Below are 42,609 nucleotides of genomic sequence, written 5' to 3' on the forward strand. Positions count from 1 at the left end.
CTTGCCGCCGAGGATCTTGTCCGCGGTGCGTTCCTTGATGCCGCCCGGGTGGCCGGTGTGCCAGTAGTAGGTCTTGTCCGTGAGCTTCTTGCCCGTGAACTTCACCTTGTGGGCGTTGAGCACGACGACATAGTCGCCGCAATCGACATGCGGGGTGTAGTCGGGGCGGTGCTTGCCGCGAAGACGCATGGCGATGAACGAGGCGAGACGGCCAACGACGGCGTTCTCGGCATCGATCACGATCCACTTCTTCGTGACGTCGGCGGGCTTCAGCGAAGCCGTCGTCTTCATCATGGGGAACGGTCCGTAAGTTGGCGGGACCGATCGATCCCGACGAGAGGCGCGCTAGTACTTGGCTCCCGAGCGTCTGTCAACAACTTCCGGCGCGACAATGCCCGCAAAACGTTGCCCAGCAACGGATTGCAGAAATAGGTATCATAATACCGCGCCAATCCCCTGTCGCACTTCTATGGTCTGACGGCCTAACGAAACCAAGCCGGGATTCTTTATGTCCGCGTCCAGACGCCAGTTCCTCCAAGCCGCCGCGGCCACCGCCGCCTTCGCCGGCCTCTCTCGCCTGGCCTACGCTGAGGCCACGCCGGACGCCGACGGCTTCTCAGCCCCCGGTTACGCCAGCGAGGTCACCGGCTACGGCCCGCTGAAACGCGACCCGGCGGAGATTTTCGATCTGCCGGAGGGCTTTTCCTACAACGTGATCTCCAAGACCGGCGATCCCATGGACGACGGCTTCCTGACCCCGGGCAAGATGGACGGCATGGGCTGCTTCCGGGTCGGCCGAAACAAGGTGGCCCTGGTCCGCAACCACGAGATCAGCCCCCCGCCCCGCGATCTGCAGATCACCGCCTTTGGCGCCGACCGCGTGTTGGCGCCCAAGATCGCCGCCGACCGATTCTACGACACCGACCTGGCGGGCCTACCGCTCGGCGGCGGGACCACCACCCTCATCTATGACACTCGCAAGCGCGAGCTGAAGACCCACCACCTCAGCCTGGCCGGGACCGCCACCAACTGCGCCGGCGGCGTCACCCCCTGGGGATCCTGGCTGAGCTGCGAGGAGGTCAAGATTCGCCCCGGCCAGACGACCCGGAAGGACCACGGCTGGGTGTTCGAGGTACCCTCGGGCCTGCGCGGCCTGGCCGATCCCTTGCCGATCAAGGGCATGGGGCGTTTCCAGCACGAGGCCTGCGCCGTCGATCCCCGCACCGGGGTGATCTACATGACCGAGGACGAGTTCGACGGACGCGGCCTGTTCTATCGCTACCTGCCCAACGACAAGCGCCGGCCCCACGAAGGCGGCAAGCTGCAGGCGCTCGCCGCCACGGACGGGAGCGACGTGCGCAACTGGGACTCGGTCTCCTGGAAGCCCGGCGACTGGAAGACCGTCCGCTGGATCGACCTCGACGGCGTCGACAACCCCAACAACGACCTGCGTCATCGCGGCCAGATGGCGGGCGCCTCCTGGATCGCTCGCGGCGAGGGGATCTATTTCGGCAAGGGCGAGCTCTATTTCACCTGCACCAGCGGCGGCCCCAAGTTCCATGGCCAGGTGCTGCGCTACGTGCCCAGCCCCGACGAAGGCCAGCCCGGCGAAGCCGACAAGCCAGGCCGGCTGCAGCTCTTCGTGGAGCCGAGCGACATCCGCTTCATGGAGATGGCCGACAACATCGTCATCGCCCCCTGGGGGCACATCATGGCCTGCGAGGACAAGCAAGGCGGCACCAACTACCTGCGCGGGATCACGCCGGCCGGCCAGGTCTACGCCGTGGGTCGCAACGCCCAGATGGGAACCGGCAAGGTGCGCGGCTCTTCGGAACTGGCGGGGGTCTGTTTCTCCCCCGACGGCTCGACCCTGTTCGTGAATATCTACACGCCCGGCTGCACGCTCGCGATCACCGGGCCGTGGGACAGTTTCAAGGGTTAGGGCCGGCGCACGCGCCAAGCGAAGGCCACGGCCAGGGACAGCACCAGGGCCGCGAAGACCTGGTGCAGCACCCCCAGCCAGATCGGCACGCCCAGCATCAGGGTGGCGATCCCGAGGATCGCCTGCAGGCCGATGGTCGCGGCGACCGCCAGGGCGATGATTCGCGAGTCGTCATTGAGGTAACGCGAGCGCCAGGCGCTCGCTGCGACCGCCACCCCAGCCGCGACCAGCAGATAACCCGCCAGCCGGTGATGCAGCTGCACTGCGCCCTGGCTGTGGGCCAGGGTCGCCCAGAGGCTGTCGCCCGCATAGTCCTTGGGGACCAGGGCGCCGTTCATCATCGGCCAGTCATTGTAGACGAACCCCGCGTCGTTGCCGGCCACCAGGGCGCCCAGCAGGATCTGAAGATAGATCAGCCCGATCAGCGCGAAGGCTCGCCGCGTCCAGGGTCCGGTGATCGTCTGGCGCGGCGAGCCGGTCCAGGCGTCCAACGCCGTCCAGATCAGGCCGCCCAGCAGGGCGAAGGCCAGGCCCAGATGGACGGCGAGCCGCTCAGGCGCTACCGACACCCGCTCCGATAGCCCGCTGGCCACCATCCACCAGCCGACCGCGCCCTGCAGGCCGCCCAGGACGAACAGGCCCCCGCAGCGCCAGATCAGCCGCCTGGGCAACTCCTGGCGGACTAGGAACCAGACGAAGGGCACGGCGAAGACGACGCTGATTAGCCGCCCCAGGAACCGATGGCTCCACTCCCACCAGTAGATCGACTTGAACGCCGCGAGCGTCATGCCCTGGTTGAGCTGCTGGTATTGGGGGATCTCCCGGTAGCGGGCGAATTCTTCCGACCAGTCCTGGTCCGACAACGGCGGCATCGCACCGGTCACCGGCTTCCACTCGGTGATCGACAGGCCTGAGTCAGTCAGACGAGTGGCCCCGCCGACCACGACCATGGCCAGAACCATGGCCGCGACGATCAACAACCATATGGCGACAGACGCGGACCTGTCGGAACGGAGAAAGGAGGTCATGTGGGAAAAGTCGTGTAGGTTCGAGGCGTTCTTACGGCGACCGGCTACCGGACTTCAGCCCCGCAGTCCACGGGGCGCACGCAATTGGAACCCGGCAAGCTGCGCCGCATTACGCCAACTTGGACTTCAGAGAGGGCTAGAGCATGAGTGGCGTTGGAATCATCGGTTGGATCGTGATCGGCATCTTGGCCGGCTGGGTCGCCGAAAAGGTCATGAAGCGGAACCACGGCCTGCTCACCAACCTCGCGGTCGGTGTGGTCGGCGCCCTGCTCGGTGGCTTCGTCGCCGGCCTGCTCGGGATCAGCTTCGGCGGCTGGATCGGCAGCTTCGTGATCGCCACCCTGGGCGCGATCATCCTGTTGTTCCTGCTGGGCCTGCTCAAGCGCCGCTAGACCTCGACAGGGTCGGGCGCCTATATCCGACCCATGAGCGCAAGGGTCCGGAAATTCATCGGCGGTATCGGCATTGTCAGCTTCCTGGCGCTCTACGCCTGGGCCGTGGTGATGATCGGCGAGCGCCTACCGGCCCATTGGGCCGCGCAGCTGGGTTTCTACGCCGTAGCGGGCCTGGCCTGGGGCGTGCCGATCCTGCCGCTCATCACGTGGATGAACCGGGGTCGGCAATAGGGTCTTCGGAAATCGCCGATGGTCGGAGCGACAAGATTCGAACTTGCGACCCCTTGACCCCCAGTCAAGTGCGCTACCAGGCTGCGCTACGCTCCGACATCGGCGAGCGGCCCTTCTAGACGCTTGCGACGGCAGGGCAAGGGCGAAAATCGACGCTGGGCCTGGAGGAGATCATGAGCGGCCTGCCCATCGAGGAAACGGTGACGGTCGGGGTTCCGCCGGATCGCGCGTTCGCGCTGTTCACCGAAGGGTTCGGCGAATGGTGGCCGGAGGAATACACCTATTCCGGCCCCGATGGCCTGCAGACCATCGCCCTGGGCGCCACGCCGGGGGATTTTTGCTACGAACTGGGGCCGGAAGGCTTTCATGTGGACTGGGGGCGGATGGTCGCCATCGAGCCCGGCCGCCGCATCGTCTTCCTCTGGCAGATCGGGCCTGACAGCGCCCCGCAGCCGGACCCCCATCAGGCCAGCCAGGTCGAGGTCGCCTTCGCCCCTGACGGCGAGGATGGAACGGTCGTGCGCCTGACCCATGCCGGCTTTGAGCGCCACGGCGAAGGCTCGGCCGACTATCGTCGGGAAATGGCCTCGGAGGACGGCTGGCCGCTGATTCTGGACGCCTTCGCCGACTTCGTGCGGCGGGTCTAGCGGCCCAGTAGCCTGTCCAGCCGAGCCTTGGCGGCTTCCAGGTCGTCGAGGGCGCCCTGCAGCCGCTCGCGGCCTTCCTCGCTCAGGCGATCGGCGCCGACATCGAAGCCGTGGCCGTGGCCGGCGGCGGGAGCGGAGATCGTGCCCGAGGCGGCGTCCAGCAGGCGCTTCAGCCCCTGGTCCTTGTGCAGCTTCTGCACGCCCTTGATGGTGTAGCCCTGGTCGTGCAGCAGGCCGCGCACGCCGCGCAGCACCTGGATGTCCTGGGGCCGGTAGAACCGGCGGCCGCCCGCGCGCTTCATGGGGCGGATGAAGGAGAACTTGGTCTCCCAGAACCGCAGCACATGCTGCGGCACGTTCAGCTCGTCAGCTGCCTCAGAGATGGTCCGAAAGGCGTCGGGGCCCTTGGCCACGGGGGGCCTTACGTCACTTCGCCAGGGCGCGGTCCACCCGCGCCTTCATGACCTGGGACGCCCGGAAGCCGATCACGCGGCGCGGTTCGATGGCCGCGGGCTCGCCGGTCTTCGGGTTGCGCCCCATCCGGGCGCGTTTGGCGCGGACCTGGAAGACGCCGAATCCGGAGAGCTTGACCTGCTCCCCGCGCTCCAGGGCCTGGGCCATGAGCTCCAGGGTCCGCTCGACCAGCTCGGAACAGTCCTGGCGGGTCAGCCCCACCTCCTCGTGCACCGCCTCGCACAGGTCGGCCCGTGTCACCGTAGCGCCCTTCATGGAGCCCCCGCCCTCGAACAATCCATACTGGTCTAGACTTCCGTCATGACCTGATTGTCGCATCAAGTCAAAGGCTTCAAGCGCTCAATTGTCCGTACGCCCAAGCAATGGGCCGGGACCTAGAGGCGAATGACGCAGGCGCCCCAGGTCAAGCCGCCGCCCATGGCTTCCAACAAGAGCATTTGGCCGGGCTTGATCCGGCCGTCTTCGATCGCCGTGGCGAGCGCCAGGGGAATGGAGGCGGCCGAGGTGTTGGCGTGCTCAGCGACCGTGGAGATCACCTTGTCATGGGTGATGCCCACGCGCTTGGCGACGCCCTCCAGGATGCGCTGGTTGGCCTGGTGGGGGATGAACCAGTCGACGTCGGCGACCTCGATCCCGGCGTCGGCGGCCGCGGCGAACACCGCCTCGGAGATGTTCACCACGGCGTGGCGGAACACCTGGTTTCCTTGCATCCGCAGATGACCGATCTGGCCATTGGTCGAGACACCGCCGTCCACATAGAGCAGATCCTGCTTAGCGCCATCCGCGCGCAGGGCGAAGCCCAGTAGGCCGCGATCGGCGGTGGTCCCCTCGCCTTCCATCGGTTCGATCACCACGGCGCCCGCCCCGTCGCCGAACAGCACGCAGGTGCCGCGGTCGGTCCAGTCCATCAGCCGGGTCATGGTCTCCGCCCCGATGACCAGAGCGCACTTCGAGCGGCCGCGGGCCACGAAGCCGTCAGCCGCGGAGAGCGCATAGACGAAGCCCGAGCAGACCGCCTGGACGTCAAAGGCCACGCCGACCGGGCAACCCAGCTTGCGCTGGACGATGGTGGCCACAGCCGGGAAGGTCAGGTCCGGGGTCGTGGTGCCGACCACGATCATGTCGACGTCGGCGGCGGTCTTGCCGGCGGCGGCGAGCGCGCGGCGCGCAGCCTCCACGGCCAGGTCCGACACCGCCTGGTCCGGCGCGGCGCGGTGGCGCTGGCGGATGCCGGTCCGTTCGATGATCCATTCGTCGCTGGTGTCGACGAACTTGGCCAGGTCGGCATTGGTGACCACCTCGTCGGGCAGATAGCCGCCGACGCCGGTCACAACGCTACGCAGAACTTTCGTCACTCAGGCGGCTCCATCGACGGCCGGCGGCTGGTGTTCGGCCACCGCGGCGGTGAGCCGGGTCATATTCCGTTCGATCTCCGCTGCGAAGTCGCTTTGCGCCAATTTGGACGCCATGCGGATCGCCGCGGCGATATCGCGATCCGCCGCGCCGCCGTGGCTCTTCACCACCACCCCATTGAGGCCGAGCAATGGCGCCGCGGCGTCGGGGGATAGTTTCTCTCGGAATTTCAATAGGCCAGGGCGCGCCAGCAGGGCCCCCAGCTTCGACAGGGCGGTTCCAGTGAGCGCCGCGCGCAGCTCCCCGCCCAGGTAACGGGCCGTACCCTCGGCGGTCTTCAGTGCGATATTTCCCGTGAATCCGTCGGTCACCACCACGTCGACCACGTTGCGCGACAGGCCGTCGCCCTCCACGAAGCCGCGATAATCGAGGTCGAACTGGCCGCCGCGCAGAATCGCATGGGCCTGGCGAACCTCCTCGTGGCCCTTCATGTCCTCGGAGCCCACGTTCAGAAGGCCCACGGTGGGCTTGGCCACCCCATGAGCGGCCCGGTGGAAGGCCTCGCCCATGATGGCGAACTCGACCAGGCGCTCGGCGTCGCAGTCTACATTGGCGCCGACATCGAGGACCGTGGTGATTCCCTTGGTTCCGGGCCAGCCCACCACCAGGCAGGGCCGGTCCACGTCGACGCTCATCCGCAGCAGCAGCAGGCAGATGGCCATCAGGGCGCCGGTGTTGCCGGCCGAGACCGCCGCCGCCGCCTCCCCGGTCTTCACCGCCTCGACCGCGGCCCACATCGAGGTGCCCTTGCCGCGGCGCAGGGCCTGGGCGGGCTTCTCGTCCATGGCGATGACCCGTTCGGCGTGGCGAATCTCCACCTGGCTCGGCAGGGTCGCGCCGAACTGGGTGCGGATCGCGGCTTCGTTCCCATGTAGGATGAATCTGAGGTTCGGCGCTTGCTTGGCCGCGAGCAGCACGCCGGGAACCACCACGGAAGGACCGTGGTCGCCGCCCATGGCGTCAATGGAGATGGCCAGGGACTTCATCACGGCGTCGCTTCACCCCTTGCGGCGGTCGCGCCGGAAAGCTTCAGCAGGATAGCGCCGCCTCCAGACGATGCAAACGACGCGGTCACTCCCCGTCCTTCTTCAGCGCCTTGAGCACGGCGAAGGGCGACTCCTCCGGCGTGTCCGGCGTGTAGTCGAATTCCGCCCCTGGCTTGCGGGGAAAGGGATCGATCTCCAGGGCCAGGTGCTCCACCAGCACATGGGCCAGGTCGATCTCATCGCTCTCCAGCACGTCCGGCGGATCGGGCGACTCGAGATCCAGCGCCAGTTCGCCGCCTTCCGATTCGCCATAGGCGTTCGGGCTTCCCGCCGGAACCAGCTGCAGGGCGATTTCGCCGGTCAGCTGCTGTTCGAACGGGTCGAGGCTGATCCCGCAGATCTGGCCAACGGTGGCGGTGAAGCGGCCGGTGATCTCGGCGCCGTCCAGCCAGGGCCGGACCCGCAGGTCGGCGACCAGGGCAGGCAGGCTCTCCAGCAGCAGTTCCTTGGCCAGGGCGGCGCGAACGGCCTCGTCAGGCGCCAGCCGGACCTCGATGGGACCTCGGGCCAGCTCGCCCAGGCGAATCAGGTGGGTCCAGTCGCTCATGCGCGCCCCCAATCGACGTCGCCCTCCAAGAGGGCGTCCAGCGGCTGTCCGGCCAGGGAAGCGCGACGCGCCAGAACATAGACGGCCAACTCCGGTGCGTGTTCGGCCGAGCCCTGGGCATAGACCGTGCGGACCAGCAGGGCCTCCAGCGGACCGTTGTCCGGCAAGGCCTGGAAGGCGGCCTCATAGGACTTCACGCGGCCATAGAAGGCCTCGCCCAGCTTGCGCATCTTCTTGCCGACCGAGACGTCGCCGACCCCCATCTCGCGCAAGGCGTCGTCCAGAGCGCTGAGATAGGTATCGAACAGCGCCTGGGAGGTCTCGGCGGCGCGGGGGCCCTGTCCCTTCAGACGGTCCAGCAGCAGGAAGACGTGGGCGGTGTAGAGCTCGAATCGGCCCTCGACCGTGTCGGGGGCGGCCAGATCGGCGTAGAGGCTGGGCGTGCGGGCCTGGGCGACCGCGCCGGCATAGAGCTTCCGCCCCACGTTTTGCGCGGTCCGGGGACGGAAGAAGCGGTCCAGGAGCATTCAGGCCTCGATTTCGCCCTCAGGCGCAGCTACAGGCGGCATTGAACTAAGGGGCCGCGACCGATAGGTCAAAGTCTCGAACAAATGAACAGGTCCGGTTCGCACATGTTTCGTCGCGTCGCCTTTGTCGCACTTGCTGGTTGCCTCATGGCGACGACCGCCTGCGCGCCGATCACCACCTATTCCGGCTTCCAGGCCATCGAGGCCAACCCGAAGGACGTGAAGGTGGGAACCGACACCAAGTCCACCGTCCGGGCCAGCCTCGGCTCGCCCTCGGCCACCTCGACCTTCGATCCCAATGTCTGGTTCTATATCGACCAGGTGAAGGAGCGCGTGGCCTTCCGCCGGCCGGTGGTCACCTCGCGCAACGTGGTGGCCGTGACCTTCGACAAGGACACCGAGCTGGTGAAGACCGTCGACACCATGACGCTCAAGGACGGCAAGGTCATCGCCTTCAACGGTCGCGAGACCCCGACCCGCGGGCGCGAGCTGACCATTCTCGAACAGCTGCTGGGCAATGTCGGCCGCGGCACCATGCTGCCGAACGAGGACGAGAACGCGCCAGGCAACCGCCCGGGCGACCGGCGGTAATCATCCCCGCGAAAGCGGGGACCCAGACTTCCAGGAAACAAAAAAAGCCCCGGAGATCGCTCTCCGGGGCGTCTTCTTTGGGCGTCGTCGGTCGGGCTAGCCGCCCGAGTGGGCCAGGACCGCCAGCAGCAGCAGGGCCACGATGTTGGTGATCTTGATCATCGGGTTCACCGCGGGACCCGCGGTGTCCTTGTAGGGGTCGCCGACAGTGTCGCCGGTCACCGCGGCCTTGTGGGCCTCGGATCCCTTGCCGCCATAGTGACCTTCCTCGATCAGTTTCTTGGCGTTGTCCCAGGCGCCGCCGCCCGAGGTCATCGAGATGGCGACGAACAGGCCGGTGACGATCACCCCCATCAGCATGGCGCCCAGCGAGGCGAAGGCGTTGACCTTGCCCGCGATGGCCTGGATCACGAAGAACAGGACGATCGGCGACAGCACCGGCAGCAGGCTGGGAACGATCATTTCCCGGATCGCGGCGCTGGTCAGGATGCTCACGGCCCGACCGTATTCCGGCTTGACCTCGCCCGTCATGATGCCGGGGTTTTCCCGGAACTGACGGCGGACTTCCTCGACCACGGCCTCGGCCGCGCGGCCCACGGCGGTCATGGCCATGCCGCCGAACAGGAAGGGCAGCAGCCCCCCGAACAGCAGCCCGACCACGACGTACGGGTTGGAGAGGTCGAAGGCGACCGCGCCTAGGCCGTCGAAGAACGAGCCCGGGGTGGCGTTGGCCGCGAAGTACTTCAGGTCCTCGGTGTAGGCCGCGAACAGCACCAGGGCGCCGAGGCCCGCCGAACCGATGGCGTAGCCCTTGGTGACGGCCTTGGTGGTGTTGCCCACGGCGTCGAGCGCATCGGTGGTGACGCGCACTTCCGGAGGCAGGCCGGCCATCTCGGCGATGCCGCCGGCGTTGTCGGTGACGGGACCGAAGGCGTCGAGGGCGACGATGAAGCCCGCCAGGGACAGCATCGAGGTGGTGGCTATGGCGATACCGAACAGGCCGGCGAAGCCATAGGTGACGATGATGCCGGCGATGATCACCAGGGCCGGGGCCGCGGTGGATTCCAGCGACATGGCCAGGCCCTGGATCACGTTGGTGCCGTGACCGGAGACGCTGGCCTTGGCCACCGACTTCACCGGACGGAAGCCGGTGCCGGTGTAGTATTCGGTGATCACGACGATGAGCGCGGTGACCGCGAGCCCTGCGATGCCGCACCAGAACAGGCTCATGGCGTCGAAGGTCTTGTCGCCCACCGTGAGCGGCTCAGGGACCAGCGAGGTCACGACCCAGTAGATCGCGCCCACCGACAGGACACCGGTGACGATCAGGCCCTGATAGAGGGCCCCCATGATGTTGTTGTTCTTGCCCAGGCGCACCGCGAAGGTGCCCAGGATCGAGGTGACGATGCAGACGCCGCAGATGGCCAGCGGCAGCAGCATCATATTGGTGACGACGGTGGCGTCGTCGCGGAAGAAGATCGCCGCGAGCACCATGGTGGCGACCGTGGTCACCGCATAGGTCTCGAACAGGTCGGCGGCCATGCCGGCGCAGTCACCGACGTTGTCGCCCACGTTGTCGGCGATGGTCGCGGCGTTACGGGGGTCATCTTCCGGGATGCCGGCCTCGACCTTGCCCACCATGTCGCCGCCGACGTCGGCGCCCTTGGTGAAGATGCCGCCGCCCAGACGGGCGAAGATGGAGATCAGCGAGGCGCCGAAACCGAGCGCGACCATGGAGTCGACCACGTCGCGGCTGGTATTCTCAAGCCCGAGACCTTGGGTCAGGACCGCGTAGTAGCCGGCCACGCCAATCAGGGCGAAACCCGCCACCAGCATGCCAGTGATGGCGCCCGAGCGGAACGCCAGGGACAGGCCCTTGGCGAGGCTCTCGGAGGACGCCTGGGCGGTGCGGACATTGGCCCGCACCGAGATCAGCATGCCCACGAAGCCCGCGAGGCCCGACAGGGTCGCCCCGACCAGGAAGCCGACGGCCGCGTACCAGCCGATCAGGAACCCGACCGCGACGAGGATGACCGCGCCCACCATGGCGATGGCGGTGTATTGCTTGTTCAGGTAGGCCTGCGCGCCTTCCTGGATGGCCGCGGCGATCTCCTGCATCCGCGCATTGCCGGGCGAGGCCCGCAACAGGGACAGTGTCTGAAGCACTCCGTAGAGCACGGCCAGAAAGCCGGCGGCGATCACCAGCCAAAGCGTAGTCTCAGAACTCATAGTTTAAGCGCCCCTATGGATTGCACGGAGTTGACCGACCCCGCCCCGAGAGGCGGCCGACGGCGTTCCAGGCCCTGATGGTTTCCCCAGTATTGGGACGTCGTGGATCCGCCGCCCCTTATCGTGGGCGGGACGTTGCCAGTTGTAACGGGCGCGTGCAACGCCCTGTTGACCAAGGCTCGGGCGACGCGACGGAAAGCCGGGGCGCGGGCTAGGGGCGGATTTCCGCTGCGCCGCGCGGTCCGGCGGCCATGGGTGGGGCGATCCGGCGCTTGGGCGCCTGGGAGGTGATCGTGATGGCCTTGATGTCCTTCGGCCCAGCGATGGCCACGGCCTCACGCATCATGGTCGCCTGCAACCTCGGCGCATCGACGCTCATATAGTCCTTGGTGTTGGTGAAGGGCGTCCGATGGCCGGCCCGGACCAGGGCGTCGCGGAAATAGGGCTCGCGCTCCCGAAGCTTGGCGGTGTTGGCCGCGGTGGTTAGCACCACGCGCACGGAAACGAAGACGTAGTTTATCAGCTTGCCGTCCACCACGATGGGCAGGGCCACCGGGGAAAGGTCGACATACTGGCCGACGTCCTTGGGCGCGGACTTCTCCTCGGCGGCCAGCACGGGGCCGGCGCAGAAGGTGGCGAGAGCGGCAGCGACGAGTAAGCGGCGGAGCATGGGGCATCCTCGCCGAATATGGTTGCCGCATCCTTGCCGGCGCTCCATCCTCCACGAAACGCCACATTGAGGACCCGCAGGATCCGTATTTCAGAAGGCAGGTCGGTCAGTCTCCGACGCATCGAGGCCGGCGACCTTCCGCAGATCGCCCCTCACCTCTTCACGGTCTCGATCACCGAGCCGCTCACCGAACTGCCCCGGCTCCAGGCCGTGCATGCTGCGACGGGGCTCTGGCTAGAGGACTCCGGCGCGGTGGCCATCCTCGAGAACGCTGGCGGTCGAATGGTCGGCACGATGCAATTCTACCGCTCCAGTCCCGTCATCCACGGCTATGAGCTGGGCTACATCGTCCATGATCCGGCCGATCGCGGCAAAGGCTACGCCTCGGAGGCTACGCGCCTGCTGACCGACCTGCTGTTCGCCGAGCGGCCGGGCTGTTTCCGACTGCAACTGATCATCGAGACCTGGAACGAAGCATCGTGGCGGATCGCCGAGCGTTGCGGGTACGCCCGCGAGACGCTGTTGCGAAAGGCCGGTTTCAGCACCGAGGATCCTGAGGATTGCTACCTTTATGCGCGGGTCCGCGGCGACTAGTCGTGCCGCCAGCCGCCGGCCCCCGGTTCGATTGGGACACCGTCCACCAGGACCTCGACGCCTACGCCCGCGACGATCTCGCCGATGAGGGTCAGGCCAGGGATGCGGACCGCGTCCGGCGCCACGGCGCAGACGATCTCATAGTCGTCCCCGCCCGAGGCCAGTGCGCGCAGGGCCGCGGCGCGGTTCTCCTGTTCGCCTAGCCAGCGGCGGGCGGCGGGCGACAGCGGCAGACGCTCAAGATTCAGCCGCAACCCCGCCCCGCTGGCGCGGGCGATGTGGCCCGCGTCGGCGATCAGGCCGTCCGACACGTCGGCGGCGGCGGTCACTTGTTCCCTCAGGGCCGCACGCAGGTCGAGGCGCGGTGTCGGCAGGCGGTAGCGGTCGGCCAGATAGCCATCCGGGTCATCCAGCTCCCGGCGCGCGGCGGCCAGGCCCAGCCAGCCGTCGCCGATGGTCCCGCTGACCATGACGAGATCGCCGACTTTGGCGCCGGACCGGCGGATCATCCTGCCCGCCGGGACCCAGCCAAGCATGGTCAGGGAGACCATCAGCGGACCGTGCGTCGAGACGGTGTCGCCGCCCAGCAGGACGAGGTTCGCACCGTCCTGCGCCAGGCCCGTGGCGAAGGCCTGGCGCTCCGGCCATCCGAAGCTGGGAGGCCAGGCCACCGCCAGGAAATAGCCGTAGGGCTCGGCCCCTTTGGCGGCCAGGTCGGAGAGGTTCACCCGCAGCAGCTTGCGCGCGATCAGGCCCGGCGCTTCGTCGCTCAGGAAATGCACGCCCTGGACCATGGCGTCCTTGGTGATCACCAGGTCGAACCCCTGGCGCGAGGGGATCGCCGCGGCGTCGTCCAACAGATCGAAGGCCTCCGCCGCCCCCTTGGTCAGCGGGCGGTAGAGGCGGGCGATCTGCTCGAATTCATCTGGGCCGGACATCCTGGGCCACCGCGTCCAGGGCGCCGTTCACGAAGCCCGGCTCCGGGCCCTCGAAGAACGACTTGGCGAGCTCAACATATTCGTCGATCACCACCTCGGTGGGCACGTCGGCGCGATGGGCCAGCTCGAAGGCGCCAGCGCGCAGGATGGCCCGGACCGTGGCGTCCAGCCGCTCCAGCCGCCAGCCGGCGGCCAGGCGCTTGACCACGGCGCTGTCGATCTCGCGCTGGGCGCCGACCACGCCGCGCACCAGCTCGGCGAAGAACGCCTCATCGGCGCTAGCCAGGGTGTCGCCCTCGGTGGGCGCGTCGCCCTCCACGCCCTGGTCGAACCGATGGTCGGCGAACTCGCGGATCACCGCCTCGACGCCGGCGCCGGAGACTTCCATCTGGTAGAGGGCCTGGATCGCGGCCAGCCGGGCCACGGAACGCATGCTGTGGGCCGTGCCGCTCATCGGACGGCCTGGCCGAGCAGCTGGCGCTTGAGGGCGACCATCTCCAGCGCCGCGCGCGCAGCGCCGCCGCCCTTGTCGCCCTCGCTCGCCCGCGCCCGCGCCCAAGCCTGGTCGCCGTCCTCGACGGTCAGGATGCCGTTGCCGATGGCCAGGCGCTTGCCGATGGCCAGGTCCATGAGCCCGCGGGCGGACTCATTGGAGACGATCTCGAAGTGATAGGTCTCGCCTCGGATCACAGTGCCAAGCGCCACATAGCCGTCGTAGCGCTTGCCGGCGGGACGATGACCGCCTTCCTCGGCGATGGCGATGGCGCCAGGGATCTCCAGGGCGCCGGGCACGCTGATCACGTCGTATTCCGCGTCATGGGCGGTGATCACATCGGCGGCCGCCTTCAGCAGCTCGTCGGCCAGGTCGTCATAGAAGCGCGCCTCGACCACGAGGATGCGGATTTTCTCTTCGAGCATGTGAAGTCCTTTTCGAAGCGACCCTTTAGGCCGTTTCGCGCCAGCGGGCGAGATAGCGCGCCAGCATATCGATCTCCAGGTTCACGCGGCTGCCGACCTTGAGCTGGCCCAGGGTGGTCACGTCCCAGGTGTGGGGGATCAGATTCACCCCGAAGACGTCGTCCTCCACCTCGTTCACAGTCAGGGAGACGCCTTGAATCGTGATCGAGCCCTTGGGCGCGATGTAACGGTGCAGAGGGCGCGGCACGCGGACCTGGACCCGGTGCGAGCCGCCCTCGCTTTCGATGGAGATCACCTCCCCCACCCCGTCCACATGGCCCGAGACAATGTGGCCGCCCAGTTCGTCGCCGACCCGAGCGGCGCGTTCCAGATTGACCGAATCGCCGGCCTTCCACTCGTCCAGCGTGGTCATCGACAGGGTCTCGCCGGAAACCTCCACCGCGAACCAGTCCTCGCCCTTCTCCACCACGGTCAGGCAGCAGCCGGCGTGGCTGATCGAGGCGCCGATATCGACGGTCGAGAGGTCAAAGCTGGTCTCCACCTCGAACCTGCGGTCGCGGTTGGTGTCGCGGACGGCGCGGACGCGGCCCACATCGGTGACGATCCCGGTGAACATTCAGATCCTCTCGTAACGCTCCCAGAGGTCGGCGCCGACCTCCCGGACTTCAAGACGCCGGAGCCTCGGGGCATCGGCCAGGGCGGCCACCGCCAGGGCCCCGATCCCCGGCCGCCCCTCCCCGCCGATCACCACGGGGGCCCGGAACCACTCCAGGGCGTCCACCAGCCCGCAGCGCAGGAAGCTCGCGGCCACCTGGCCGCCGCCCTCGACGAACAGGCGGCGCAGCCCTTCCCTTTCCAAGGTTTCCACCACGTCACGCAACTCCGGACGCTTGTCGCCGACCGCGTGGACCTGCAGCACCCGGACGCCGGCCTCCGTCAGGCGGGCCTCCGGCGGCGTGGTGGCAATCAGATAGGTCGGGATTTCGCGGGCGCTGGCGACCAGCTTGCAGCCGTCGGCCAGCCTCTGTCGGCTATCCAACACAACGCGGGCTGGCTGAGCGCCGATCCAGCCGGGCAGGCGCACGGTCAGTTCCGGATCGTCGGCCAGGGCCGTCTCGACGCCGATGAGCACCGCGTCGTGCTCCGATCTCAGCCGGTGGGTCGCCTCGCGCGCCTCCGGCCCGGTGATCCAGCGGCTCTCGCCCGTGGCCGTGGCGATGCGGCCATCCAGCGAGGTGGCGAGCTTGAGGGTGACCCTAGCGCTCATCCTCGGACGCTTCGCTCAGGCCCTCCTCGCCGAGGAAGGTCGCGAACTCGCCGGCCTCGCGGAAGTCGCGATAGACCGAGGCGTAGCGGACATAGGCGACGTCATCGAGGCTCTTGAGCTGCTTCATGACCAGTTCGCCGACCACGGACGAGGCGAGCTCGGTCTCCCCCATGCTCTCCAGCTGGCGGGCGATCAGCGAGATCATCCGCTCGATGCGCTCGGGCTCGATCGGACGCTTGCGGGTGGCGATGGCGATGGAGCGGGCCAGCTTGTCGCGCTCGAAGGGCGTGCGCCGTCCCGACCGCTTGAGGATGGTCAGCTCGCGCAGCTGCACCCGCTCAAAGGTGGTGAAGCGGCCGCCGCACTCCGGGCAGAGGCGACGGCGGCGGATGGCCGCGCCGTCTTCCGACGGGCGGCTGTCCTTCACCTGGCTCTCGGCGTGACCGCAGAATGGGCAGCGCATGATGTAGCCCCTCCCGGCCTACCTAACCCCCAGATACAGGGTCTAGCCGTAAATGGGGAAGCGTTTCGTCAGCGCCAACACCTCGTCACGCACCTTCGCCTCGACGGCGGAGTTGTCGCCGCCCTTGGAAAGGCCGTCCAGGACCTCGCCGATCCAGGTCCCGACCTGACGGAACTCGCCGGGTCCGAAGCCGCGGGTGGTGCCGGCCGGGGTGCCGACCCGCAGGCCCGAGGTCTGTATCGGGGGAAGCGGATCGAAGGGGATACCGTTCTTGTTGGTGGTGATGTGGGCCCGCTCCAGGGCGACCTCGGCGTCGGCGCCCGACACGCCCTTCGGCGTCAGATCGACCAGCATCAGGTGGCTGTCGGTGCCGTTGGAGACGATCTTGAAGCCGGCTGTCTGCAGGCTGTCGGACAGCGCCCGGGCGTTGTCGATCACCTGGCGGGCATAGAGCTTGAACTCAGGCTTCAGCGCCTCGCCGAAGGCCACGGCCTTGGCGGCGATCACGTGCATCAGCGGGCCGCCCTGCAGGCCCGGGAACACCGCGCTGTCGATCTTCTTGGCCAGCTTCTTGGAGTTGGTGAGGATCATGCCGCCGCGGGGACCGCGCAGGGTCTTGTGGGTGGTGGTGGTCACCACATGGGCGTGCGGGAACGGGTTCGGATAGACCCCACCGGCCACCAGGCCAGCATAGTGGGCGATGTCGACCATCAGGATGGCGTCGACGCTGTCGGCGATCTCGCGGAAGCGGGCGAAGTCGATGTGGCGGCTGTAGGCGGAGGCCCCGGCGATGATCACCTTGGGCTTTTCGGCCAGGGCCACCTCGGCGGCCTGATCATAGTCGATGAGATGGTCCTGCTGGCGGACCGAATAGGCCACGGGGCGGAACCACTTGCCCGACTGATTGACGCTCTTGCCGTGGGTCAGGTGGCCACCCGCCGCCAGGTCCATGCCCATGAAGGTGTCGCCAGGGCTCATGGTGGCCATGAACACCGCCTGGTTGGCCTGACTGCCGGAGTGTGGTTGCACATTGGCGTACTCGCAGCCGAAGATCTGCTTGGCCCGGGAGATGGCGATCTCCTCGGCGATGTCCACCACCTCGCAGCCGCCGTAGTAGCGCTTACCGGGATAGCCCTCTGCGTACTTGTTGGTGAGGACCGAGCCCTGGGCCTCCATGACCGCGCGCGAGACGATGTTCTCGGACGCGATCAGCTCGATCTGGTCCTGCTGGCGCTTCAGTTCGCGAGACAGCACCGCGGCGATGTCGGGGTCGGCCTCGGCGATTCGGGCGGAGAAGAAGGCGTCGGACGGTGTCTGGGTGTGGACGGTCATGGGCGTGGCTTTCGGGAATCTTGGGAGGGGCGGAGGCCAGGGGCGCTCTTTAACGCCTTAGGCCGGGTGAACCAAATCCTGGGAACAATCTGGACGTCCGAGCGTTGCTGCCGAACCGGAGGTGCGCGCGTGCGCGGCCTCGCGGCCGTGAATGTCACGCAGTCAGGGGGCTCTGTATGAGTATTGATGTCGAACCCGAGGGTCGTTCGGGTGAAGAATTGCTGCGCCTGGGGGCCGATATCGTCTCGGCCTATGTGAGCCGCAACGCCGTCTCGGTCGACGCCGTCCCCGACATCATCAGGTCCGTCCATGGCGCGCTGGAGTCTCTGGGCCGGGCGGCTGTCGCCCAGCCGGAGGAGCGGGCCAAACCCGCCGTCCCGATCAACCGTTCGATCCAGAGCGACTTCATCGTCTGCCTGGAGGACGGCAAGAAGCTGAAGATGCTCAAGCGCTATCTGCGCTCGCGATACGACATGAGCCCTGACGACTACCGCCGCCGCTGGGGCCTGCCGCCCGACTATCCAATGGTTGCCCCGGCCTATGCCGCGCGGCGCAGCGATTTCGCCAAGAAGATCGGCCTCGGCCGAGGCGTCCGCCGCGGGAAGTGACCGAGCCTGGGCTCGGTCGTCCCCGCGAACGCGGGGATCCAGAGGGTGAATGAGCGGGCCAGCCGCTAGGTTTTGATCAGCGAACCCTGAGGGTCTCCGAAGGTGTTGAACACCGCGCGGGTATGCGCCCGCGCGGCTCGAATCGCAAGGTCTAGGCGGCCACGCCGCCGACGCGGGCGATGTTGCAATGGACCCAGAGCGTCTCGAGCGCCCCGGCCAGGCGTTCCATCATGTCGTCGGTGTGGGCCGGCGACGGGGTGAACCGCAGGCGCTCGGTGCCGCGCGGCACGGTCGGATAGTTGATCGGCTGCACATAGATCCCGTGCTCTTCGAGCAGGATGTCGGAGATCATCTTGCAGTGGACCGCGTCGCCCACCAGGACAGGGACGATATGGCTGACCGACGGCATCACCGGCAGACCGGCCTTCAACAGCCGGGCCTTCAGGGTCGCGGCGCGCTCCTGATGGGCGATGCGGACCTCGTTGTGATCCTTCAGATAGCGGATCGAGGCCACCGCGCCCGCGGCGAGCGCCGGCGGGATCGAGGTGGTGAAGATGAAGCCGTCGGCATAGGAGCGGATGGCGTCGACGATCACGGCGTCGGCGGCGATGTAGCCGCCCATGACCCCGAACGCCTTGCCCAACGTGCCCTCGACGATGTCGATCTGCGCCATCACCCCGTCGCGCTCAGCCACACCGGCGCCGCGGGGGCCGTACATGCCGACCGCGTGGACCTCGTCCAGATAGGTCATGGCGCCGTACTTCTTGGCCAGCGCCACCGTACCCGGCAGGTCGGCGATGTCGCCGTCCATCGAATAGACGCTCTCGAAGGCGATGACCTTGGGGGCGTCGGCGGGAGCCTCGATTAGCAGCTGCTCCAAGTGTTCCAGGTCGTTGTGGCGGAACACCCGGCGGCTGTCGCGACCACCGGCCCGGATGCCCGAGATCATGGAATTGTGGTTCAGCTCGTCCGAGAAGATGATCAGGCCGGGTAGGATCTTGTAGAGCGTCGAGAGCGAGGCCTCGTTGGAGACATAGCCGGAGGTGAACAGCAGCGCGGCTTCCTTGCCGTGCAGGTCGGCAAGCTCGTGCTCCAGCTCCACATGGAAGTGGGTGGTGCCCGAAATGTTGCGCGTGCCGCCCGAGCCGGCCCCGGCCTCGTCGATGGCCTTGTGCATGGCGTCCAGCACGAGGGGGTTCTGGCCCTGGCCCAGATAGTCGTTCGAGCACCAGACCGTCACGTCCGTCTGGGTCCCGTCGGTCTGGGTCCAGGTCGCGCGCGGAAACTGGCCGCGATGGCGCTTCAGGTCGGCGAACACCCGATAACGGCCTTCCGAACGGACTCGTTCGAGGGCTGAGCGGAAGGCGTCCTTGTAATCCATCGACTTGAACTCCGCCCTTGGCGATCGACGATCTCTCGCCGCGAGCGGTCCCCTTATTTAGCTCGGCTTATCGCGCCGCAGAAGCCGATTGTCCACATTGCGCGATGTCACAGACGATCAGATTTCATGACCGAGCGCACAAGGTTTGTGATCGTAGGTAACATTGAGGCCCGCGACTGGCGGTCGCGGAATCCCGAAACGGCTGCCTCGACGCGGCCGTTTCGGTCCCCGCGCAGCCTAGCCGGGCTTCTTGAACCTGTAGATGAACTGATCGGTATGACCCCGCAGGCTGGGGTCGAACACGGTCTTGGAATAGTCGTCCTTGTCGTTGCGAAGGACCTTGCTCTCGTCGACGAACTTGAAGCCCGCGGCCTCAACCTCCGCCTTGACGATGGCTGGGTCGATCCGGTGGACCGTATCGGCGGCCTCGACAGGCGTTCCCGCGGGGGCCGCGTGATCCACGATGACGTAGTAGCCGCCCGGCTTCACGGCGTTGAAGATCTGCTTGTTGACCGACGCGACGTCCAGGTTGAAGCGCTTCAGGTGCAGATCGTGATAGTTCTGGGCGGTCCAGAACACGTCCACCGGCTCCGGCAGCGCGAAGGCCGTGAACCCAGCCTGAACCACCTCGATATTGCCGTAGGTCGGATCGGCGGCCACCGCACGGATCGGCGGCGGGGCGGCCGGCGGCGGCGCATTGGGCGGCGGTTGGTTGATCACCGCATAGACCTTGCCCTCGGACCCGACAGTCTTGGCGAAGATACGCGTGAAATAGCCGCCGCCGGGGATGAAGTCGGCCACCTTCTGACCGGGCTTCACCCCGGCGAATTCCAACATCTCGGCCGGCTTGCGATCGGCGTCGCGCTTGGTGTCGGCCTCCGGGCGCCCCTTGTCGGCCACGGCGGCGACAACCGCTGCGGAGGGCGCGGCCTCGACCGAGGCGGCGGACATGACGAACGCCGCGCAAGCGGCCAAAAGAAGACTGCGTTTCATCGGTCTATCTCCCATCGGCGCGCTCTTCCGCCGCCGTCATTGCGTAGGTAGGGGCGACCATTCCTCATCGTAAGGTAGAGGCGCAAATATGGCGTCCAGCATCGCCTCGTCGACCCCCTCCGGCGTGGCCGGATCCCAGCGCGGGGCGTTGTCCTTCTCCACGATCACCGCGCGCACCCCTTCGAGAAAGTCGTGGCGTTGAACCACTCGTGCGCCGATCCGGTATTCCAGGGCCATGTTGTCGGCGAAGCTCGCGGCCGCCCCGCCCAGCCGAAGCTGGCGGAAGGCGACCTTCAGGGTCTGGGGCGACTTGGTGGCCAGGACCTTGAGCTGTTCGCGCGCCCAGTCGCTGTCGGCGGCCTCCAGCGCCGCCAGGATCGCCTCGACGCTGCCGACGCCGAAGGTCCTGTCGATTTCGTCCTGGTGCGCGGCGATGAGCGGACGCCCGGCGTCAGCCTCGAACTCCGTCAGGATCGTTTCGAGGGCGGCTGGATCGGCGACGATCGCGGCCTTCAGCGCCGGGATCCTGGCGCTTTCCACGAAATCCGTGGCCACGCCCACAAGCTCACAGTCGGCGGCCTTGATCCGCGCGCCGGTCAGGGCGAGCCACAGGCCGATATGGCCAGGCATGCGCGGCAGGAACCAGCCGCCGCCCACGTCGGGGAAGAGGCCGATCCCGGTCTCGGGCATGGCGAAGGTGGTCTTCTCCGTCGCCACCCGGTAGCCCGAGGGCATGGCCAGGCCGACGCCGCCGCCCATGGTGATCCCGTCCATGATCGTGACGACAGGCTTGGCGTAGCCGAACAGCAGGTGGTTCAGCCGGTACTCGACGAAGAAAAACTCTCGCGCCGCCTTGCCGTCCCCCGCCCCGCTCTCGGCCAGCATGCGGATGTCGCCGCCGGCGCAGAAGCCGCGCTCGCCCGAATGATCCAGCAGGACCAGTTCGACGGCCGGATCGTCACGCCAGGCCAGCAGGGCCTGCGTGATGGCACGGCACATGGCGGTGTTCAGGGCGTGCAGCGCCTGGGGCCGATTGAGCGTGATGCGCCCGACCTTGCCTTCGATGCGGGTAAGAACGTCTTCCGTCATGGCGATGATCTCGAAAAAGCGGCGTCGACGCGCCGTTATCACAATGGACCATGACCTCCATCGGAAACAGGTCAGGAACGCTTGAAGACTTGCGCAGAGCCAAGGGATCGGTCACAGCGCGGGATCATGACCAAAGCCCCCCTCGCCGCCTATCCCGCCCTGCGACTCCGCCGCCTGCGCCAGGCCGACTGGATCCGTCGACTGGTGCGCGAAAGCGTCCTGACTCCCGCCGACCTGATCTGGTCGATGGTCGTGCATGAGGGCGATGGCGAGGTTCCCGTGGCCTCCATGCCCGGTGTCTCGCGCCTCTCGGTCAAGGAGGCCGCCAAGGCCGCGGTGGAGGCGAAGAAGCTCGGCATTCCGGCCATCGCCATCTTCCCGCACATCGACGGGGCCAAGAAGGACGCCTCGGGCCTGATGGCGCACGATCCCAACGGGATCATCGCCAACGCCATCAAGGCCATGAAGGACGCCGCCCCTGAGGTCGGGATCATGTGCGACGTGGCGCTCGACCCCTTCACCGACCACGGCCATGACGGGGTGATCGAGAACGGCAGGATCCTCAACGACCCGACCATCGAACGACTGGTCCAGCAGGGACTGATGCAGGCCCAGGCCGGCTGCGACATCCTCGCTCCGTCCGACATGATGGACGGCCGCTGCGGGGCGATGCGCCAAGCCCTGGAGGGCGCGGGCCTACAGGACGTGATGATCATGTCCTACGCGGCCAAGTACGCCTCGGCCTTCTACGGTCCGTACCGGGACGCCATCGGCTCGGGCAAACTCGGGACCGGCTCGGTCGGCAATCCGGGCGACAAGAAGACCTACCAGATGGACTCGGCCAATTCCGACGAGGCCCTGCGCGAGGTGGCGCTGGACATCGCCGAGGGCGCCGACATGGTCATGGTCAAGCCGGGCATGCCCTATCTCGATATCGTCAGCCGGGTGGTCGAGGCCTTCGCCATGCCGACCTTCGCCTTCCAGGTCTCCGGCGAGTACGCGATGATCATGGCCGCGGCCCAGAACGGCTGGATCGACGAGGAACGCGCTATCCTCGAGAGCCTAGGGGGCTTCAAGCGCGCCGGCGCGGCCGGGGTGATCACCTATTTCGCCCCGCGGGCGGCGAGGCTGCTGGGGGCCTGATGACCGGCAGGCTCGTGGAAATCGTCGCGGGCGTGCTACGCGACGCCGATGGGCGCGTCCTAACCGTCCGCAAGCGCCGGACCTCGGCGTTCATGTTGCCCGGCGGCAAGCGCGAACCCGGCGAGAGCGACCTCGAGGCCCTCGCTCGCGAACTCGCCGAGGAGATCGGCTGCCACTTGATCCACACCAAGGCCCTGGGCCTCTTCGAGGCGCCCGCCGCCAACGAGCCGGACACCCAGGTGCGCGGGGCGATTTATCTGGCCTCGGTCGACGGGCCCATCGCGGCCCAGGCTGAGATCGAGGAAATGCTCTGGATCGATCCGACCGCGCCGCCGGGTGTTCGCCTGGCCCCGCTGCTGGAGACGCACGTCCTGCCGCGGCTGGGGATTGGGCCTACTTTTCCAACCGGGTGACCAGGCTCGACGTATCCCAGCGATTGCCGCCCGAGGCCTGCACCTCGGCATAGAAGCCGTCGACCATCGCCGTCATGCCCAGCGTCGCGCCGTTGGCCCCGGCCTCGTCCAGCACCAGGCCCAGGTCCTTGCGCATCCAGTCGACGGCGAAGCCGAAGTCGAACTTCCCCTCGCTCATGGTTTTCCAGCGATTGTCGAGCTGCCAGGACTGCGCCGCGCCCTTGGAAATGGCCTTGTAGACCTCGGCGGGGTCGAGGCCCGCGCGCTTGGCGAAATGCAGGCCCTCGGCCAGGCCCTGGACGATCCCGGCGATGCAGATCTGGTTGACCATCTTGGTGAGCTGGCCCGCTCCCGGACCGCCCATGCGCCGCACGGCCTTGGCGAAGGCGGATATCACCGGTTCAGCGCGGGCGTAGGCCTGCGCGTCGCCGCCGCACATGACGGTGAGCTGGCCGTTCTCCGCCCCCGCCTGGCCGCCGGAGACCGGGGCGTCGACGAACCAGCGTCCGCCCTGCCCCGCCAGCGCCGCCATCTCGCGGGCCACCGTGGCCGAGGTGGTGGTGTGGTCCACGACGATCCCGCCATCGGCCATGGCCGGCAGAACCTGGGCCGTGACGCCGCGCACGTCGTCGTCATTGCCGACGCAGAGGAATACGATCTCGGCGCCCGCCGCGGCCTCCGCCGGGCTCGCGCCCGCCCGCCCGCCGTGGGTCGCCACCCAGCGGACGGCCTTCTCGGGGCTGCGGTTGAACACCGCCACCTGATGGCCGGCCTTGGCCAGATGGCCTGCCATCGGGAAACCCATCACCCCAAGCCCGACGAATGCGACCTTCATGCACGACCTCGATTCAATACGCTCAACGCCATCTTAACGAGCCCCGTCCACCTTGCGATGGAATCAGAGTCACCGGGGTCGAGTCATGGCTGTGGGCGAAGCCCCAATCCTGATCAAGAAGGTCAAAAAGGTCTCCGGGCACGGCCACCATGGCGGCGCCTGGAAGGTGGCCTATGCGGACTTCGTGACCGCCATGATGGCCTTCTTCCTGCTGATGTGGCTGATCAACACCACCAGCCCGGAACAAAAGCGCGGCATCGCCGACTATTTCGCGCCGGCCAGCGTCTCGGAGACCACCTCCGGCTCCGGCGGCATCCTGGGCGGCACGGCGCTCGGCGACGACGGCGCCAAGGGCGCCGGCTCCATGTCGATCATCGAGGACAAAGCGCCCGAATCGAAGGTCCAGGACAACGGCAGCTCGATGGAAGCCGGCAAGGACATCTCGCCCCAGACCACCGAGGAAGCCCTGCGCGAAGCCCTGGCCAAGCGCGAGGAGGCGGCGTTCGCCTCCGCCGCGCAGTCGCTTCGCCAAGCGCTGCAGGACATGCCCGAACTGGCGGAACTCTCGAAGAACATCCTCATCGACCAGACGCCGGAAGGCCTGCGCATCCAGCTGATCGACCAGGAAGGCCGCTCGATGTTCAACACCGGCCAGGCCCAGCCCAACGACCGCGCCAAGCTGCTGCTGCGCGCCGTCGCCAAGATCATCAACCGCTTGCCGAACCGCGTCACCGTCTCGGGCCACACCAGCGTCAGCGCCTCAGGCGACAAGGCGGACGGCGACTGGTCGCTGTCCAGCGGCCGCGCCGACGCCTCGCGCCGAGTGCTGCAGGCCGCCGGCGTCGATCCCGACCGGGTCTACCAGGTCTCGGGCAAGGCCAATTCCGAGCCGCTCTACCCGGACGATCCCACCCTGGCCGGCAACCGCCGCATCGCCATCGTGCTGTTGCGCGAAGCGCCCGTCCTGCCGCCGGACAGCGGGTTGCAATGATCGAGCTCGGCCTGTGACGTTTGGGAGCTTGCGCCTGAGCTTCCCATGACGCCTAATCGCTCCAGGCGTAGTGGTTCGAAAGCGATCGCAAGTCCGTGACGCAACACTTTCCGACGCGACAGCTCAGGTTCTTCCTGACCGCACCTTCGCCGTGTCCCTATTTGCCTGAGCGGCACGAGCGGAAGGTCTTCGCCCACTTGCCGCTGTCGGACGGGGCCAGCGTCAATGACAGCCTGACCCAGGTCGGCTTCCGCCGTTCCCAGAACATCGCCTACCGCCCCGCCTGCGAGGCCTGCGCCGCCTGCGTCTCCGCGCGCATCCCGGCCAAGGACTACGTCTTCTCGCGCTCGGAGCGCCGGACCCTGGCCCGCAATGAAGACCTGGAACGCCACCTGGTCGAGGCCGAGGCCACCATGGAGCAGTTCGACCTGCTCCGCCGTTATCTGGTGAGTCGTCACGCCAACGGCGGCATGGCCGAGATGACCTGGCCCGACTACGTGGCCATGGTCGAGGACACCGCGGTCCGCACCCACATCATCGAATACCGCCTGCGCTCGCAGGACGGCGGCCCCGGCGACCTGATCGCCTGCGTCCTGGTCGACCTGATGAGCGACGGCCTGTCGCTGGTCTATTCGTTCTACGACCCCACCCTAACCAAGCGCAGCCTGGGTTCGTTCGTGATCCTGGACCATGTGGTCCAGGCCTGCCTGACCAGCTTGCCCTATGTCTATCTGGGCTATTGGGTCCGGGGTTCGGAGAAAATGGATTACAAGGTCCGTTTCTCGCCCATAGAACTGCTGCGGCCGGAGGGCTGGTCGTTGATGTCCGCCCGCGACCGCATGCGGATCATAGAGCCCTGAGCATCCCGCATCGTTGACAGCCGCGCCGCGCGGTTCTCACATGCCTCCCAACGAAGCCCTCAGAGCTTCTTCGGAGGTCACCCATGGATCCCGCGCTCGAAGCGTTCCGCGGCGAGGCCCGCACCTGGCTGGTCGAGAACTTCCCACCGTCCTTGAAAGGTCAAGGCGGACTGATGATGGCCGAGGGGCCGCCGCCCGAAGACGCCGACTTCAAGCTTTGGAAGCAACGTATGGGCGACCGCGGCTGGGGCGTTCCCACCTGGCCCGCGGCCTATGGCGGCGGCGGACTCACGATCGTCGAGACCCGCGTCCTGCGCGAGGAGATGGCCAGGATCGGCGCCTGGAACCCTATTGGCGGCATGGGCGTGATGATGTTCGGCCCGACCCTGCTGGAATATGGCACGGAGGAACAGAAGCGGCGCCACATCCCCTCCATCGCCAAGGGGACGCTCCGGTGGTGCCAGGGCTATTCCGAACCCGGCGCGGGGTCGGACCTGGCCTCCCTGCAGACCAAGGCCGAGGATATAGGTGAGTATTTTCTCGTAAATGGGTCAAAAATCTGGACTTCTGGAGCTCAGTACGCCGACTGGTGCTTCTGCCTGACCCGAACCGACCCCTCCAAGAAGCATGAGGGGATCAGCTTTCTGCTCATCGACATGCGCACGCCAGGCGTGGAGACGCGACCGATCCTGCTGATCTCGGGATCCTCGCCGTTCTGCGAGACCTTTTTCACCGACGTGAAGGTGCCCAAGGAGAACCTGGTCGGGCCGCTGAACGGGGGCTGGACCGTGGGCAAGCGCCTGCTGCAGCATGAGCGCAGCGGAATCAGCGGCGCCGACGGCGGCCGGGTCCAGCCCACCGCCAGGCCGCTGCGCGAGGCGGCCAAGCGCTACAATGGCGTCGACGAGGACGGCGCGCTCGCCGACAGCGACATGCGCACCCGGATGGCCATGCTGGACATGGACCAGAGGGCCTATGCGCTCACCATCGCCCGCGTGGCGGGCGAGGCGAAGAGCCAGAACGGCCCCAGCGCGGCGACCTCAATCATGAAGAACGCCTATTCGCGGGCGGCCACCGACCAGGCCGAGATGATCGTCGAGGCCATGGGCCTGAACGGCCTCGGCTGGGACGGCCAGGACTTCACGGCCGAGGAGCGGGCGGCGGGGCGGGCCTATCTGCGGATCAAGTCCTCGACCATCGCCGGCGGGTCGCATGAGATCCAGAACAACATCATCGCCAAGCGCATCCTGGGCCTGCCGGACACCACCCAGAACCGCTGAGCGCGACGGGCTTCGTCAACAGCAGAGCCAGCCCCGTCCCCAGCCGGTGACCGAAGGCGCGTCGACCGCCGGCCCGTGGCTTGGTAAACCTGCGTCGTGTTCTTGTATCGGTCCGGATCAGTCGCATGACGCGCCAATTGCGCCTGGAGCTCCGGCGTCCGGTTTCGTACGCCCGCGAGCACTTCGTGCCAGGGCCGTCAAACGCCCAGGCCATCGCAATCCTCGACGCCTGGCCGGCTTGGCATGGCGGGGCGCTCGCCCTATTCGGGCCGACCGGGGTCGGCAAGACCCACCTGGCGCGGCACTGGGCCGAGCGGGCCGGCGCGGTGATCCTGGACCGCGAGGACCCACAGCTCGGCGAGGCGGCCGGCCGGCCGGTACTGGTGGAGGACGTCGACCAGGGCGTGGATGGCGAGGCCCTGTTCCACCTGATCAACATGGCGGGTCACGAAGGGGGCGGCCTGCTGCTCACCGCCCGCCAGGCGCCGGCCGCCTGGAGCGCGGGGCTTCCCGACCTGCGCTCGCGACTCAACGCCCTGCTGACCGCCGAGATCGAGGAGCCCGACGATGTCGTTCTCGAAGGTGTCTTGAAGAAATTCTTCCGGGAACGGAGCATCCGTCCGCCCCGCGAGGTCTTCCCATACCTGTTGCGTCGCATGGAGAGGTCGATCCCGGCGGCGCGCGAGATCGTCAAGCGCCTGGATGAAGCCGCCGACGAGGTCGGGCGGCCTATTTCGCGTGCGCTGGCCCGGCAGATTCTCGAGGACGATACGGAGAATCTTGACCTTTTCGACGGATGACTTGTTGCTGTCACACGGTTCGTCCAGAACCAGAACATGCCTACGGATACTGCATCCATGACCTACGCCGCGCCGACCAAGACCGCCGACGCGAAGCCACTCGCGTTCGACGCGGAGCTGGCCGGCTCGCCGGAGCGCTTCATCAACCGCGAACTGTCGTGGCTGGCCTTTAATGAGCGGGTCCTGGGCGAGAGCAAGAACCCGCGCCATCCCCTGCTGGAACGCCTGCGGTTCCTGTCGATCTCGGCCAACAATCTCGACGAATTCTACATGGTCCGCGTGGCTGGCCTGAAGGCCCAGGCCCGCGAGGGCGTCCGCGTGGTGTCGCAGGACGGCCTGACGCCGGTCGAGCAGTTGCTGCGGGTCAACGCCGAGGCCGCCGATCTGATGCTGGACCAGCAGACCCGCTGGCTGCAGCTTCGCGAGGAGCTAGCCGGCGAGGGCCTGACCGTCGTCCAGTCCCATGAGGTCAGCGCGGCCGACAAGCTGGCCCTGGAGCCTACCTTCGTTTCGCGCGTGTTCCCGGTGCTGACGCCGCTGGCCATCGACCCGGCCCATCCCTTCCCGTTCATCCCCAACCTCGCCTTCTCGCTGGTTATGAAGCTGAAGCGGGTCTCGGACGGGCGGCTGCTCTACGCCCTGGTCCCGATCCCGGCCCAGGTGGCGCGGTTCTGGGAACTGCCGCCCGGACCATCGCGCCGCAAGCGGCCGCATCGGCGGTTCATCAGCCTGGAGAGCATGGTCGCGCTGTTCCTCGACCACCTGTTCCCCGACTCCGAGGTCGAGTCGGTGGGCGTGTTCCGCCTGATCCGCGACAGCGACGTGGAGATCGAGGAAGAGGCCGAGGACCTGGTCCGCGAGTTCGAGGTGCGCCTGAAGCAAAGGCGCCTGGGGTCGGTGGTGCGAGTCGAGCTCGAGGCGGCCATGCCCGAAGAGCTGCGGTCCTTCATCGTCGGCAACCTGCACGCCCAGGACGAGGACATCATCCTCATCGACGGCCTGCTGGGTCTGGACGAACTCAGCCAGCTGATCCCGAAGGACCGCCCCGACCTGAAGTTCAAGCCGTTCGAGGCGCGCTTCCCCGAACGGATCCGCGACCATGGCGGCGACTGTTTCGCCGCCATCCGCGACAAGGACATCCTGGTCCACCACCCGTTCGAAAGCTTCGACGTGGTGGTGCAGTTCATCCGCCAGGCCGCCCGCGATCCCAATGTGCTGGCGATCAAGCAGACCCTCTACCGGACCTCGTCTGACAGCCCGATCATCGCGGCCCTCATCGAGGCGGCCGAGAACGGCAAGAACGTCACCGCGCTCATCGAGATCAAGGCGCGGTTCGACGAGGAAGCCAACCTCAAGTGGGCGCGGGACCTGGAGCGGGCCGGGGTCCACGTCGTGTTCGGTTTCGTGGAGTACAAGACCCACGCCAAGCTCTCGATGGTGGTCCGCAAGGAGGGTGACACCCTTCGCACCTACTGCCACTTCGGAACCGGCAACTACCACCCGGTCACTGCGCGGATCTATACCGACCTCTCGCTGTTCACCTGCGACCCGGCGATGGGCCGCGACTCGGCTCGGCTGTTCAACTTCATCACCGGCTACGCGCGCCCCGACGGGCTGGAGAAGCTGTCGCCCTCGCCCCTGACCATGAAGGCCGATCTGCTGACCTTCATCATGCGCGAGGTCCAGAACGCCCGGGCCGGCAAGCCGGCCGCCATCTGGGCCAAGCTGAACTCGCTGGTCGATCCGGTGATCATCGACGCCCTGTACGAGGCCAGCCAGTCGGGGGTCTCCATCGACCTGGTGATCCGCGGAATCTGCTGCCTGCGGCCCGCCGTGCCCGGCCTGTCGGAAAACATCCGGGTGAAGTCCATCGTCGGGCGCTTCCTGGAGCACTCGCGGATCGTGGCCTTCGCCAATGGCGGCGTCATGCCCTCGGCCGAGACCCGGGTGTTCATCTCCTCGGCCGACTGGATGCCCCGCAACCTCGACCGCCGGGTGGAGTGCCTGACCCCGGTCGAGAACCCCACCGTCCACCAGCAGGTCCTGCAACAGATCATGGTGGCCAATCTCAAGGACGAAGCGCAAAGCTGGACGCTCGACGCGGACGGCCGCTATACCCGGGACCCATCATGGGACCACCCGGGCGCCTTCTCCGCGCACGAGTACTTCATGACCAACCCCAGCCTCTCCGGCCGGGGCCAGAAGGTGAAGGACATGCCGCGCGCGATCGATCATGTGGCCTCGCGCGGATAGCCGAGCCCAGCTAGGCCAGATGCAGTCGCAGGCGCCGCTTTCCGGCGCGGCTGGCGTTCGCCAGGCCGCGGTCATCGACATCGGCTCCAATTCCGTGCGCCTGGTGATCTACCGGCTCGAAGGCCGGGCGATCTGGACCGTCTATAACGAAAAGGCCTTGGCGGGCCTCGGCCGCGACCTGACGGCCACCGGACGGCTATCGCCCCAGGGGGTGGAGACCGCCCTGGTCGCCCTGCGCCGCTTCCGCGCGGCTCTCAGCGGCTGGAACACCGCCGAACTCTTCGTGGTCGCCACCGCCGCCGTGCGCGACGCCGCCGATGGCGCGGCGTTCATCCGCAAGGTCGAGGACGAGGCCGGCCTGACCGTGCGGGTGCTCTCAGGCGCGGAAGAAGCGCGCTACGCCGCCCTGGGCGTGCTGGCCGGGCAGCCGGACGCCGCCGGCGTGGTCGGCGACCTGGGCGGCGCCAGCCTGGAGTTGGTGCACCTGGATCCCCACGCCCCGCGCCACGGCGTCACCCTGCCGCTAGGCCCGTTCGCGCTGGGCGCGCCCAGGGCGCTGGATGTGGAACGCACGCGCAAACACATCGTGGCCGAGCTGGATCAGGCCGCACTGGCCTTCCGAACCCGGGAATTCCATGCCGTCGGCGGCGCATGGCGCAACCTCGCCCTGCTGCACATGGAGATGGCCGACTATCCCCTGCGGGTCGCCCACCAGTATGAGATGAGCCGTTCCGACGCGGTTGACGTCGCGCGCTTCGTGGCCCGGCAGTCGAAGGCGTCGCTCGAGCGGATGCAGGGCCTCTCCAAAAAGCGCTTCGACACCCTGCCCTATTCGGCCCTGGTGCTGGACGCCCTGATCGAGCGGCTGGGCGTCGAGCGGGTGGTGATCTCCGCCTATGGCCTGCGCGAAGGCCTGCTGCTGGAGGCCATGCCGTCCGAGGAACAGGTCCGCGATCCGCTGATCGAGGGTTGCGCGGCCTTGACCATGGTCCATGGCCTGGCCAACGCCCTGCCCGACGCCCTCGATCGCTGGCTGGCGCCGGCCATCGGCGCCCTGCCGCCGGTTTTCGGGGCGCGCGAAGCGACCCTGATCGCCGCGGCCTGCCGGCTGGCCGACCTGGGCGCGCGGCTGCACCCCGACCATCGCGGCGAGCTCGCCTTCGAACAGGTGCTGCGCGCGCCGATCGCCGGGATGAGCCACCCTGAACGCGCCTTCCTGGCCAGCGCCGCCTTCGCCCGGCACAATTCGGGCCCCAACACGCCGGAACCGGGGACGATCACCCGGGTGCTCACGACCGAGCGCCGCCAGCGGGCGCGGGCGCTGGGCTCGGCCATCCGGCTGGGCTGCGACCTCTCGGCCCGCAATCCGGCCCTGCTGGAGCGCTCGACCCTGCGGGTCGCGGGCGACAGCCTGGTGCTCACCGCCGAAGCCGGCTGGTCGGACATGCTGCTGGGCGAACAGACCGCCAAGCGCGCCCAAACCCTCGCCCAGGCCCTGCGCCTGAAGCTGCAGGTGGGCTGAGCCGGCGCCTTGCCGGGCGCGCCTAGGTCATCCCGGACCTCTCGGCCGCCGACGAGATCAACAAAACGCTCAGCCTTCATGCGGGTGTGATCAACGCAAACGATGAGTAGCCCGACGAGGTCGTCGGCGCGAACGACGGCCGGCCCTATACGGAGGCAGGCGGACTTGGCGTGGATGGACGGGAATATTTTGTCAGGCTGTCGGCGCGCTTCTGGCGCGCTCGCCCTGGTCATCGCGATCGGGGTGGCGGCGCCCGGTCAGGCCGCCGAGCGGGCCAGGAACGTCATCCTGTTCATCGGCGACGGCATGGGCGTCTCGACGCTCACCGCGACGCGGATCTTCGACGGCCAGCGGCGCGGGGTCGACGGGGCGTCCAACCGGCTGTCCTTCGAGGCCTTTCCCGACCTGGCCCTGGTCCGCACCTATTCGGCCGACAGCCTGGTCACCGAGTCGGCGGCCGGAGCCTCGGCGATCCTGACGGGTCGCCGCACGCTTAACGGCGCGCTGGGGGTCACCGACAAGGTCGTGCGCGACGACTGCGCCTCGGCCAAGGCCGCTCGGGTCCCGACCCTGGCCGAACTGGCCAAGCAGGCCGGGAAGGCCACGGGCGTGGTTTCCACCGCCGCGATCACCGACGCCACGCCCGCCTCGCTCTACGCCCACACCCCGTCGCGCCAATGGCAGGCCGACGCGGACCTGCCGCCGGCCGCCGCGGCCGCGGGCTGCGTCGATATCGCCCGCCAGATGCTGGACGGACCCAAGCCGCTGCAGCTGGACGTCATGCTGGGCGGCGGGCTTTCGGCCTTCACTTCCGCCGACGACGCCGGGCGGCGGCTGGACGGTCGCGACCTGACCGCGGAATGGCGCAAGGGCGGCGGCGCCTATGTGGAGACCGCCTCGGCGCTCTCGGCGATTCCCAAGGGCACGACGCGGCTGCTCGGGCTGTTCGCGCCGGGCAACATGATGCGAGAGACCACCCGCAAGCTCTCGGAGGCCGACGCCCCGCGCCTGGCCGACATGACGGTCAAGGCCATTGAGATCCTCTCCCAGGATAAGGATGGCTTCTTCCTGATGGTCGAGGGCGGCCTGATCGACAAGGCGCACCACCAGGGCCTGGCCCACGAGGCGCTGAACGAGACCATCGAACTGTCACAGGCGGTGGCCGCCGCCGTCGCCATGACCGATCCGGCCGAGACCTTGATCATCGTCACAGCCGACCACAGCCACGGCCTGACCATCAACGGCGGGGCGCGGCGCACGGCGATCCTCGGGCTGGCGCCGGGGACGGACGACGACCCCGCCTTGGCGGTGGACGGCAAGCCGGTTCCGATCCTGATGTATTCCACCGGGCCCGGGGCCCCCTCGCCAGGTGAATTCCGTCCCGACCTTTCCAGGATCGACACCGCCGACCCCGACCTGCGCGGGCTGGCGACGATCCCGCTGGCCAGCGCGGCCCATACTGGCGAGGACATCGCCGCCTACGCCCGGGGCCCGGGCGGCCAGCGCATCCGCGGCCTGATCGACCATCCGGCGGTGTTCCAGGCCATGCGCGAGGCCCTGGGGCTTCCGGACCGCTAGGCCGCGATCGGCGCCGAGCTTGAGTCGCGGGCGCCGTCGGCCTCGGCCTCCAGCCAGCGCGGGGCTTGGCGCCGCGCGCAGCGCACCTAAGGTGCACGGCCCCGGCAACCAGGAATCGGCTGAACGATGAGCTCCCGTCTGGCGATCTTCCATCCGGCCGGGAAACTCGGCCTGGGCCAGAACTTTTTCGGCAAGGACGTCGCCAATCTCGACCTCTACCGGGCCCTGGTCGCCCATGGCGGGTTCGAGGCCATCGACATCCTGACCCTCGTCCAGGTCGGGCTCGATCAAGTGGCCCCTGCCCTGACCCAGGGCAGGCCCACGACGACGAAACTCAGCATCGACAGCATCCTGAGCACCGGGCGGGCGGTGGCGGCCGGCGCCCTGCTGCGCGGCCAGCCGGACCTGGCCGACCTCGCCTGGCTGCGCCGCCAGAACGCGTCGGACCGAGCCTACAGCCTGGTCGGCCTGATCCACACCATCGCTCCGCCGGCCAGCCGCATGAGCCTGGCCCTGAACCAGGTGGCGCCGATCCAGCCCTGGGACGCGCTGATATGCACCTCGCCCGCGGTGCAAGACGCGCTCACCGAGATGTTCGAGGCCTGGGGCGACTATCTGGGCCATCGGTTCGGCAATGGCGAGCGCCGCGCGATCCCGAAACTGCCGCTGGTTCCGCTGGGGGTGGACGGCTCCCGGTTCCAGGTCCTGGCCGATCGGCGCGACGTCCGCGCCACGATGCGGGCGGAACTGGGCCTCGGCGAGGACGATATCCTGGCCCTGTGGGTCGGGCGGCTGTCGTTCTTCGAGAAGGCCTTTCCGCAGCCAATGTTCGCGGCCGTGGAAGAGGCGGCCCAGGCGACCGGCAAGAAGGTCCACTTCGCCCTGGCAGGTTGGTTTCCCAATGAGCCGGTGCACAGGCCGCTCTACGAAAAAGCCGCGCGCGCCTATGCGCCCTCGATCACCACCCATTTCCTGAACGGTAACGACCCGGAGGCGGTGGACGGCGCCTGGGCCGGCGGCGACATATTCCTGTCCCTGGTCGACAATATCCAAGAGACCTTCGGCATCACCCCCATCGAGGCCATGGCCGCGGGCCTGCCGGTGGTGGTCAGCGACTGGGATGGCTATCGCTACACCGTCCGCGACGGCCAGGAAGGCTTCCTGATCCCCACCCTGGGGGCGCCGGGGAACGGCCAGGGCCAGGGCCTGGCCGCACGTCACGCGGTGGGGATGGACGCCTATCAGCACTATGTGGGCGCGGTCGCCCAGCACACCGCCGTGCATGTGGGCCGCGCCGCCCAGGCCCTGGCCGCCCTTATCGCCGACCCGGCGCTCCGAGCGCGGATGGGGGCGGCCGGCCGCGAGCGCATCCGCAGCACCTTCGATTGGCCAGTTGTGGTGGGCGAGATCCGCGCCCTGCTGGACGAGTTGGCCGCGATCCGCGCCGCGGCCAGCGACGTCGAGCCGAGCCACCGGGTCCATCCGGTCAAGGGCGATCCTTTCGCCGATTTTGCGGGCTTCGCGACCCAGGTTCTCGCGCCGGAGACGCCGCTGACCCTGCGGCCCGGCGCCGACCCCGCGAACCTGGTGCGCGCCGATCTCGACAGCCATGCGAGCGTGTGGCGGGCCAGCCCCGCCGAGTGCGCCGAGGTCTGCGGCCTGCTGGCCAACGGTCAGGCCGCCACGGTCGGCGATGTCCTGGCCCGGTTCCCGCCCGCGCGCGGCCCGGCCCTGGAGCTGGCCATCGTGTGGATGGCGAAGCTGGGCGTCATCGACTGGCTTTAGGGGCGGCTGGCTCCTGGCGAAACGCGCATAGCAAGAGGGCGACGCCGCGGTCGCCCGCTGCGTCGCCCTCTCATCCAGACCCCGTGGAGGGCCTGCGCCTTGAGGTCGTTGACGTTTCCGGTTCGCAGGGTTGCCCCAACTCGCCTTGTCCGTCGCCGTTGCCCCACGTTGTCCAGCTCCAGGTTACCCCTTCGCCGGTCTTCGCAGGGCCTCCTGTTCGCTTGGCGATCCGGTTGCCCGGTTCGTCCGCGCCGCAGTCCCTCTCGACAAGTTGAGGCTCGCCCCGATCCGGCCTGCTGGCAAGCGGCGTGATTCGCCTAACCTCCTTGAGACAGTTGACGAGCGGTGGACAACTTGTGGCGCGACGCGCGCAAAGCCGCGCGCGCCAAGGGGTTGAAATTATCCACCGGAATTGGTGGGGAACGCCTCAGCGCTGGGCGCGGACCAGCATCAGGGTGACGTTGTCCTTGGCGCCGCGCTTCAGCGTCAGGGCCAGCAGCCGATCGGCGGCGGCCTCCAGGTCGTCCAGGGCCAGGACCGCGCCCAACTCGTGGTCCTCCACCAGGCCGGTCAGGCCGTCGGAGCACAGTAGGAAGATGTCGCCCGGCCGGATATCGCCGTGAGTCTCCGAGAGCTCCAGGGTCCCGGTCGCCCCTACCGCGCGGGTGATGACATTGGAGATCCGCCGCGTCCGGGCTTCCTGTTCGTCCAGGGCGCCGGAGTCGATCAGCTCCTGCATCAGGCTGTGATCGTGGGTGACCCTCATGAGGGCTCCGCCGCGCCGCAGATAGACGCGGCTGTCGCCGGCCCAGACGCAAGCGTAGTGGTCCTCGTGGGTCAGCAGGACGGCGACGGTCGAGCCGATCACCGCGCCCGGCGACAGCTTGGCGGCGTGCTCGACGAGGTCGGCGTTGGCCGCAGCCAGTCGCTCGCGCACGGCGTTGAGATAGGCGTATCCCGACCCCGGTCGCCCCAGGCCCACCAGGGCCTCGACCACCCGCAGGCTGGCCAGGTCGCCGGCCTGGTGCCCGCCCATGCCATCGGCCACGGCCCACAGCCCGATCTCGGGACGCGCCAGGAAGCGGTCCTCGTTCAGGCTCCGGGAGAGCCCGACATGGGTGCGGCTGGCGGTTACGAAACTGCGCACGCGAGGCGGGGCCGAGGCTCGGCTCATGCCTGGGTGCTCATGGCGTCCAGTTCGGTCAGCTGGCGCTCATATGCGGCCTTGAAGGCTTGGTTCACGGGACTGTCGGGATCGCCGTCAGCCCGCATGCGGAATTCAGCGTGCAGCTTGACGTATTCGCCGAACGCCATGGCGTCGCGGTTTTTGAGCACCAGGGACTGGCCCTTCAGCCGCGCTTCGGCCTCCTCGGGGGCCAGGGCCTCCAGGGTCGAGCCGACGGCGGCGCGCAGACCGGCCATCATGCACAGCAGGTGCTTCTTCATGTCCTGGAACGAGGCTTTCACCGCCGCGGGGCCGGACAAGAACCCCTCCCCGCGCGGTCGCAGCAGGTCCGCGGCCACCCGCTGGGCCGGGGCCCACTTGAAGGGATTGTTGCCCTCGGCGCGGACCGTGGTGCGGGTCATACGGTACTCGGTCTTGACCGAGGTCCGCTCGCTCATCAGGTCGCCCAGGCCCAGCACCATCTGCTGATAGACCGCGCCCAGGCGGCGCATGACCTCGACCGGGTCCTCGCCGGAAAAGGCCGAGGCGTCCAGGCGCGCGCCGTTGCAGAACGCGTCCAGAAGGGAACCGTCGCTGGGAGCCTCGACGGCCTCCGGACCGGTCCAGGCGCTGGGAACGGCCAGCGTCGCCTCGGTGATGGCCACGGGCTTCAGCATCGGGCCGCTGAACGGGGCGTCGAAGGCGCCGTTCTCGGCCTCGGCGGCCTCGACCACGATCAGGTAGCCGCCCAGGCGCAGAGTGTCGCCGGCCTCGATGGCCGCGGGCTCGCCGGGCGGCAGGCGGTCGCGGCGGGCGCCGACGAACACGCCGTTGGAGCTGGTGTCGCGCAGGGTCAGCCGGCCGGCCCGTAGGGCGATGACGCAGTGGTTGCGCGAGATCGAGCGTTCAGGGTCGGCGATGGTCCAGCCGGCGGCGGCGTCTCGGCCGATCACCAGCTCGCCCTCGGTGAGTTCGCGCGACTCCATCAGCTGGAACGGATCGCTCTGGCGGAACAGGCGCAGGACGGCCTTGGACACCTTCGGCTGCGCCAGGGTTGCGGTCATGAGGCTCAAGAGCGGCCTCCGATGATGGTCCGGTCGCTCTCATCGTCCTCCAGCACCAGGCGGGTCCGGTCGAGCGCCTGGACGGCGCGCTCGGCGGCGGCGGCGGCGATACGCAGCTCGGCCATGGCCGAGGGTTCGCTGGGCGTGGGGTCGGCCCGGGTCAGGGCCTCGGTCTCCAGGCGGTCCTGCACCGAGGCGGCGAAGCGGTTGAAGCCGTCGAACAGCTCGCCGAACTCGTCCTTGCGCGTGTGGGAGATGCGGAAGTCTAGGTCGCCGCGGGTGGCGTCGGCCAGGGCTGCGCCCAGGCGGCGGATCGGCCCGGCGACTTGCTTGGCCGCTGCATAGCTCACCGCCACCACGACCCCCAGGGTCACGGCGCTGAGCGCCGCCAGCAGCCAGTGGGAGAGCGAGGCCGCGGCCTCCAGCTCGGCGCGGCTGACGGCCACATCGACCGTGCCGAACGAGCGGCCGGCATAGAGGATCGGCCGCACGAAGCGGAAGCCGCCGGCGCCCTTTTCAAGCTTAGTCCTGGTGACCACGCCGTCCTCGCCCTTGTGGATCGGGGTCTCGCCGCGCGGGGTCTCGTAGATCTGGCCGACCTGGCTGGCGTCGGTGGCGCCGCGGATCAGGCCGTCGGCGTCGACGACCGTGATCTGCTGGATGTTGGGGTCGGCCGAGGCGGCGCGCACGAAGGCGGCCACCGGGGCCCAGTCGCGCTCGTCGGCCGGCAGGGTCGCGTTGTCGGCCGCGGTAAGCGCTGCGTTGGAGGCCACGAACGAGGCGATGGCGCCGCCGGACGAGAGCGCCATGCGCTCCATGGCGCGGTCCTGGCGGTTCAGCACCAGGCCCACGCAGACTAGCAGGACCACAGCGGTGATCCCGGCCATGATCAGGGCGAGGCGCGCCTGTAGCGGCAGGTAGCGGCGCACGCCCTCCTGCTCCTCGGCCTGGGCCTCGAGCGACCGCTGCTCGCGGCGCATGGCCTCGGCCAGCTGGCCGCCGTCGGCGAACCGGCGCTCGGGCTTCTTGGCCAACAGCTTGCCGATGATGAACTGCAGGCCGCGCGGGCACTCGGGCGCGAGCTCTGCGATGGGGCGCGGATCGTTCTGGGTGATCTGCAGGGCGAGCGTGGCGGCGCTGGTCCCGGCGAAGGCCCGCTGGCCGGTGATCAGCTCATAGAGCACCACGCCAGCGGAGAAGAGATCGGAGCGCCCGTCGATGTGCCCGCCCAGGGCCTGTTCGGGGCTCATATAGCGCGGGGTGCCCAGGACCTGGCCGACCTGGGTCTTCAGCATCTCGGCCTCGGTGTCGGCCTCGGCCACGCGAGCGATGCCGAAATCGAGGATCTTCACGCCGCGCCCGTCGGGGGCCAGCAGGATGTTGCTGGGCTTGATGTCGCGGTGAACCACCCCGACCTCGTGGGCGTAGCGCAACGCCTCGCCCAGTTGGGCGCCGATGGCCAGGACGTCGTCGACCGGGAACTGGCCGACGCGCGCGGCGGCCTTGTCCAAGGGCTCGCCGTCCAGCAGTTCCATGGCGATATAGGGGTAGCCGTCGACCTCGCCGACGTCATAGATCGTGACGATATTGGGATGCGACAGGGCGCCGGCCGCCTTGGCCTCGCGCAGGAAACGGGCGACATAGTGCCGGTTCTGGCGGAACTCGGCTTTCAGGACCTTGATCGCCAGCACGCGATTGATGCCCGGGTCATAGGCCCGATAGACGTCCGCCATCGCGCCTTCGCCGATCCGCGCTTGCACCTCGTAGCGCCCGACCAATTTCAACATGACCTAGTCCCCGGACCGCGATCCCTTCGGCAGGCTAAGCGGCCACGGTTAAAGGAGAATTCGCACGGCGCCGCTTTCGGCGAATTATTTCACCTCAGCGTCGCACATTGGCCTGGATCCGTACCGCCCGGTCTAGGTCCCGCTGGATCACGGGGTTGCCCGGATCGAGCGCCAGGGCCTGGCGCAACAGCCCAACGGCCTTGTTGATCGCCCCGCGGTTCATCTGCTCCAAGGCCTGGCCGCGCAGTTGGCCCGCGCGGACGGGATTACGCTGACCGGCCGGCGCGGGTGTCGCGGCGGCCGCCGTCGGCTTGGCCGGGACGACCTTGCGCGGAACGCCGGGGATCAACAGGGTCTGGCCGACGCTCATCTGCGACGGGTCGGTGATGTTGTTGTAGCGCGCCAGGCCATAGAACATCAGGCTGTCACCCAGCAGCCGGTCGGCCAGGCTGGACATCGAGTCCCCCGGCCGCACCTTGTAGACGTAGTGCTTCTCGCCCAACAGCTCGCGCGGATCGCGGTCGATCTGGTCCAACAGCTTGCGCGCCACGGCGTTACCAGGCTGTTCGGCCAGCACCGCCAGCAGTTCGGCCCGGGCCAGGACGCCCTGGCCGGTCCCCAGGAGCTCCACAGCCCGGTTCTGCCGCTCGCGGGCGCCGAGGCCGGGCGTGGCGACCGGCGCGGCCGGTGCCGGCGCGGCGCGCGTGGTGGGCGAGGCGGTAGCCCCCGGCGCGCCCTTCGGCGTTTGGGCGCAGGCCGCCAGGGTGAGGGTCAGCAGGACGGCCAGGAGGATCGGCGATCTCAAGCCACGGCCCTCCGCTTGGTTCCAGGCCGCCGCGGCGCGGGCGGCGAGAGCCGCGCCAGCCATACCGGGTCGCGCACGGTGCGTACGAAATCCTCACCGCTCATCGGCTTGGCGAAGAAGAAGCCCTGGATCAGGAAGCAGCCGAGGCCCCGCAGGGTCTCGACCTCCTCGCGGGTCTCCGCGCCCTCGGCCAGGACCTGGATGTCGAGGCCGCGCGACAGCTCCACCAATGCCCGGCAGATGGCCTGGCTGTCGCGGCGTTCGTCGATCTTGGTGACGAACTCGCGGTCGATCTTCAGCTTCGAGAACGGCAGGTTCTTCAGATAGGACAGGCTGGAATAGCCGGCGCCGAAATCGTCGATGGCGACGCTGACGCCTAACGCCCGCAGTTCCTCGACAAGCCGGCGGGTGCGCGCGGCGTCTTCCATGGCCGCGGTCTCGGTGAGCTCGACCTCAAGCGCGCCGGGCGACAGCCGGTGGCGCTCCAGGGTGCGCACGATGGTGGTGTTCAGCGATGGATCGGCGAACTGTCGGGCCGACAGGTTGACGGCCATCTTCAGGCCGACGAGGCCCAGATCCTGCCAGGCGCGCGCCTCGCGGCAGGCGGCGTTCAGCACCCAGAGCCCGACCTCGTCGATCAGGCCCGACTGCTCCAGGATCGGAATGAACTCGGCAGGCGAGACCATGCCCAGGTCCGGGTGACGCCAGCGCAGCAGGGCTTCCGCGCCGACCACGCGGCCGGTCTCCAGATTGACCACGGGCTGGAAATGCAGCGCCAGTTGCTCGCGGGCGATGGCTTGGCGCAGGTCCTGCTCCAGGGAGAACCGCTCCCTGGCTGCGACCGAGGACTGGGCTGAGAAGAACGAGAGCTTGCCGCCCGAGCTTTCCCCCGCCTTGGGCAGGGCCGCGAAGGCTCGGGTCAGCAGGGTGGCCGGGTCCTCCCCGTCGTGTGGGAAGATCGCCGCGCCCAGGTCGACGTCGGGCGAGAGGCGAATGTCGGGAAGTTCCTGGCTGAGCACATAGCCCAGGGCCTGGAGCTCGTTGGCCGCCACATGCGGCGCGTCGACGCCCGCGAACCAGATGCCGAAGCAGTCGCGGTCCACATGGGCTACGACGCGGCTGGGCTGCAGGGCGCCGGAGAGGCGTTGGGCGAAGGCGGCGAGCGCGCGTTCGGCCGCGCCCTGGTCAAAGGCCGCCAGCCGGTCGTAGTCAGCGAACCGCACCACGCCCAGCACGACGGTGTGGGCCACATCCTTCACGTCGGCGTCGAGGATGGCCAGGAAGGGCTCACGGGTCGGCAGGCCGGTGATTGGGTGGCGATTGGTCAGGCGGTGGCGCTGGCCATCCAGGCACGCGGCGATGTGGGTGACGTCGCGCATCATGCGACCGACGCCGTCGGTGAAGCCCTGCGGCAGGGCGGAGACCTCACGACCCTCGGCGCAGGCCTCCAGCGCCCGGCCCAGCAGGCCGAGGGGCCGCAGCAGCAGCGACAATAGGACAAGGACGGCGGCGGCCCCGCAGAAGGCGCCCGCCAAGGTCGCGGCGCGGGTCAGGCCCTCGCCCGGCGCCAGCCATCCGGCAAAGGGAAACGCCACGGCGATCGCGGCCAGGGCCACGACCTTTCCGCGGAAGCCGATCAACGGCAACCTCCCCAGCGCTCCGTATGTCCAGAGTCTCAAATCTTCACCACGGCGGCCGTCCCCACGAAGACCTCGGGGGACACAATGCCGCACCGTCTTCTACCGCTTGGTGAAAATGTGTCCTTTACAGAACGTGACCGGGGAAGCGCTCGGGATCGGGACACCGGCGCAGCTTCTGGCGTCCCCCACTACTCCGCCGCGGCGGTCGCCTTGGGCGCGCGGCGGACTTCCACCACCCGCACCCGCGTGCCGTCCAGCACCAGGGCCAATTCGCCGCGCTTCAGCCGCAGGGCGTCCTCGCCGAACGCCTCGCGGCGCCAGCCGGCGAGCGCCTGGGTCTTGGCGTTGTCGTCATTGGCGATCTGCTCCAGGTCCGAGACCGTGGCGATCAGCTTCGACGCCACACCAGCGTCCTCCGCCCGCGCCTTCAGCAGCACCTTCAGCAACTCAACCACCGCACCGGCGGCGGGCGAGACCTGCACCTTGCTGCGTTCGATCACCGGTGCGTAGCCCTCGGGGTCCTTCAGCGCCTCGCGGACGGCGGCCAGCAGATCTGGCCCGAACCGCGAGCCCGAGAAGCCCTTGGGCACCGAGCGCAGGCGATCGAGGGCGTCGGCGTCGGTCGGCGCCTGGGTGGCGATCTCGTCGATGGCGTCGTCCTTGAGGATCCGGCCGCGCGGCTGGTCGCGCATCTGGGCAGTGCGCTCACGCCAAGCGGCGACCGACTTGAAGATCGCCAGATATTTCGAGGTGTGGCGCCGCGGTTTGAGCCGCTTCCAGGCGTTCTCCGGCTCCACGTCGTAGACCGCCGGATCGCAGAGGCTCTGCATCTCGTCGACCACCCAGGTGAGGCGACCTTCCTTCTCCAGGCGGTCGCGCAGCATCGGATAGAGCTCGGCCAGGTGCGTCACGTCGCCCAGGGCGTAGACCAGCTGGGCGTCGGTCAGCGGCCGGCGCGCCCAATCGGTGAAGCGCGAGGACTTGTCGATCTCAAGCTTCAGCATTTGGCGGACCAGGGCGTCATAGGCGATCTGCTCACCGAACCCGGCGGCCATGCCGGCCACCTGGGTGTCGAACAGGGGCCGCGGCATCGCATTCAGATTGTTGAAGATTTCAACATCCTGGCGCGCGGCGTGGAACACCTTCTCGATGCTCGGGTCGCGTAGGATCTCCAGGAACGGCTCGAGATCGATCGCGTCGGCCAACGGGTCGATCACCGCTTCGGCGGAGGGCGCGGCGGCCTGGATCAGGCAGAGCTTGGGCCAGTAGGTGGTTTCGCGCATGAACTCGGTGTCTACTGCGACGAAGGGCTGGCCTTTGATTTTGTCGCAGAACGCCTGGAGCTCGGCGGTGGTTGTAATCGGC

At 68.3% G+C, this 42,609-nt stretch carries 44 protein-coding genes and 1 tRNA gene; 17 read left to right on the forward strand and 28 right to left on the reverse strand.

Annotation, left to right across the window (positions count from 1 at the left end):
* The coding region (rplM, locus tag Q8Q88_RS12390; protein WP_305580429.1) for a 50S ribosomal protein L13 at positions 1-294 on the reverse strand (294 nt) is incomplete at its 3' end.
* A 214-nt stretch (positions 295-508) separates the two neighbouring features.
* Here rplM and Q8Q88_RS12395 point away from each other — a divergent pair.
* Positions 509-1,942 carry an alkaline phosphatase PhoX gene (locus tag Q8Q88_RS12395; RefSeq protein WP_305675498.1) on the forward strand — a complete coding sequence of 478 codons (1,434 nt, stop codon included), beginning with the start codon at positions 509-511 and terminating at the stop codon, positions 1,940-1,942.
* Here the strand turns inward: Q8Q88_RS12395 and Q8Q88_RS12400 are convergent.
* Positions 1,939-2,970: a COX15/CtaA family protein gene (locus Q8Q88_RS12400; RefSeq protein WP_305675499.1), complete on the reverse strand. Its 1,032-nt coding sequence runs from the start codon at positions 2,968-2,970 to the stop codon at positions 1,939-1,941. The two genes, Q8Q88_RS12395 and Q8Q88_RS12400, sit on opposite strands and share 4 nt — an antisense overlap.
* Positions 2,971-3,113: 143 nt before the next feature.
* On the opposite strand from Q8Q88_RS12400, the gene Q8Q88_RS12405 reads away from it, so the two are divergent.
* Together Q8Q88_RS12405 and Q8Q88_RS12410 are read left to right on the forward strand one after the other, a co-directional pair.
* Positions 3,114-3,362, forward strand: a complete 249-nt coding sequence (locus Q8Q88_RS12405; protein WP_305675500.1) for a GlsB/YeaQ/YmgE family stress response membrane protein — start codon at positions 3,114-3,116, stop codon at positions 3,360-3,362.
* Positions 3,363-3,395: 33 nt separating this feature from the next.
* Positions 3,396-3,596 carry a DUF2842 domain-containing protein gene (locus Q8Q88_RS12410; protein WP_305675501.1) on the forward strand — a complete coding sequence of 67 codons (201 nt, stop codon included), beginning with the start codon at positions 3,396-3,398 and terminating at the stop codon, positions 3,594-3,596.
* Between the two features lie 19 nt (positions 3,597-3,615).
* Here Q8Q88_RS12410 and Q8Q88_RS12415 read toward each other — a convergent pair.
* Positions 3,616-3,692, reverse strand: a tRNA-Pro gene (locus tag Q8Q88_RS12415).
* Positions 3,693-3,769: 77 nt separating this feature from the next.
* Here Q8Q88_RS12415 and Q8Q88_RS12420 point away from each other — a divergent pair.
* A complete protein-coding gene (locus tag Q8Q88_RS12420; protein ID WP_305675502.1) occupies positions 3,770-4,243 on the forward strand; it encodes an SRPBCC family protein in 474 nt (157 codons plus the stop codon).
* Here the strand turns inward: Q8Q88_RS12420 and Q8Q88_RS12425 are convergent.
* The 6 genes from Q8Q88_RS12425 to Q8Q88_RS12450 all read right to left on the reverse strand — a co-directional run bounded on the left by Q8Q88_RS12425 (position 4,240) and on the right by Q8Q88_RS12450 (position 8,250).
* On the reverse strand, positions 4,240-4,656 hold the full coding sequence (locus Q8Q88_RS12425; protein ID WP_305675503.1) for a MerR family transcriptional regulator: 417 nt from the start codon (positions 4,654-4,656) through the stop codon (positions 4,240-4,242). The two genes, Q8Q88_RS12420 and Q8Q88_RS12425, sit on opposite strands and share 4 nt — an antisense overlap.
* Positions 4,657-4,669: 13 nt before the next feature.
* Entirely contained in the window at positions 4,670-4,972 is a 303-nt protein-coding gene (locus Q8Q88_RS12430) for an integration host factor subunit alpha (RefSeq protein WP_056734135.1), read from the reverse strand.
* Between the two features lie 119 nt (positions 4,973-5,091).
* Positions 5,092-6,072, reverse strand: a complete 981-nt coding sequence (locus tag Q8Q88_RS12435) for a beta-ketoacyl-ACP synthase III (RefSeq protein WP_305675504.1) — start codon at positions 6,070-6,072, stop codon at positions 5,092-5,094.
* On the reverse strand, positions 6,073-7,119 hold the full coding sequence (plsX, locus tag Q8Q88_RS12440) for a phosphate acyltransferase PlsX (protein WP_305675505.1): 1,047 nt from the start codon (positions 7,117-7,119) through the stop codon (positions 6,073-6,075).
* Between the two features lie 82 nt (positions 7,120-7,201).
* A complete protein-coding gene (locus Q8Q88_RS12445; RefSeq protein WP_305675506.1) occupies positions 7,202-7,723 on the reverse strand; it encodes a DUF177 domain-containing protein in 522 nt (173 codons plus the stop codon).
* The gene (locus Q8Q88_RS12450; RefSeq protein ID WP_305675507.1) at positions 7,720-8,250 is read right to left on the reverse strand and encodes a ubiquinol-cytochrome C chaperone family protein; all 531 of its coding nucleotides are present in this window, start codon (positions 8,248-8,250) and stop codon (positions 7,720-7,722) included. Before Q8Q88_RS12450 ends, Q8Q88_RS12445 begins: the two co-directional genes overlap by 4 nt.
* 105 nt (positions 8,251-8,355) lie before the next feature.
* On the opposite strand from Q8Q88_RS12450, the gene Q8Q88_RS12455 reads away from it, so the two are divergent.
* Positions 8,356-8,841, forward strand: coding sequence for an outer membrane protein assembly factor BamE (locus Q8Q88_RS12455; RefSeq protein WP_371129856.1), 486 nt, complete (start codon positions 8,356-8,358; stop codon positions 8,839-8,841).
* Between the two features lie 96 nt (positions 8,842-8,937).
* Here Q8Q88_RS12455 and Q8Q88_RS12460 read toward each other — a convergent pair whose 3' ends face one another.
* Both Q8Q88_RS12460 and Q8Q88_RS12465 read right to left on the reverse strand, forming a co-directional pair.
* Entirely contained in the window at positions 8,938-11,070 is a 2,133-nt protein-coding gene (locus tag Q8Q88_RS12460; RefSeq protein WP_305675509.1) for a sodium-translocating pyrophosphatase, read from the reverse strand.
* Between the two features lie 211 nt (positions 11,071-11,281).
* Positions 11,282-11,740, reverse strand: coding sequence for a hypothetical protein (locus tag Q8Q88_RS12465; RefSeq protein WP_305675510.1), 459 nt, complete (start codon positions 11,738-11,740; stop codon positions 11,282-11,284).
* Positions 11,741-11,806: 66 nt separating this feature from the next.
* Between Q8Q88_RS12465 and Q8Q88_RS12470 the strand changes: the two genes are divergently transcribed.
* Positions 11,807-12,334: a GNAT family N-acetyltransferase gene (locus tag Q8Q88_RS12470; RefSeq protein WP_305675511.1), complete on the forward strand. Its 528-nt coding sequence runs from the start codon at positions 11,807-11,809 to the stop codon at positions 12,332-12,334.
* On the opposite strand, the gene thiL is transcribed toward Q8Q88_RS12470, so the two are convergent.
* Genes thiL through glyA form a run of 7 tightly spaced genes read right to left on the reverse strand, consistent with a single transcriptional unit; the run spans position 12,331 to position 17,252 of the window.
* Positions 12,331-13,272, reverse strand: a complete 942-nt coding sequence (gene thiL / locus Q8Q88_RS12475) for a thiamine-phosphate kinase (RefSeq protein ID WP_305675512.1) — start codon at positions 13,270-13,272, stop codon at positions 12,331-12,333. The two genes, Q8Q88_RS12470 and thiL, sit on opposite strands and share 4 nt — an antisense overlap.
* Complete coding sequence (gene nusB, locus Q8Q88_RS12480) at positions 13,256-13,726, reverse strand: transcription antitermination factor NusB (protein ID WP_305675513.1); 471 nt, start codon at positions 13,724-13,726, stop codon at positions 13,256-13,258. The genes thiL and nusB overlap by 17 nt, the downstream gene beginning before the upstream one ends.
* Complete coding sequence (gene ribH / locus Q8Q88_RS12485) at positions 13,723-14,190, reverse strand: 6,7-dimethyl-8-ribityllumazine synthase (protein ID WP_305675514.1); 468 nt, start codon at positions 14,188-14,190, stop codon at positions 13,723-13,725. Before ribH ends, nusB begins: the two co-directional genes overlap by 4 nt.
* A gap of 25 nt (positions 14,191-14,215) precedes the next feature.
* Positions 14,216-14,806, reverse strand: a complete 591-nt coding sequence (locus Q8Q88_RS12490) for a riboflavin synthase (RefSeq protein ID WP_305675515.1) — start codon at positions 14,804-14,806, stop codon at positions 14,216-14,218.
* Positions 14,807-15,457 (reverse strand): RibD family protein, encoded by a 651-nt coding sequence (locus Q8Q88_RS12495; RefSeq protein WP_305675516.1) that lies wholly within the window; start codon positions 15,455-15,457, stop codon positions 14,807-14,809. It abuts the gene before it with no gap.
* Entirely contained in the window at positions 15,447-15,920 is a 474-nt protein-coding gene (nrdR, locus tag Q8Q88_RS12500; protein ID WP_254833343.1) for a transcriptional regulator NrdR, read from the reverse strand. The genes Q8Q88_RS12495 and nrdR overlap by 11 nt, the downstream gene beginning before the upstream one ends.
* A 42-nt stretch (positions 15,921-15,962) precedes the next feature.
* Positions 15,963-17,252, reverse strand: a complete 1,290-nt coding sequence (gene glyA, locus Q8Q88_RS12505) for a serine hydroxymethyltransferase (protein WP_305675517.1) — start codon at positions 17,250-17,252, stop codon at positions 15,963-15,965.
* 176 nt (positions 17,253-17,428) lie between these two features.
* Here glyA and Q8Q88_RS12510 point away from each other — a divergent pair, with 176 nt between their 5' ends.
* Complete coding sequence (locus Q8Q88_RS12510; protein WP_305675518.1) at positions 17,429-17,860, forward strand: MucR family transcriptional regulator; 432 nt, start codon at positions 17,429-17,431, stop codon at positions 17,858-17,860.
* A gap of 151 nt (positions 17,861-18,011) precedes the next feature.
* Here Q8Q88_RS12510 and hemA read toward each other — a convergent pair whose 3' ends face one another.
* The 3 genes from hemA to Q8Q88_RS12525 all read right to left on the reverse strand — a co-directional run bounded on the left by hemA (position 18,012) and on the right by Q8Q88_RS12525 (position 21,323).
* A complete protein-coding gene (gene hemA / locus Q8Q88_RS12515; protein ID WP_305675519.1) occupies positions 18,012-19,241 on the reverse strand; it encodes a 5-aminolevulinate synthase in 1,230 nt (409 codons plus the stop codon).
* Positions 19,242-19,478: 237 nt separating this feature from the next.
* The gene (locus Q8Q88_RS12520; protein ID WP_305675520.1) at positions 19,479-20,234 is read right to left on the reverse strand and encodes a class I SAM-dependent methyltransferase; all 756 of its coding nucleotides are present in this window, start codon (positions 20,232-20,234) and stop codon (positions 19,479-19,481) included.
* A 36-nt stretch (positions 20,235-20,270) separates the two neighbouring features.
* Entirely contained in the window at positions 20,271-21,323 is a 1,053-nt protein-coding gene (locus tag Q8Q88_RS12525) for an enoyl-CoA hydratase/isomerase family protein (protein ID WP_305675521.1), read from the reverse strand.
* Between the two features lie 126 nt (positions 21,324-21,449).
* On the opposite strand from Q8Q88_RS12525, the gene hemB reads away from it, so the two are divergent.
* Entirely contained in the window at positions 21,450-22,466 is a 1,017-nt protein-coding gene (hemB, locus tag Q8Q88_RS12530; RefSeq protein WP_305675522.1) for a porphobilinogen synthase, read from the forward strand.
* Complete coding sequence (locus Q8Q88_RS12535; RefSeq protein WP_305675523.1) at positions 22,466-22,879, forward strand: NUDIX domain-containing protein; 414 nt, start codon at positions 22,466-22,468, stop codon at positions 22,877-22,879. The genes hemB and Q8Q88_RS12535 overlap by 1 nt, the downstream gene beginning before the upstream one ends.
* On the opposite strand, the gene Q8Q88_RS12540 is transcribed toward Q8Q88_RS12535, so the two are convergent.
* Positions 22,860-23,714 carry an NAD(P)-dependent oxidoreductase gene (locus tag Q8Q88_RS12540; protein ID WP_305675524.1) on the reverse strand — a complete coding sequence of 285 codons (855 nt, stop codon included), beginning with the start codon at positions 23,712-23,714 and terminating at the stop codon, positions 22,860-22,862. The two genes, Q8Q88_RS12535 and Q8Q88_RS12540, sit on opposite strands and share 20 nt — an antisense overlap.
* Positions 23,715-23,799: 85 nt before the next feature.
* On the opposite strand from Q8Q88_RS12540, the gene Q8Q88_RS12545 reads away from it, so the two are divergent.
* From Q8Q88_RS12545 to Q8Q88_RS12580, 8 genes are all read left to right on the forward strand, one after another.
* Complete coding sequence (locus Q8Q88_RS12545) at positions 23,800-24,705, forward strand: flagellar motor protein MotB (RefSeq protein WP_305675525.1); 906 nt, start codon at positions 23,800-23,802, stop codon at positions 24,703-24,705.
* Positions 24,706-24,800: 95 nt separating this feature from the next.
* Positions 24,801-25,565 carry an arginyltransferase gene (locus Q8Q88_RS12550; protein WP_305675526.1) on the forward strand — a complete coding sequence of 255 codons (765 nt, stop codon included), beginning with the start codon at positions 24,801-24,803 and terminating at the stop codon, positions 25,563-25,565.
* Between the two features lie 83 nt (positions 25,566-25,648).
* Entirely contained in the window at positions 25,649-26,845 is a 1,197-nt protein-coding gene (locus Q8Q88_RS12555; protein ID WP_305675527.1) for an acyl-CoA dehydrogenase family protein, read from the forward strand.
* Positions 26,846-26,970: 125 nt separating this feature from the next.
* Positions 26,971-27,645 (forward strand): DnaA ATPase domain-containing protein, encoded by a 675-nt coding sequence (locus tag Q8Q88_RS12560; protein ID WP_305675528.1) that lies wholly within the window; start codon positions 26,971-26,973, stop codon positions 27,643-27,645.
* A 57-nt stretch (positions 27,646-27,702) separates the two neighbouring features.
* A complete protein-coding gene (locus tag Q8Q88_RS12565; RefSeq protein ID WP_305675529.1) occupies positions 27,703-29,898 on the forward strand; it encodes an RNA degradosome polyphosphate kinase in 2,196 nt (731 codons plus the stop codon).
* A gap of 19 nt (positions 29,899-29,917) precedes the next feature.
* Positions 29,918-31,420, forward strand: a complete 1,503-nt coding sequence (locus Q8Q88_RS12570; protein WP_305675530.1) for a Ppx/GppA phosphatase family protein — start codon at positions 29,918-29,920, stop codon at positions 31,418-31,420.
* A gap of 174 nt (positions 31,421-31,594) precedes the next feature.
* Positions 31,595-32,998, forward strand: coding sequence for an alkaline phosphatase (locus tag Q8Q88_RS12575; RefSeq protein ID WP_305675531.1), 1,404 nt, complete (start codon positions 31,595-31,597; stop codon positions 32,996-32,998).
* 126 nt (positions 32,999-33,124) lie between these two features.
* Complete coding sequence (locus Q8Q88_RS12580) at positions 33,125-34,783, forward strand: glycosyltransferase family 4 protein (protein ID WP_305675532.1); 1,659 nt, start codon at positions 33,125-33,127, stop codon at positions 34,781-34,783.
* Between the two features lie 427 nt (positions 34,784-35,210).
* Here Q8Q88_RS12580 and Q8Q88_RS12585 read toward each other — a convergent pair whose 3' ends face one another.
* The 6 genes from Q8Q88_RS12585 to rnd all read right to left on the reverse strand — a co-directional run bounded on the left by Q8Q88_RS12585 (position 35,211) and on the right by rnd (position 42,605).
* Complete coding sequence (locus Q8Q88_RS12585; RefSeq protein WP_305675533.1) at positions 35,211-35,957, reverse strand: PP2C family serine/threonine-protein phosphatase; 747 nt, start codon at positions 35,955-35,957, stop codon at positions 35,211-35,213.
* The gene (gene tagH, locus Q8Q88_RS12590) at positions 35,954-37,012 is read right to left on the reverse strand and encodes a type VI secretion system-associated FHA domain protein TagH (protein ID WP_305675537.1); all 1,059 of its coding nucleotides are present in this window, start codon (positions 37,010-37,012) and stop codon (positions 35,954-35,956) included. Before tagH ends, Q8Q88_RS12585 begins: the two co-directional genes overlap by 4 nt.
* Before the next feature lie 5 nt (positions 37,013-37,017).
* Positions 37,018-38,799 (reverse strand): protein kinase, encoded by a 1,782-nt coding sequence (locus Q8Q88_RS12595; protein ID WP_305675534.1) that lies wholly within the window; start codon positions 38,797-38,799, stop codon positions 37,018-37,020.
* Positions 38,800-38,893: 94 nt separating this feature from the next.
* Complete coding sequence (locus Q8Q88_RS12600; protein ID WP_305675535.1) at positions 38,894-39,604, reverse strand: LysM domain-containing protein; 711 nt, start codon at positions 39,602-39,604, stop codon at positions 38,894-38,896.
* Positions 39,601-41,244, reverse strand: a complete 1,644-nt coding sequence (locus tag Q8Q88_RS12605; RefSeq protein WP_305675536.1) for a bifunctional diguanylate cyclase/phosphodiesterase — start codon at positions 41,242-41,244, stop codon at positions 39,601-39,603. Before Q8Q88_RS12605 ends, Q8Q88_RS12600 begins: the two co-directional genes overlap by 4 nt.
* A gap of 188 nt (positions 41,245-41,432) precedes the next feature.
* A complete protein-coding gene (gene rnd, locus Q8Q88_RS12610) occupies positions 41,433-42,605 on the reverse strand; it encodes a ribonuclease D (RefSeq protein WP_305675538.1) in 1,173 nt (390 codons plus the stop codon).
* Positions 42,606-42,609 lie beyond the last annotated feature (4 nt).

Source organism: Phenylobacterium sp. (assembly GCF_030697925.1).
GTDB lineage: Bacteria > Pseudomonadota > Alphaproteobacteria > Caulobacterales > Caulobacteraceae > Phenylobacterium.

Coding starts and splice junctions, on each gene's coding strand:
- Q8Q88_RS12395 (WP_305675498.1), top strand. CDS start 509: ATGTCCGCGTCCAGACGCCAGTTCCTCCAAGCCGCCGCGGCCACCGCC.
- Q8Q88_RS12400 (WP_305675499.1), bottom strand. CDS start 2,970: ATGACCTCCTTTCTCCGTTCCGACAGGTCCGCGTCTGTCGCCATATGG.
- Q8Q88_RS12405 (WP_305675500.1), top strand. CDS start 3,114: ATGAGTGGCGTTGGAATCATCGGTTGGATCGTGATCGGCATCTTGGCC.
- Q8Q88_RS12410 (WP_305675501.1), top strand. CDS start 3,396: ATGAGCGCAAGGGTCCGGAAATTCATCGGCGGTATCGGCATTGTCAGC.
- Q8Q88_RS12420 (WP_305675502.1), top strand. CDS start 3,770: ATGAGCGGCCTGCCCATCGAGGAAACGGTGACGGTCGGGGTTCCGCCG.
- Q8Q88_RS12430 (WP_056734135.1), bottom strand. CDS start 4,972: ATGAAGGGCGCTACGGTGACACGGGCCGACCTGTGCGAGGCGGTGCAC.
- Q8Q88_RS12445 (WP_305675506.1), bottom strand. CDS start 7,723: ATGAGCGACTGGACCCACCTGATTCGCCTGGGCGAGCTGGCCCGAGGT.
- Q8Q88_RS12450 (WP_305675507.1), bottom strand. CDS start 8,250: ATGCTCCTGGACCGCTTCTTCCGTCCCCGGACCGCGCAAAACGTGGGG.
- Q8Q88_RS12455 (WP_371129856.1), top strand. CDS start 8,356: ATGTTTCGTCGCGTCGCCTTTGTCGCACTTGCTGGTTGCCTCATGGCG.
- Q8Q88_RS12460 (WP_305675509.1), bottom strand. CDS start 11,070: ATGAGTTCTGAGACTACGCTTTGGCTGGTGATCGCCGCCGGCTTTCTG.
- Q8Q88_RS12465 (WP_305675510.1), bottom strand. CDS start 11,740: ATGCTCCGCCGCTTACTCGTCGCTGCCGCTCTCGCCACCTTCTGCGCC.
- thiL (WP_305675512.1), bottom strand. CDS start 13,272: ATGTCCGGCCCAGATGAATTCGAGCAGATCGCCCGCCTCTACCGCCCG.
- nusB (WP_305675513.1), bottom strand. CDS start 13,726: ATGAGCGGCACGGCCCACAGCATGCGTTCCGTGGCCCGGCTGGCCGCG.
- ribH (WP_305675514.1), bottom strand. CDS start 14,190: ATGCTCGAAGAGAAAATCCGCATCCTCGTGGTCGAGGCGCGCTTCTAT.
- Q8Q88_RS12490 (WP_305675515.1), bottom strand. CDS start 14,806: ATGTTCACCGGGATCGTCACCGATGTGGGCCGCGTCCGCGCCGTCCGC.
- Q8Q88_RS12495 (WP_305675516.1), bottom strand. CDS start 15,457: ATGAGCGCTAGGGTCACCCTCAAGCTCGCCACCTCGCTGGATGGCCGC.
- nrdR (WP_254833343.1), bottom strand. CDS start 15,920: ATGCGCTGCCCATTCTGCGGTCACGCCGAGAGCCAGGTGAAGGACAGC.
- glyA (WP_305675517.1), bottom strand. CDS start 17,252: ATGACCGTCCACACCCAGACACCGTCCGACGCCTTCTTCTCCGCCCGA.
- Q8Q88_RS12510 (WP_305675518.1), top strand. CDS start 17,429: ATGAGTATTGATGTCGAACCCGAGGGTCGTTCGGGTGAAGAATTGCTG.
- hemA (WP_305675519.1), bottom strand. CDS start 19,241: ATGGATTACAAGGACGCCTTCCGCTCAGCCCTCGAACGAGTCCGTTCG.
- Q8Q88_RS12520 (WP_305675520.1), bottom strand. CDS start 20,234: ATGAAACGCAGTCTTCTTTTGGCCGCTTGCGCGGCGTTCGTCATGTCC.
- Q8Q88_RS12525 (WP_305675521.1), bottom strand. CDS start 21,323: ATGACGGAAGACGTTCTTACCCGCATCGAAGGCAAGGTCGGGCGCATC.
- hemB (WP_305675522.1), top strand. CDS start 21,450: ATGACCAAAGCCCCCCTCGCCGCCTATCCCGCCCTGCGACTCCGCCGC.
- Q8Q88_RS12535 (WP_305675523.1), top strand. CDS start 22,466: ATGACCGGCAGGCTCGTGGAAATCGTCGCGGGCGTGCTACGCGACGCC.
- Q8Q88_RS12540 (WP_305675524.1), bottom strand. CDS start 23,714: ATGAAGGTCGCATTCGTCGGGCTTGGGGTGATGGGTTTCCCGATGGCA.
- Q8Q88_RS12545 (WP_305675525.1), top strand. CDS start 23,800: ATGGCTGTGGGCGAAGCCCCAATCCTGATCAAGAAGGTCAAAAAGGTC.
- Q8Q88_RS12555 (WP_305675527.1), top strand. CDS start 25,649: ATGGATCCCGCGCTCGAAGCGTTCCGCGGCGAGGCCCGCACCTGGCTG.
- Q8Q88_RS12560 (WP_305675528.1), top strand. CDS start 26,971: ATGACGCGCCAATTGCGCCTGGAGCTCCGGCGTCCGGTTTCGTACGCC.
- Q8Q88_RS12565 (WP_305675529.1), top strand. CDS start 27,703: ATGACCTACGCCGCGCCGACCAAGACCGCCGACGCGAAGCCACTCGCG.
- Q8Q88_RS12570 (WP_305675530.1), top strand. CDS start 29,918: ATGCAGTCGCAGGCGCCGCTTTCCGGCGCGGCTGGCGTTCGCCAGGCC.
- Q8Q88_RS12575 (WP_305675531.1), top strand. CDS start 31,595: ATGGACGGGAATATTTTGTCAGGCTGTCGGCGCGCTTCTGGCGCGCTC.
- Q8Q88_RS12580 (WP_305675532.1), top strand. CDS start 33,125: ATGAGCTCCCGTCTGGCGATCTTCCATCCGGCCGGGAAACTCGGCCTG.
- Q8Q88_RS12585 (WP_305675533.1), bottom strand. CDS start 35,957: ATGAGCCGAGCCTCGGCCCCGCCTCGCGTGCGCAGTTTCGTAACCGCC.
- tagH (WP_305675537.1), bottom strand. CDS start 37,012: ATGACCGCAACCCTGGCGCAGCCGAAGGTGTCCAAGGCCGTCCTGCGC.
- Q8Q88_RS12595 (WP_305675534.1), bottom strand. CDS start 38,799: ATGTTGAAATTGGTCGGGCGCTACGAGGTGCAAGCGCGGATCGGCGAA.